Below are 57,240 nucleotides of genomic sequence, written 5' to 3'. Positions count from 1 at the left end.
GCCTTGTGCCTGCAGAAACTGGCCCGCTTCTGACTCGGGCGTGATGATACCCGAAGGCGAAATATGGTCGGTTGTCACGCTATCACCCAGAATGGCCAACGGGCGCAGATCCCGCAGAGGTTCAAGCCCTATATTCTTGGGGCCGATGTCTTTTACGAAGGGCGGGAAAGAGACATAGGTCGAAGGCTCCCATGCATAGGGCCCTTTCCCAACATCCATGGCATTCCACTGATCGTTGACATCCCCGATGGTCGCGTAATTGTCGCGGAATTCTTCAGGCGTCACGTAGGTCTCAACAATCCGCGTCACCTCATCCGCAGAGGGCCACAAATCATCCAGCATCACGGGGTTGCCATCTTGATCGGTTCCCAGCGGTTCGGTTGTGATGTCTTTCAGGATCGTTCCCATCAAGGCATAGGCCACAACCAGAGGCGGCGAGGCGATCATGTTTCGCGATGCAAGCGGATGAATCCGCCCGGCAAAATTCCGGTTTCCTGACAAGACCGCAATACCTTTGACATCATGCTTCTTGATCGCCTCTTCATGCGCGGGCTCAAGGGGGCCGGACATCCCATTGCAGGTCGAGCAGGAAAAGGCGGCAACCTCAAAGCCAAGCGCATCCAACGGATCTTGCAGGCCACTTTCAGACAGGTATTTGGCCACTACGCGCGAGCCCGGCGCCAACGAGGTTTTGACATGCGGTTTGACAGTCAACCCACGCGCTACTGCGTTGCGGGCGACAAGGCCAGCCAAAACCATGTTTCGGGGGTTGGCTGTGTTGGTGCAGCTGGTAATAGCCGCGATGATCACATCACCATCGCCAATGTCATGTGCCGCATTGGGCACGGGCACTCTGCGCTCAACCTCACCTTCGAAACTCAGGCGATCCGTTGCAGCCGCAAGATCGATCCGCTGTTCCGGGCGCGACGGGCCAGAAACCGAGCGGCCAATCTGATGGAGATTGAGTTCGACAACCTGCTCATAGTCAACCGAAGCATCCATACCCTCGACCCACAGGTTCTGCTCTTGGCAATACAGCTCGACCAGTTTGGCACTGTCGTTGCGGCCGGTCTGACGCAGATATCCGATTGTACGCTCATCCACCGGGCAGAATACCATGGTCGAGCCATATTCCGGGGCCATATTGGCAATGGTGGCACGGTCGGCCACACTCAGTTCAGCATAACCGCTGCCGAACAGCTCAACGAAGGTGTCGACAACCCCAATCGCGCGCAGCTTCTCGGCGATGACCAGCGCAATATCCGTGGCGGTTACATGGTCTGACAGCTTACCCGTGACCTCAAGTCCGATCACGCGCGGAACATTGACCGGCGTGGTTTCACCGAACAGCAACGCCTCGGCCTCGAGCCCGCCAATACCCCAGCCCATGATCCCAAGCGCATTGATCATCGGGGTATGGCTGTCAGTGCCCAGGCTAGAATCCGGGATCAGTACATCCGGGTCCTCATTGGACGGCAAAACCGTCTGCCCAAGATATTCAAGGTTGACCTGATGGCAAATGCCCCCTCCGGGTGGGATAACCCGCAGCTTTGGGAACTTCGCCTCACAGGCTTTCAGAAACGCAAAGCGTTCGCGGTTCACCTCAAACTCGCGATCCATGTTCTTGGTCAGCGCAAGCTTTTCAGCCCAATGATTGATGGACATGGAATGATCGATTACCAGATCGACCGGTAAACTCATATCAACCACGTTCGGGTCGCCACCCACCTCTTCCAAACGGTTGCGCATCGCCATGATATCGATCAGCGCGGGAATACCCAGCATGTCATGTAGCAACATGCGTGCAGGGCGAAACGGAACCGCATCCCCGACCCGCGCGAGTACGTCCAGCGCCGCTGAACCACCCTCGGAATGACGCGCCGCATTCTCCGCCAAGACCCGCAACGAATAGGGAAGCGTCCGATAATCGCGCCCCAGCAAGGCACAATAATCCACGGCCCGGAACGACGTATTGGCGATTGGTTTATGCATAGCGTCTGTCACGGTGGCCTCCAGAATTGCCACCAAGCTAGACAATGCCAAAGAGATACAGCAAGGTTGATCCAGTCTCGTTTCATCTGATAGAACGCCATGCCATCGAACAGAACGGAATCCGTCGAGCGTGCCATGTCAATCCTCAGCGCATTTTCGACTCAGAACCCCATCATGTCTCTTGCCGAGTTGGCCGAGGAAACCGGGCTGCACAAAAGCACCATCCTGCGCCTAACGAATTCCATGAGCATCTATGGTTTCATCCAGCGTGACGAGGACGGCCGGTTCAGTGTGGGGCCCAGTGTCTGGCGGCTTGGATTGATTTTCCGGCGTGATTTTACCAAGCGCGAACATGTCGCCCCGTCCCTGAAAATCCTGGCTGAGGCCACCGGGGAAACGGCCTCGTTCTATGTGCGTTCTGGCAATGAACGCATTTGTTTATACAGAGAAAACTCACCCAACCTGCTGCGCTTTCACGTCGAAGAAGGCATGCGCCTGCAATTGTCGACCGGGGCCTCAGGGCTGGTGCTGCGACACTTCTCGGGCGAGGATGTTGGTGACCTGGCGAAGTTCAACAAAAACGGCACAGCCAGTTCCGAAGGTCAAACCAATCCGAACATCTCGTCGGTGGCCACTCCAGTCTTCGATGCCGAAGGGCACCTCATAGGCGCGCTGACGGTCTCGGGTCTGGCCAATAGGTTCGACGCCGAAACAAGGGCAAACACGATCCCTTTGCTTGAAAGTCTGGCGCGTAGTCTGACCACAAGTTGACGGATGCATTTCACCAAACAGAACGCAAGGTCGCTCAACTTGCCACATTAACCGGGCTTCGATAGGCATTCGGGTAACCCCACAAGCCGGAGGGCGCGCCGATGATGAACCATGAGATCAACAAAGCATTCCGCGAACGCCTGAACACAGGCACAGCGGTTCTGATGCCCGGTACTGCCAATGCCCTTGCCGCGCGCGTGATCGATCAGCTGGGTTTTGAAGCGGTCTATATCTCAGGTGCGGGATTGACCAACGCCAACTTAGGCATGCCTGATCTGGGCTTTATCTCACTCCCCGAACTTGCGCAGCATACATCGGCCATTCGCAACATCACGGAACTGCCCATCGTGGTAGATGCAGATACTGGTTTCGGCAATGCCCTGAACGTTCATCACACTGTGCGCACAATGGAGCGTGCGGGTGCCAGCGCAATTCAGCTGGAGGATCAGGTCAATCCAAAACGGTGCGGCCATTTCTCGGGCAAGGATGTTGTCGATCTGGTCGAGGCGCGCAGCCGCATCAAGGCCGCCGTGGACGCGCGTCAGGACCCGAATTTCCTGGTGATTGCCCGCACGGATGCCTGCGCCACGCAAGGGTTCGATGCGGCGATCGAACGCGCCGAGGTATTCATCGAAGATGGCGCCGACATCACATTTATCGAAGCGCCCCAAAACATGGAAGATATTCGCAGCATCCCAATGCGCTTGAATGGCACTCCGCAATTGATCAACCTGGTTGTGGGCGGCAAAACCCCCATCGTCGATTTTTCCACGCTGGACGAGATGGGTTTTGGTCTGGTGCTTTACGCCAACGTCGCGTTGCAGGGTGCATTGAAAGGCATGCATGATGCGCTGTCTCTGCTGAAATCAGATGGTCGGATGGACGAAAACGGACCAGTCGCCAGCTTTGAGGTGCGGCAGAATGCGGTACAGAAAGCCCATTTTGATGAAATGGAAGCGCGATACACGGATTGACACCCGTGCTCAGGAATTTCTTTCGCAACGCGGGCCGCAGGCCGAATGCCCGGCCTGGAACGTAGAAAGAACCTGAATCTTCTGAGCTTATCCTAAAGCCTCATCAGCGCGCTTTGACGCTATCATCTCAAGCAGCTGTTCTTTCGTCCGCTGGATATGCGATGTCAGAAGCTCACAGGCGTCGTCTATCTTACCGTCCCGGGCCAATTGCAGGAGGGCGCGGTGTTCCATCTTTGCCGGTTCACGCTGTTTCATGACACTCAGGTGCATCCTAACATAGCGGTCTGATTGCATATTTATGCGCTCCAGCAGCTCATGGGTTAGCTTGCGATCCGAGGCCATATAAAGCGCCGAGTGATATTCGTGGTTCAAAATTCCCCATCTACTGACGTCGTTGTCGTCGTAAGATGTTTCCATCTGCTTAAGAATTTCTTCACAGCGGGCGAAGTCGCTGGCATCCATTTTGGGGATGGATCGGCGAAAAAGGTCGACTTCAATCAGGCTGCGCAGATCGAATATTTCTCCTATTTCACTGAGGGAATGTTTTGTGACCGACCCGCCACGATTGTTGGTCCACTGAACAAGACCTTCAGCATTCAGGCGCTTCAACGCCTCTCGGATCGGCATCCGGGACACGTCATAGTCTTCGGCCAGCGCCTCTTGTCGAATTGTTTCGCCTTCTGCCAGCTCGCCGCTGAGGATACGTTCACGCAGGTCATTTGCGATGACGTCTGGAAGGCTTTGCCTTGTGATCGCGCGTTTTCCCGCCATTTCCGCCCTTGCCCAGTTACGCTCTGAAGATACGCGTAGCGACTAGTGGTGGTTTTTCCAAGCAAAGCCGCATATCCGGTATCCTCGCATAGCTTTGAATATTTTAGCTTTTATTTTGTATCCAACATCTTAGCAGATCAAGTGATCAATGCACCTGCGCAATCGGACCGGCGTTCCTCAGACGCCCCAGGTGTCGGACAGACGGTAGCCCCCGGGCCATGGGTCATCGGGGTCTAACATATGTTGGTGGATACCTGTGATCCAACCTCGGCCACCGATTTCAGGGATAATCGCGTCACGACCACCGACCGTAGCCTTGCCCAGAATGCGACCGGTAAAGCTGGACCCGATGATCGAAGTTGCCTCGAAGGTTTGACCGGGCGCCATTATCCCTTTGGCCGCCATCAACGCCATGCGTGCGGAAACTGCCGTACCTGTCGGCGAGCGATCCACCTTGCCCGGCTGGATGGCGACGGCAGATTTGCTGGTCAACCCGGTCTCTGTAGACGACAGAGGGCCACAAAATGCGCAGAACGAGATATGGTTCCAATCCGGGTTTTCGGGATGCGAGAACCCAAGTTGTTCGTTGGCCGCATTGGTTATGCGCACGCCCGTCCGGGCAATGTCGCGCGCTTCGTGTGCGGCGATCTCAAACCCCAGCGCCTGGGCATCGACCACGACGAAACTGTCGCCCCCATAGGCCGTGTCGACTGTGAGCGTACCCAGGCCCGGAACCTCCAACGGGACCGAGAGTTTATCCGCAAAGCTGGGCAAGTTCTGCACAAAGATACGTTGCGCCTTGCCTTCACAACATTCCGCCCGTACCCGCACCAACCCTCCAGGCGCTTCAAGCACCATTCGGGTCTCGGGTTCGCGCATGGGAATGATCCCCCCATCCAACAACACCGTTGCAACACAGATCGAGTTTGATCCAGACATCGGCGGCGTGTCTTCCGGCTCCATGATAATCCAGGCGGCATCAGCCTCGGGATGCTTGGGCGGCACCAGTAAATTGACGTGCCGGAACACACCGCCACGGGGCTCGTTCAGCACGATATTGCGCAGGGTTTGATCCTGAGCAATAAAGCTGCGCTGATCCCAGAGTGTCTCTCCCGGCGGCGGGGCCACGCCGCCTACGATGACATCCCCCACCTCTCCTTCTGCATGGGCAGAAATAACGTGAATCGTTTTGCTGCTGCGCATCTGTCCCTCAATCCTACCAAGCGGCGAGTTGACCTAAAGTGTCGCAAATCGAGGCGTCCTTCGGATCAGAAACGCGTCGACGCGTAAGGCCGCATATCAATCATCGGTTCACTGCCCATGGCCCGATCAGCGATCAGCTCAGCTGTGCCCGCCGATTGGGTCAGCCCTAGATGGCCATGCCCAAAGCCGTAAAGAACCTGCGGAGAACGGGCCGAACGATCAATGACCGGAAGGCTATCCGGCAGCGACGGGCGAAAACCCATCCATTGCGTGCCACCGTCTGTGTTCAAGCCCGGCATGAAGCGTTTTGCCTTGTTCAGCAACGTCTTTGCCCGCTTGAAGTTGGGCGCCAGTTGCAGCCCCCCCAGCTCGACCGCGCCACCAACGCGCACACCGCCATTGATACGTGACACGACAAAGCCATGCCCGCCAAAAGTCAGATGCGTCCGCAGATCAAAGGCCCCTTCGGGTAGAGTCGTGTTGTATCCGCGCTCGGTCTCCAACGGGATGCGATCTCCCAGGTTTGCGGCCAATCGGTGCGACCATGCGCCTGCACAGACAACGACTTGCCCCGCTGTCAGCTCCCCCGTGCTGGCTGTCACCCTTACTCCGGCTTCAATGGGTGTCAGCGCAGAAACACCCGCAATCTCGATCTGCCCTCCGCGCGATGTGAACTGTTTGGCCAAATGGCTGGTCCAGAGGGCCGGGTCTATGGTGTTCAACCAGGTTGGCGTGAACCCTGCATGGGTGAATCTGCGATCCAGACCCGGCTGAATCTCCGCGATCGCCTCCGGGTTCTCAAGCAGGTCAAAAGGAATACCGTGTTCTTTGCGCAGCTCCCATGTGGGCAGACTGGACCGAAACTCGGCCTCGCTTTCGAACAGCTGCAACTGACCATCGCGCTGGATGAATGCCTCTCCGCCTACATCTGCAACCTGACGCTCCAAAGCGGCACGACAGTGGTTCATCAGCTCTGCCTGCGCATTTAGCGACGCGATATAACGATCCCGCCAGCTGGCCCGCCAAAACCGCAGCATCCATGGAACTATGTTCAGCGCGTAGGAAGGCGGGATCGACAATGGCCCAAGCGGGTCAATCAGCCACTTCGGCGCTTTGCGCATAATCCCTGGCGTGGCCAGCGGTTCGATTTCAGTAAAGGCAAACGCCCCGGCATTGCCTTTCGAGGCCCCCGCCCCAACCCCTTCCCGATCCAGCACCAACAACTGTTTGCCGCGTTTTTGCAATACCAGTGCCGTGCTGATCCCGATCAGGCCTGCTCCGATCACAACGATATCCGGTGGAGTACTAGACTGCATGGTTGAGTGCTTTCACATTGCGTTTCCCATAGGGCCAGATTGCTCTGCCCCGAAAGAGCCTATCAAAAGGATATGCCTGCCCGAAACGGGTCTTCTTGCGCGAAAATCAACTTACCTTCCCCCATGACATGGGCCTGCCCGGTCAGGCTGGGAATGACGCCGCCATTTGCGCCCGGTTGATAGCTCAGCCGATAAGGGCTGCCGATAACGCTTTCCTGCACGATCTCTTCACCCGGCGCCAATACCCCATCGGCCGCAAGGCAAGCCAGGCGGGCGGAACTGCCAGTTCCACAGGGCGAACGGTCATATTCATCATCGGGACACAGCACAAAATTACGGCTGTGGATACCTGCGATATCGGATTGTCCCTGCAACACCACATGGTCCACAAGCTCACCTTTTTCGCCCGTCACACCTTGCGCGATGCACGCTTTACGAATGGCGATCGCCAGATCGCTCAGGTCACGGATGTTGCGCGGCTCCACAGCGACTGGACTTGGGTCAACGATAAAGAACCAGTTCCCGCCATAGGCCAAATCACCAGTCACCTGCCCATGGCCCGCAACTTCAACCGCAACAGAGGCCCGCACCCGGCCACTTTCAACATTGGTGACACGCACGGTATTTGCATCTAACAGGTCAACCGAAATCAGACCGGCCGGGGTTTCAAGAATGTGCCTGCCTGGGGCGATCCGGCCCTGATAGGCCAGCGTAACAGCCAGCCCAATAGTGCCATGGCCGCACATGCCCAGAACCGCATCAGAGTCGAAATAGATCACACCTGTTTCACTACCCGGGTCCTGCGGATCAACCAGCAGCGCCCCAACCATCCCAGGCTGACCGCGCGGCTCCAGGAGAACGGATTTGTAGAACGCCTCATGCTCGGTCGCCAGACGGTGGGCACGTTCAGCCAGAGACCCTGAACCCAGATCAGGGCCACCATCCAGGATTACACGTGTGGGCATCCCGCCTGTGTGGCTGTCGATCACATGCATTCAGCGATGATCCCGCCCTGTTTGGACCAATCTTTGAACCAAGCGCGGAACAGGGCATATTGCTGTTCGCAATAGTTGCGTTGCGCGTCCGTCAGTTCGTCTGTTTCATTGAAATGCAAGCGGTATTCCTCTTCACCGTTTAGCACCAGAAGGTATTTGTAGTAGAGCACCAGATCTGTGCCTTCGTCAAAGCTGGCCAGCACTCCAAAAGCCTCTTCCAGTTCCAGCGCACGCTGACGCGCCTCGGCATGACCTACGGCTGCCTTTTGGCATAGCGCCGCCAGCAACAGCGCCTCGCGCGGTAAGGCTGTGCCAATGCCTGTAATCGAACCGGTTGCACCGCAATTGACGAAGCCATGGTAAACCTCGGTGTCCACACCAACCATCAAAGTGACCTGATCATCTTTGGATGTGATGTGTTCTGCTGCATAACGCAGATCGCATTTGCCGCCGAATTCCTTGAATCCCACAAGGCTGGGGTGTTCAGAGCGCAGTTCCAGAAACAGATCGGCACGGGTTGCAAAGCCATAGACCGGGCTGTTGTAGATAATTGCAGGTATATCCGGAGCCGCTGACAAGATCGCCTTAAAATGGTTCCTCTGTGCCGCAATCGACGAGCCGCGCGACAGCACGCGCGGGATCACCATAAGCCCGGCCGCCCCGACTTTTTGCGCATGTGCCGCCAGAGCAACCGCAGATTTGGAATTGATCGCACCAGTTCCGACGACAACGGGCAGCCCGGCGTCGATCAAACGCTCAACCCCTTCCATGCGCTCGGCATCAGACAGCAACGGCCAATCGCCCATCGAACCGCAATACACAACAGCCGACATTCCAGCCGCGATCATTTCCTTGCCCTTTTTCACCAGCGCATCAAAATCCGGTGTCCGATCCGGTTTGCACGGGGTCATCAGGGCCGGCATCGTGCCGGTGAAAACATTCTGGGACATAAACGTAACCTTCCTTAACGTGTCGTTTTGGCCAACTGTTTAGCGTACATTGGCCAGAAATTTGCGTGTATTCTCGGACTGTGCATCACCAAAGATCTGACCGGGTGGGCCAATCTCTTCCATCACGCCCTGATGGAAAAAAGCAACCCTGTCCGACACATCCCGTGCAAAACCCATCTCATGTGTCACACAGATCATCGTCATGCCTTCTTCTGCCAAAAGGCGCATGGTATCGAGGACCTCACCCACCAGTTCAGGATCAAGGGCCGAGGTCGCCTCGTCAAACAGCATGTATTCAGGCTCCATCGCCAAGGCCCGTGCGATGGCAAGGCGCTGCTGCTGACCGCCTGATAAGGCCGACGGGTAAACGTTGAGCTTTTCGCCTGCCTCATTATGCCAGCGCGGCAGTTTTATCTTGAATAATGTATCCATTATACATTTCTAACTGTCAACAGGGAATGGCATTATCGGATTTTGGCGCATCAGACAGGCAAATACCTTTGTGCGGGCGCTAAACTTGGGAAAGCAAAGAAGCGGAAAAGAATGGCTCAGATACACCAATACTGCTCAAAAGCAGGAACCGAACTCAGAGCCGCACCGATGATCGCTCAGATCAACTTGACCTGAGATAGTGTCATCAACGATGCGCACTGTTCAGCTTAGGACCAGTTGTGGATTGACTTCACCCAATCTGAAAACGCGCGCACCTCGTCACGTCTTTCCGCCCCCTCACGTTCGACAATGAAATGAGCCGGTCGGATCGCAAGCTTTTCTGGAATCGGCCTTACGACGGCGCCGCGATCAAGAAACGCGCTGGCGAAGCTCTCGACAACAATGGCCGTCCCGTACCCGGCACTTACAAATTGCAACGCCATCAACGACGAATCAAAGCGCGTCACCTTTTGCGGAACCGGCGAGGTTAAGCCCAACTGTTCCATCAGCTGCGGCCAATCTGTTTCGGAGCCATGGATGGTTGTGATGTGATCGGCTGCAAGCTGATCAAAGGTGGGCGCGTTTCCAAACCGCGCAAGATGGTCCCTGTGGCAGACGGGTATGGCATATTCATGGCCTAGATGCGTAACGTGACCGTCTGCCCAATCGCCATGACCGAACCGGATGTCGACATCCCCTAAACCCTGCTGAAAACGGCCTGCCCAGACAAAGGTTGAAAGCTCAACATCAATGTCTGGATGTTCGGCTAGAAATTCGTTCAGGCGGGGCGCGATGATGAGGGTGGCATATGAGATCGAGGCCCTGACCTTGATCTGTCGCTTCCTGGCAGCACCAAACAACCCGGCTGTAGCGGTGCGCATGTCGGCAAGGCTTTGACGCACCGGTTGCGCATAGGCTTCGCCCATATCGGTGAGCGCAACACCGCGCGGCAATCGTTCGAACAGAGTGGTCTTCAGGTGATCTTCCAACAGACGCATCTGCTGGCTGACAGCGGCAGGGGTCAGGCCCAGCTCGTCAGCCGCAGCAGAAAAACTGGCAAGCCGAGCGGCAGCCTCGAAGGTTCGCAGCCAAGTTGGATGAGGCAGGTCCATGTCACATAACCGTTAAGTAAATTTTAGCCTATATCCTAAAATCCATTGTTTGATTTAACAATACTTCTGCCAGAAAGATGCCCCCAAGGATCGTGGATGCCTGTTGCACGCCACGAAAGGGAGGCAGGTTGTCGCGATGGGCGGCTATGATTTCATCATTATCGGCGCCGGGTCTGCGGGCTGCGTTTTGGCTGATAAACTAACAGCTTGCGGAGGTCACAAGGTCTTGCTGATCGAAGCGGGCGGATCGGATCGTCGTTTCTGGATCAAAATGCCCCTAGGCTATGGAAAAACCTATGACGACCCAAAGGTCAACTGGTGCTACACAGCCGCATCTGATCCCGGCTTGAACCAGCGACAGGCCTTTTGGCCACGCGGGCGTGTGATCGGCGGGTCAAGCTCAATTAATGCAATGGCCTATGTTCAGGGCTTGCCGCATGACTATGACGATTGGGAATATGCAGGTGCTAAGGGATGGAATTGGGCCGCTGTTTCAGAAACCTTTGCCGCGCTCGAAACGCAGCATACCGAGACGGGTGATACCGGAAACGGCCCAATTCACGTCTCTGATCTGAGCCAAAAGATGCATCCGTTTTCGAACCACTTTCTGGCCGCGTCGCGACAGGCGGGCTGGCCCATTCTGGATCATCTGAACGGGTCAGCGCGCGAGGGCATGGCGCGCCTACGCAGCACCGTCAGAAACGGCAGGCGCTGGTCGGCAGCAGACGCGTTTTTGCATAAGGCCCGAGGCCGAACCAATCTGCACATTGTCACTGACGCTCTGGTCGAACGGATAGCCATCAAAAACGGTACCGCAACAGGGGTCACGTATCGACAGGGCGACTGCAGCATCGTGGCGCACGCCGCGTGTGAAGTAATCGTCTGCGCCGGGGCCGTGAACTCGCCGCAGATCCTGCAGCGGTCGGGCATCGGCCCTGTAGCATTGCTGAAAAAGCACGGTATCGATGTGCAGCATCAACTTGAGCAGGTGGGTCAGGGTTTGCAGGATCATCTGGCAGTCTCTTATCAGTTTCAGGCCACTGAGCCGACACTGAACAATCGCTTGGGCAACTGGCCAGGCAAGATCATTGCCGGGGCGCAATATGCTTTGATGCGGCAAGGCCCCCTGGCCGTACCCATCAATCAGGTCAGCGGCTTTGTGCGGTCCGGGCGCAACAGGCACGCCGATTTGCAGATGTATTGCAATCCGATGTCCTATCGCGTGAATGCCGCCGGAAAGCCCGATGTGGACAAGAAGGCCGGCTTTTTGATCTGCGCGCAGCCCTGCCGCCCCACGAGCCGTGGCGCGGTTCTGATCACATCAGCGGACCCGCGTAAAGCGCCCGAAATCCGACCAAACTCGCTGTCGACGAATGAAGATTGCGCCATGGCAATCGCCGCAGGGCGCAATATCCAGAAACTGGCGAACACGCCTGCGATCCGTGCCGTGGTCCGCAGAGGGCCCGATATCGCCGCACACTCAGACGATGCGCTGCTGGAGGATTTCCGTGAGCGGGCCAATTCGGTATATCACGCCAGTTGCACCTGCCGGATGGGGAAATCGGCCGCAGATTCAGTTCTCGACTCGCGCCTGCGGGTCCATGGCATGACGGGGCTGCGCGTGATCGATGCGTCTTCGTTTCCAAACATCACCTCTGGCAACACAAACGCGCCCGTCATGATGCTGGCCGCACGCGGGGCCGAGATGATCCTGGCAGATGCAAAAATCTCGAGCATGCAGAGGCGCCCGGCATGAAAAGCGATCGGCTGACAGTTGCACCAGTGCTCGACCGAGGTCTTTCGAAAGGCATGATCAACATGAAAAACCTGAACACCCACTATGTCGACGGTGCCTGGGTCGCACCCTTGTCGAGCACAAGCTTCCCGATCAAGAACCCGGCAAATAACTCAGTGATCGGCACGGTTGCATTGGGATCGGCTGCAGATGTAGACCGCGCTGTGGCCGCCGCGTCGCGCGCCTTTGCTACCTTCTCGAGAACCTCCAAGGCCGAAAGGCTTGCCTTGCTGGAGCGTTTGCTGGAGATCTACACCGCACGTCTTGAGGACATGTCTTGGGCCATCACAAGCGAGATGGGCGCACCTATCGATATGTCGCGCCAAGAGCAGGCAGGCTGCGGGATCGAGCATATCAAGGATTTAATCCGCGTGCTCAAAAACCACGACGCGCGCGAAACCCTGCCCAGTGGCGATGTGCTGTATCGAGAGCCAATTGGTGTTTGTGGTCTGATCACGCCCTGGAACTGGCCGATCAGCCAGATCGCCCTTAAGGTCCTGCCTGCGCTTGCCGTCGGGGCCACCTGTGTGCTGAAACCTTCGGAATACACGCCCCTGTCCGCCGCGATCTTTGCCGAAATCGTTCACGAGGCCGGTTACCCTGCGGGCGTTTTTAACCTTGTGTTTGGCGATGGGGCCGAAGTCGGCGCCGCCATGTCGCGGCATCCGGACATCGCGATGATGTCCTTCACCGGTTCGACCCGCGCGGGCATACTTGTGTCAAAAGACGCCGCAGATACGGTCAAACGCGTGGCGCTGGAACTGGGCGGAAAATCCCCCAATCTGGTCTTTGCTGACAATGGCGCCGATCTGAAAGCACGCGTCGAAGCGTCTGTGTTTAACTGCTTCCACAACACTGGCCAATCCTGCAACGCCCCAACCCGGATGCTGGTTGAACGCAGCTGCTATGATGAGGTCATCAACATCGCAGCTGCGGCGGCACAGGCGCAGACGGTGGGGGACCCGGCCCAGCCCGGCGATCATATCGGTCCGCTTTTTGATCAGATCCAATATGACCGCGTGCAGCGGATGATCCAGATCGGCATTGACGAAGGCGCGCGCCTGATTTCCGGTGGCCTCGGCAAACCGGATGGATTTGAAAGCGGTTGGTATGCGCAGCCCACGATTTTCGCAGATGTGACAAACCAGATGGCCATCGCGCGAGAAGAGATTTTTGGCCCAGTTCTCGTCCTGATCCCGTTCGAGACCGAGGACGAGGCCATTCAGATTGCCAATGACACTGTCTATGGCCTGGCGGCTTACGTTCAGACGGGCGACGCCGAACGTGCCGAACGTGTCTGTGCCGCATTGCAGGCAGGTACTGTCACCATAAACGGACAAAGCACAAACTATGGCTCGCCATTCGGTGGGTACAAACAATCCGGAAACGGACGTGAAGGCGGGACCTTCGGGCTTGAAGACTATCTGGAACTGAAGGTCCGGGGTGGGCTTGGCCTGCCTGTCTAACCCATACGCAACAGGCCAGCCCCCGGCACTTTCCGCTTAGGGGGCTAGTTCAAGACGCCGAACACAGCTTGCGGGCAACTTCGGTCAAAGAAACTATTTTGCTTGGGAGGAAGCAATATGTCGGACATGGACCTCAACCTGGCTCTAGAGCCCAGCCCCGCAAGTGACGCGCCGCTAAACCCGTGGTTTGCGTTTCGTGATGATGCCCCGATTGAGGGCGGTTTCGACCCCAAATTCGGAGATGTCACCTGGAGAACACTGATCTGCAAAGATCGAATGAACTCGGACGATATCGTGTTGGGTACAGCCCATCTTCCGGCGTTCGGTCGCTTGCCGCTTCATCGTCACGACCCGGCCGAGTTCTACTATTTCATTTCGGGCCATGGCGAAGTCATCATCGAAGGCAAAGCAACCGCTGTATACCCAGGCATGGCGGTATTCGTTCCCGGTGGGGCCGAACATGGTGTGACCGCCAGCGATGAAAGCCTTGAGTTTGTCTATGGCTTCGCCCAGCATCGTTTTGGCGATGTGGTCTACAACTTCTCAGAACAACAGGACGCAGAACAATGAAAATCGGATTTATCGGCCTTGGCAATGTCGGTGGCAAGCTGAGCGGCAGCCTGATCCGCAATGGGCACGATGTGATGGTCCACGATCTGAACGCCGAATTCGTAGCTGAAAAAGTTGCGCAAGGAGCGACAGCCGGGGACAACCCGGCTCAGATGATGCGGGAGTGTGACGTGGTCATCACGTGCCTGCCATCGCCTGCGGCCTGCGAAACCGTGCTGCAACAGATGCTGCCCGAGGTACGCGAAGGAAAGATCTGGATGGAGATGTCCACCACCGATCAGGCCGAGGCTGTTCGTCTGGGAAATCTTGTCATCGCAGCCGGAGGGGCTGCGGTGGACTGCCCGGTTTCGGGTGGCTGCCATCGCGCAGATACAGGCAATATCTCGATCTTTGCGGGCTGTGATCGCGTCACGTTCGAAAGGGTTCTGCCCTTGCTGACAACCCTTGGTCGCCGCGTGCTGCACACGGGAGAGTTGGGTTCGGCCTCGATGCTTAAGGTGCTGACCAACTATCTGGCCACCGTTCATCTGGTGGCCAATGCCGAGGCGCTGGTCGTGGCCAAAGCCGCCGGGATGAACCTCAACACCGCCTATGAGGCCATCGCGATATCGTCTGGCAACTCCTTTAGTCACGTAACCGAGAGCCAGGTCATCCTGAACGGGTCGCGCGATATCTCATTCACTATGGACCTTGTGAAAAAGGATATCGGGCTGTTTCAGGAGATTGCCGAGCGCAACAATGTGCCGCTGGAAATCTCGCCGCTGATCTGCAAAATCTTCGACGATGGCATCGCCCGCTACGGCGACCGAGAGCTTTCGCCAAACATCATCCGCCGTTTGGAAGACGCAACTAGCCTGGACATCCGCGCACCTGGGTTTCCAGCCGAGATGACAGATGATGAGCCTGAGGAACCCGGCTACGAGGTCACGCCAACCGGACTGGGACGTTAAAACCGAGCAAGAGCTTGTGATCGAACATCTTGGTTCAATCAACCGATGGATTGGTCCATGTCGATGGCCGAAACGATCGCTCAAGAGCGCGTTCCACAAGGCTCAGGTGGTCTTGTCCATAAAACGGGTCGCCATCCACGATATAGGTTGGTGACCCGAAGATGTTGCAAGTTCGGGCCCAGGCCGAGTTGTCGCGCAGTTTTTGTTGGATCTGCTCTGATCCGGCCTGATCCAGCAGCGTGGTTGGATTGTGACCCAACTCTGCCGCCACGGCCGCAAGCATCCCGGCATCGGAAAGGTCTGCGTCGTCGCGCCAATGGGCCTCGAGCAGTCTATGAGCCATGGCGTCAGTCCCCTGCCCCGTCTCACCCAGCGCGATGATCATACCAGATGCCAAGCTGTAGTCCGCATCGTGATATGTCGGCCTGAACCGGATGACCGGGACATCGCGATACTCGGCCCAGCGTTCGATTTCACGCCCGAAGAAGTAATCCACATGAGCTTGCGTGCGCGCATGGAAAGGCAAACTTCCCTGCGCCTCAACTACTGGTGACAACAGGACCGGTTTGTGGATCAGAGTGACATCGTACTTGGCGCATATTCGGGCAAGTTCGGCAGAGCCCAGATAGGCAAAGGCGGAATGTGCGGAATAGACATATTCGATTACTGACATATCGCTTTTATGTGGAAAGCCCACGGAAATGTATAGCGCGATTGCGCGTGGCGTTTCTACGCGGACGCGCAGATCTAAAGATGAGGCTGCTATAGTTAGACGAAACCCGAATATTGGCCCCCATTAGACTTGCGCCTAAAGCTTTCGAATACCGTGGACTGTCAGGGTGCAGACGAGGTCAGCATATTCGGTACGCGCCTTGGTTCCGGCCCCGGTGTTCCACATGTAATACCAGTTGAGCATCCCGAAGACCGACATGGTGGCACCGCGCAGTTTGTCTTTGTCATCACGCAAGGTCTCTGGGGAAAGCTCCTTCAGGAGCTCGCGGATAAAGCTCACCATGTCCAGCTGGTAGGTGCGCAGTGTTTTCTGCTGGTCTTGGGTCAAGGACCCCATGCCGCTGATCTGCACGCGATGTTCGTCATCGGCCCCTTGATAGGCATACAGGATTTCGCGCACCGCCTTACGGAGTTTTTCCTCGGGGCTCAGGCCGCCTAGCTCTACATTGCAAATGCGATCACGCAGCTCGCGAAGATAGGTTTCAAGGATGTCATAGAGGATAGCATCCTTGCTGTCGTAGTAGTGATAGATATTCGCCTTTGATATCCCACATTCTTTTGCCAACAAAGTCATGGAGGCACGGTCAAATCCCTGATCCGCAAAAATCTTTGCAGCGCGTTTCAGGATCTGTTCCCGCTTCTGGTCATGGTCTTTGGCGATTGTTCGGGCCATGGCCTATTCCTTGTCGCGGTTGTCGATGATGCGCTTTGCCTTGCCCTGAGAGCGTTCGACCTCGCCGGGATCACCTACAACAATTTCTGTTGAGACACCAACCATGTCCTTGATGCGCTTTGTCAGCATACGGGCCGCTGCCGTTTTGGACATTTCATCTGTCGACCCCTCAGTTGCCTCGACAAACACCCGCATCGCATCCATGCGACCGGATTTGTACAGCTCGATCTGATAGTGAGGGGCCAGACCGCCCGTCGCCATGACTTGCTCTTCGATCTGGCTGGGGAATACGTTGACACCCCGCAGGATCATCATGTCATCACTGCGCCCGGTGATCTTGGCCATCCGCCGCATTGAACGGGCTGTTCCGGGCAAAAGACAGGTCAGATCGCGCGTGCGATAGCGGATCATCGGCAGCCCTTCTTTGGTCAATGTGGTAAAGACCAGTTCGCCCGTTTCGCCATCTGGCAGAACCTCTCCAGTCGCAGGGTCGATGATCTCGGGCAGGAAGTGATCTTCCCAGATCACAGGGCCGTCCTTTGTTTCAACGCATTCGCTGGCGACGCCCGGTCCCATGATCTCGGACAGGCCATAGATGTCGACCGCATGCATATCAAACGCGGCCTCAACCTCGATGCGCATTGCATCGGTCCATGGCTCTGCGCCGAAGATACCAACCTTGAGAGAGCTTTGCTTGGGGTCGAGCCCCGCCTTGTGAAACTGTTCAAGGATATTGAGCATGTATGACGGGGTCACCATGATCGCGTCGGGTTGGAAATCGGTGATCAAGCCGACCTGTTTTTCGGTTTGCCCGCCGCTCATCGGCACAACGGTCGCGCCCAGCCGTTCGATCCCGTAATGGGCACCCAGACCACCGGTGAACAGGCCATAGCCATAGGCGTTATGGATCATATCGCCTTTTCGCAAACCTGCCGCGCGCAGCGAACGCGCAACCAGATCCGCCCAATTGTCGATATCCCCTTGGGTATAGCCCACGACAGTTGGTTTTCCGGTCGTGCCGGATGACGCATGCAGCCGGATCACGTCTGAACGAGGCACCGCAAAAAGGCCAAACGGGTAGTTGTCGCGCAGATCGTTCTTGTAGGTGAACGGGAATTTCGACAGGTCCGAGAGGTGCCGCAGATCATCGGGATGCACGCCCGCCTCGTCAAAACGCCGCTTGTACATCGCGACGTTGTCATAGGCATGTCGAACGGACCATTTCAGGCGTTCAAGTTGTGTTGCACGGATTTCATCAATCGAGGCAATTTCTATCGGATCCAAATCCGCTTTGCTCGGTGAGAGGTCATCCATAGTGTTGCTCCTCCGACGTCGTTCTATTCTTCAAAATTCTGTCCGCCAATTGCACGGGACATACCCCGGAACTCGGCGATTATGGTGTCATCCTGGTTGGTGACGCGCACGTCATACACGCCGCTACGGCCCACAACCGTGGTTTCGGTGGCCGTTGCGGTCAACCGATCACCCAATTGCCCGGGCGCCAGATAGCTCATCATGGTGTGCTGTCCGACCGTCGCCACATTGCGGCTGTTGCACGCAAAGGCAAACGCACTGTCTGCCAGAGCATGGGTCACGCCACCATGACAAATCCCATGCCCGTTGCAATGATGCGGCGCGACGGTCAACGCCAGAACGGCGCGGCCTTCGTCAACTTCGACAAGCTCCATGCCAAACCACTTGCTGGCCGCATCATGGGCCCACATGGCGGCAGCGGATTTGGCTGCGCGTTCTTGAGGGGTCATTGTCATTTGCCCAAAAACCGCGGAGCACGCTTTTCGAGGAAGCTGGACACGCCTTCGGCATAATCCGTGCTTTCCCCACAGATTTTCATGGCATCCGCTTCGATTTCAAGATGATCCGAAAGCGTGGTTGTTGCAGCAGCCTGAATGCATTGTTTGGTTTTGCCCAACCCAACGGTTGGGCCATTGGCCAATTGGCTGGTCAAGGAACGCGCTTCGCTCAGCAATTCCTCATCGGGAAGTGCCTTCCAGATCAGACCCCATTCCTCTGCTTGGCGTGCGGACAAGGGTTGAGCGGTTAGCGCCAGGCCTTTGGCTCTGGCCTCTCCAACCAGATGAGGCAAATGCCAACTGCCGCCCGTGTCAGGGATCAGACCGACCTTTGCAAAGCTTTGAATGAACTTGGCACTTTCACTGGCGAGGACCATATCGCAGGCCAGTGCCAGATTGGCCCCGGCCCCGGCGGCGACCCCGTTCACTGCACAGACAACGGGAATATTCAGCGAGCGGATCAAACGCACCAAAGGGGCGTAGTAGGTCCTGACGGTCACGCTCAGATCAGGGGGACCATCCATTTTCGACGGATCGCGGTCGCCAAGGTCCTGGCCGGCGCAAAACCCACGACCCGCGCCTGTCAGCAGGATTGCGCGCGCGCCGCTGTCTCGGGCGGACTTCAGGGCATTCTGTAACGCCTCATGCATCTCGTCATTGAACGCATTCAGCTTGTCGGGCCGGTTCAGGATGATTTCCACCCAGTGTCCGTGATCTTCCACAAGAATCGTACTACTCATGACCGTCCCGCTTGATGCTGCTTTAACTAAAGCATTGCATTAACCGAACGGTTGGTCAATATATAAACCAGCTTCGATTCTCAACCGAATAAAGGGCAAAACCATGTCGCACAGGTCACTTGTGACTGTTGAATTCAAGGGCGATGTCGCATGGATCACCATTGACAATCCGCCTGTGAATGCGACCTCTGTCGGCGTTCGTCAGGGGCTGGTCGATGCCGTTGCCGCAGTCAAAGGTGCACGAGTGGCAGTGCTGCGATGCGCTGGCAGAACCTTCGTTGCGGGTGGCGACATGTCCGAGTTCGACAGACCGCCGGTCGAGCCACATCTACCCGATGTCATTCAGATGATTGAAGACAGCGAGGTTCCGTTCGTCGCCTGTATGCATGGCAATGTTCTGGGCGGTGGGTTTGAGATTGCGATGGCCTGCGCATGGCGCATTGCGGCACCCGGCACGGGCTTCGGACTGCCCGAGGTCAATGTCGGGCTGATCCCCGGCGCGGGCGGCACGCAGCGGCTGCCGCGCCTTGTGGGGATGGACCTGGCGATTGACCTGGCCTGTTCGGGCAAAATTCTGAAAGCCGAGGCTATGCAACAGCACGGTGCCATCGATCTGGTGGCAGATCCTTTGGAAGATGCGGTTGATCGCTTTGTCTCTGATTTGCCAGAACGCCCCGTGCCCGTCAGCCAGCGCCCTGTTGCTGATTTTGCGCCTGACCTAATCGAGGCCTCGCGCCGTAAACTGGAGAAGCGCGCCAAGGGGCAGCAATCACCAATGGAAAACCTGACCGCACTAGGCTGGGCGACGGAACCATTTTCGGCGGGGCAACCGAAAGAACGCACGCTTCATATGGCGCTGCGACAAAGCGCGGAAAGTCGCGCCTTACGCCACGCATTTTTTGCCGAACGCGCCGTCTCGAAACCCGCCATGATCAAGGGTGTCGAAGCACGCGAAATTCATCGCATTGCGGTTGTCGGCGGCGGATTGATGGGGGCTGGGATCGCAACTGCCGCGCTCAGCAGTGGACTATCCGTTACGTTGATTGAGCGGGATACCGAGGCTGCAAAAGCCGCTCATGACCGGGTTAACGGTCTGTTGAACGGTGCGTTCAAACGCGGAAAGATGACCGAGGCTCAATTCCAGAACGCCCTGTCCCGGTTTCGCGCCGTTGACAGCTATGCTGAGGCGGCCGACGCGCAACTGGCAATTGAGGCTGTGTTCGAAGATATCTCGGTCAAACAACAGGTCTTTGCCGAATTGGTGCAGCACATGAGCGCCGAAGCCATTCTGGCCACCAACACCTCGTATCTTGACCCGGTTGAAATCTTCACAGGCATCGAAAACCCGGCGCGTTGCATTGGCTTGCATTTTTTCAGCCCGGCTCATGTGATGAAACTGCTCGAAATTGTGCATACACCTCAAACGGCACCAGAGGTTGTCGCCACAGGGTTTGCGCTGGGTAAGAAGCTGCGCAAGATTTCCGTGCTGTCAGGCATTTGCGACGGGTTCATCGGCAACCGTATGCTGGCAGCCTATCGCCGCGCAGCCGACTATCTGCTGGCAGATGGCGCCCTGCCCTATCAGGTGGATGAGGCGATGCGTGGGTTCGGAATGCCCATGGGCCCATATGAGCTGCAGGATCTGACCGGTCTACAGATCGCGTGGGCCAATCGAAAACGCAATGCCGCAACGCGCGATCCGAACGAACGCTATGTGACCATCGCCGATCAACTCTGCGAGATGGAGCGGCTTGGCCAGCGCTCGGGGAAAGGCTGGTATCGATACGATGCCGGGGATCGCAAACCGATCCGCGACCCCGAGGTTGAGGCTCTGATCAAAACCTATTCAGCCGCCGAAGGCATTTTTCGGCGTAGCTTTAGCGCTCAGGATATTTCTTCGCGTCTTCTGGCCGTGTTGGCGAATGAGGGCGACCTGATCATTGAGGAAGGCATCGCCGAAAACGCCGAGGCCGTCGATATGGTTCAAATCCACGGCTATGGCTTTCCACGCTGGCGCGGAGGCCCCATGAACTATCGCAATGAAATCGGAAGCCGCACGTCAGCGGCGACCATGCGGGTTGTGGCGGAAGAAAGCCCCGCGTCTTGGGTCATCGCGGCCCAAGCAAAACGCCAATAACATGTTGATAGTTACAAAAGTAACCATTAGCGCATTCTGAATGCATGTTTCAAAGGGAGGCACTGAACATGAAACTCACCAAGTTAAGCACCTTGCTGGCATCGGCCGCTTTGGCCGTTTCAGGCACCGTGGCACTGGCCGCAGATTATACGCTGACGATTTCCAGCTGGGCGCCGCCGACCCACGGCATCAACGCCAAGATGTGGCCAAAATTCGTTGAGATGGTTGAAGAAGCGACAGACGGCCAGGTCACAGCGGAACTGAAGCTGGGCATTGCGCCCCCACCCGCCCAGATGGACCTGATCATGGACGGGGCAGCGGATGCGTCGATCATCTTCCACGGCTATCAGCCCGGTCGCTTTGTCACCACCAAAATGATCGAACTGCCCGGCTATGAGGGCTCGGCCGAGGCCGCATCGGTTGCCTATTGGCGCGCCTATGACACGCACCTGAAAGCCGCTGACGAACATCGCGGCGTAAAAGTGATTGCCTTGCACACCCACGGACCGGCGCAGCTGCATTCCAGCAACCCTGTTACGTCACTGGACGAGGTTTCGGGCCTTAAGGTTCGTATCCCGGGCGGTGTTGGCGGCGATGTCGGTGCAGCACTTGGCGCAACCGGCATCCAGGTGCCAGCCCCGAAAGTGTACGAGACACTCGCGTCAAAAGCGGCCGATGGCGTTGTGATGCCGTTTGAATCTCGCAAAGGCTTTAAGCTGACTGAAGTCGCGCAGAACGTCTATGAAGTTCCTGGCGGTCTGTACCGTGGATCCTTCGCGTTCATCATGAATGAAGACACGTTTGCTGATCTGCCTGCTGAGCTGCAGCAAGCGCTGGAAGAGCAGGTATTTGGCGAACCGCTGAGCCGTGAAATCGGTAAAATCTGGGACGAAATTGATGCCATCGGGCGCGAAGCCACCGAAGGCACAGACGGCAATGCGATCAACACCGCATCTGCCGAAGACCTGGAGAAGTTCAACGCGATTGCCGTGGATGTCCGCGCCAAGGTCATTGATGAGGTCAATGGTGCAGGTGTCGACGCACAAGCCGCCTATGACCTGATCGTCAACGAAATGGCGTCGCAGTAACCAAGCCTGGCTGGCGGAATCAAGCCGCCGGCCACCCCCAAGCTTGCGGGAACTAAACATGCAATCCCTTGTGACCTTTGCGCGTCGCGTCAGCGTCGCCCCGACGATACTTGCCTGTCTGGCGCTATTCGTGCTGATGGTGATGACGTTCTTTGATGTCGTGTTGCGATCAGTCTTCAATGCCCCGATTGAGGCGGCAACCGAACTGACGCGCATTCTGATGGCAATCCTCGTTTTTTCGGTTCTGCCGATGGTATCCGCAGGAAAGGGCCAGATTGCCGTTGATCTGACCGACGGGCTGTTTTCACGATTCCGGCTTAGCCGCGCCAGGGATGCGATTGTCTATCTGATCTCGGGCATCATGCTGTTCTGGCCGATTCAGCGAGTCTGGATCCTTGCCGAACGGGCACGGGACTATGGAGATGTGACCGAGTACCTGTCGATCCCCGTTTTCTACATCGGCTGGTTTATCGCTGCATCCACTGCGGTCACTGCCGTTGCAATGATCACAACCGGGTTGCTGTACATCTTCGCGCCCCAAGTTCTGACGGAGAACCAGCAATGACTGCTGCGCTGATCGGTTTTGCCCTTGTCCTTGTTCTCGTGCTTCTGCGTCTGCCCATCGTGTTCGCGATGGGCTTGGTCGGAACGTTGGGCTTTGCATATGAGCGTGGTGGCAGCATCCTGTCCGAACGCGGTTTGAAAGCGGCCATGTCGATGGTCGGTCGTCAGATCACCGACACAGCACAGGACTACGGCCTGTCGGTTATTCCGCTGTTCATCCTGATGGGACTGTTCGTGAACAAGGGCGGTCTGGCGCGCGAACTCTACGCCGTATCAAATGCGTTTCTTGGCCACTTCAAAGGCGGCATCGCGATGGCTACGGTCGCGGCCTGTGGTGGGTTTTCCGCGATCTGCGGGTCGTCTTTGGCAACGGCCGCGACGATGTCCAAGGTCGCCATGCCGGAAATGCGCCGCTATCGCTATTCAGATGAGCTGTCGACTGCCTCAATCGCGGCAGGCGGCACGCTGGGTATCCTGATCCCACCCTCTGTGATCCTAGTAATCTACGGTTTGTTGACCGAAACATCTATCGGCAAACTGTTCGTCGCCGGGATCATCCCAGGTGTATTGGGCATCCTTTTATACCTGTTTGCAGTCCGCTGGACCGTCTGGCGCAAGCCAGAGTCGGGACCGGCCGGTGAGAAGCATGGGTGGGGTGAGAGATTGAATGCCCTGCGCTCTGTCTGGGCAGTGTTATTGCTGTTCTTTCTGGTCATTGGCGGCCTCTATGGTGCCTTTGATTTTCACCCACTAAACCTGACATTCAGCCCGACGGAAGCCGCTGGTATGGGGGCCATGGGTGCCTTTCTGATTGCCCTGTCGCGTGGCGGGCTGAGCCTGAGTTCCACCTTCGAGGTTTTGAAAGAAACTACGTTTACCGCCGCAGCACTGTTCTCGGTCCTGATCGGGGCGCAGATATTTTCGAACTTCATCAACCTCGCCGGTTTGCCCGAAGCATTGATCGCATTGGTCACCGCATATGATTTAGAACCCTTTGTTGTGATCCTAATGATCCTATGCATCTACATCATCTTGGGCTGCGTGTTTGAATCGCTGTCGATGCTCCTGCTGACTGTGCCGATCTTTTTCCCGCTTGTTACATCGCTGGGCTATGATCCAATCTGGTTCGGCATCGTGGTTGTTGTCGTGACCGAGATCAGCCTGATCACCCCGCCAGTTGGCCTGAACGTGTTCATCCTGAAAGGCGTGGTCGGGGATGTCTCGACCGGAACGATCTTCAAGGGTGTAACGCCATTCTGGATCGCCGATATCTTCCGTCTGGCCCTAATCGTTCTGGTGCCGTGGCTTGTGCTGGTCCTGCCCGAGCATATGGGGGCGATGGGTCACTGATGTTTTTCCTGACCGCGCTTCCTGACGGGTTTCACGAGAACCCCTATCCAGCCTATGCCGCATTGCGCGAGGACATGCCGGTTTGCCCTCAACCCGACGGCTCAGTGATCCTGTCGCGATACGAGGATCTGGATCTGGTCTACCGGGATACAACGCGGTTCATCTCGGACAAGAAGGCGGTGTTTGGCCCGAAATATGGGGTCGACAGTCCCCTATACGAACACCACACCACCAGCCTGGTGTTCAATGACCCGCCCTTGCATACCCGTGTCCGCAAGGTGATGGTCGGGGCGATGAATCCGCGTGCTTTGGCGCAGATGGAGCCAGGATTGATCGAACTGGTCGATGCTCTGCTGGATCAGATGCAGGCCAAAGGCAGCGTCGAGTTAATCCAGGATTTCGCCGGAGCAATCCCGATTGAGATTATTGGCAACCTGCTGGGCATTCCCCGATCCGAACGCGGACCCTTGCGCGATTGGTCTCTGGCCATCCTTGGTGCGTTAGAGCCCCAATTGACACCCGAACAGGAAAACTGGGGCAATCGTGCGGTCACCGAGTTCAAAGAGTTCCTGCACCATATCGTTGACGACCGAAGACGTAATCCCGGCAACCCGGACACGGATGTTCTGACCCGGTTGATGCAGGACGACGCGGCAGGTGGCCTGACCGAGATTGAGCTGTATCAGAACTGCATTTTCATCCTGAACGCAGGGCATGAGACCACGACAAACCTGATCGGCAGCGCACTAGACCTGCTGGACCGCCGCCGGGACAAACGAGCCGAATTGCTGACCTCCCCCTACCTCATCACCTCGGCTGTGGATGAGTTTCTGCGCCTGGAAAGCCCGAACCAGTTTGGCAACCGCCTCACGACCGAAGAGGTCACGTTTCATGGTCACACCATTCCGGCGGGGACTGATATTCATCTATGCATTGGGGCCGCAAACCGGGACCCTAGGCAGTTTGACGGGCCTGATAACGTGCAGCTGGATCGCAGGCCCAATAAACATCACGCGTTTGCCGGTGGTCCACATACCTGCGTCGGCCTGACCCTTGCCCGGATGGAAGGCAAGATCGCGGTCAGCCGGTTTTTGAACCGTTTTCCAAACTATCAGATCACAGACGGCGCAATACGCGGCGGGCGTATCCGTTTTCGCGGTTTCGCCCAATTACCGGCAGAGGTTTGAATTGACGAGAACAACAAATAGGCAGTCGTTAAATATTGACCGACCATACGGTTAATAATATGCTTGTCTTCATCGCGCGCAAGCCGGCGCAGATCATCTCAGGACTGAGGAGTGGCTCATGACAATCCAGCAGATTTCAAGTTTCGCAGCGGGCGAATGGATTGCCCCGGGCGACGGGGCCCGCACTATTGCCAGCGCCGTAACGGGCGAGGTGATCGCGACCGCTGGCAACAACAGCTTGGATGTGCAGGGCATGCTGGACTATGCCCGCAACGTTGGCGGGCCTGCGCTGCGTAAGCTGACCTTTCACGAACGCGCCAAGATGCTCAAGGCGCTGTCTCTGCATCTGGGGCAGCATAAGCAGGCCATGTATGACCTGTCGTTTAATACAGGGGCGACGCAATCAGATCACCTGATCGATATCGATGGCGGGATCGGCACCATGTTCGTTTTCGCATCAAAAGGCCGCCGCGAGATGCCGGACGGACACGTGTATCTGGACGGTGACGTCGAGCAGCTGTCGCGCAACGGCACGTTTCTGGGCCAGCACATCTGCACCCCAATGCAAGGCGTGGCGGTCCATATCAATGCATTCAACTTTCCGGTTTGGGGCATGCTGGAAAAGCTCGCCCCGACTCTGCTGGCCGGTGTTCCAGCGATCGTCAAACCGGCAACAAATTCCTGCTATGTCACCGAACTGTGCGTGCGACTGATGCTGGATTCGGGCATTCTGCCAGCCGGGGCACTGCAGCTTGTTTCAGGCGGCTTGGGGGATATGCTGGATCGTCTGACTTTGCAGGATATGGTCAGTTTTACTGGTTCGGCCGACACGGCACTAAAACTGCGCTCCAACCCTGTCATTCTTGAGAATTCGGTACGGTTTGTTGCCGAACAAGACAGCCTGAATTGTTCGGTTCTGGGCCCCGATGCTGAACCGGGAACGCTGGAATTTGACCTGTTCATCAAAGAAGTTCAGCGGGAGATGACCACAAAGGCGGGTCAGAAATGTACCGCGATCCGCCGGATCATCGCGCCTGAACCACAGCTACAGGCGGTGATCGAAGCCCTTTCCGCGCGCCTGTCCAAAACGGTTATCGGCGACCCGAAACTTGAAACCACGCGCATGGGAGCCCTGGTCTCGAATGGTCAAAAACGGGATGTGCTGGAAAAAGCCGCGGTCATTGAGCAAGAGGCCGAGCGTGTGTTTGGCGATCCGAATGACTTTGCTGTTGACGGCGCAGATGCCGAAAAAGGGGCATTCCTGCCGCCGATGCTGTTCCATTGCGCCAATCCGGATGCGGCAACGCGCGTCCATGACACCGAGGCCTTCGGCCCGGTCAGCACCATAATGGGATACCGCGATACCGATCATGCGATTGAGCTGGCGAATAAGGGACAGGGCTCTTTGGTTGCGTCGGTCATTACGCATGACACGGATGTCGCTTGCAAATTCGCCATGGGCGCCGGGGCCTATCACGGGCGGCTTTACTTCAACAACCGCGACTCGATGAAAGAATCCACCGGCCATGGTTCCCCTCTGCCCCATATGGTGCATGGCGGTCCCGGCCGCGCGGGTGGCGGCGAGGAAATGGGCGGCGTGCGGGGTGTGAAACACTATATGCAGCGCACGGCCATTCAAGGGTCTCCGGACATCCTGGCCGCGATCGGGTCCAAATGGGTTCCGGGCGCAACCGAAATCAAAGGCCCCGCCCACCCCTTCACCCGACGCTACAACGATCTTGCTATTGGCGAGACACTCCACACTGCGCCGCGCATTGTAACGATGGATGATATCGAACATTTCGCCGAATTCACCGGCGATACGTTCTATGCGCATATGGATCAGGCCGCGGCGGAGAGGAACCCGTTCTTCCCAGGTCGCGTCGCGCACGGATACCTGCTGTTGTCCTTCGCCGCCGGGTTGTTTGTCGAACCGAACGAGGGCCCCGTCCTGGCCAATACTGGCCTTGATGGGTTGCGCTTTATGAAACCGGTTGTGCCGGGGGACACCATCAAGGTGCGCCTGACTGTAAAGTCGAAGACGAAACGCAATGATCAGTATGGCGAGGTTCGCTGGCACGTCACGCTGACCCAGCAGGATGATGAACTTGTCGCTGAATACGAACTGCTGACCATGGTGGCCTACTGAAGGCTTCGGGCCGGATGGCAATTCAATCCGGCCCGCCTATACTGCGGTCATGAAAGACGCACCCAACGACTGGTTTGACTCCTGTGTCGGTCGACTGACATCCACCGACTCCCTGCGGGTGTGGTCGGTTTTGGTAACGATTTTTGGCGATCTTGCGCAAAACAAATCGGACCAGATCAGCGGCTCACTTATTACGGCGTTGACGGGTCGCGTTGGCATCAAGGCTGAGGCAACAAGGGTTGCCTTGCATCGCTTGCGCAAAGACGGGTGGATCGAAAGCACCCGCATCGGGCGCGTAAGCACCCATCACCTCACGGACTATGGGCGCAATCAAAGCGCTGCAGCCGCACCGCGCATTTATGGACGTGAAGTCAGCATGCCGGATATCTGGCACGTGCTGATTGCAAACAACTCCGACACATCCCGCAAAGAACTGGCTGACCTATTGCTGACCGGCGACTACGTGTCACTCAATCCGGCAACAGCTATGGCTTCGGGACCTATGCCGGATGGTCTGGAGGAATTGCTGGGCTATGAGACCAGCGCCATTTCTGTTCCTGACTGGTTGCAAGACCTGTTCGGGCCGCAGCCGTTGAAAACAGCATATGCTGATTTCTTAGAATCTGTTCATATCGTCGATGGCCTTCTACCTAGAACCGGTGTGGACGATCCGATGGAAACCGCGATGTTACGCGTCCTCGTCGTACACAATTGGCGCCGCATCGTACTGCGCCACCCGGTGTTTCCATCAGATTTCCTTCCCTCCGATTGGAAAGGGTCAGAATGCCGAGCAGCCGTTTCTGACCTTCTGGACCGGTTGCCCCGGCCAAATCTCTCTGCGTTGGAAGCTGAATTGAACAACTAAGCTTGATCACGGCCAACTCGTGCCAAGCATCGGTGGTGACGATTCAATATGTTACCGATATTTCGATAAGCACTATTTTTTGGTAACATGATACTTGCCTCGAATCGGTAGAAACCCTATAAACCGACCATACGGTCTATGAATAACGTGAGCACGTAGGAGACTTCACGGATGGATGCATTCATTTGCGATGCGACGCGCACTCCGATCGGGCGGTATGGAGGTGCGTTGTCCTCGATCCGAACGGATGATCTGGCGGCCATTCCGCTGGCCGCTCTGAAAGAGCGGAACCTGCAAGTGGACTGGTCCAGCGTGGATGACGTCATCTATGGAGATGCCAATCAGGCCGGTGAAAGCAACCGGAACGTAGCGCGGATGGCTGCCTTGTTGGCCGGATTGCCGGTCGAGGTGCCAGGAACCACAGTGAACCGTCTGTGCGCCAGCGGGATGGATGCGGTTGGGATGGTGGCTCGCGGGATCAAGGCAGGCGACTATGACCTGGCAATCGCGGGTGGGGTCGAAAGCATGTCCCGCGCACCTTTTGTGATGCCCAAAGCGACATCCGCGTTCACGCGCAGCAATGCGGTTTATGACACAACGATTGGCTGGCGCTTTGTAAATCCAAAGATGAAGCAAGCCTATGGCATTGATTCAATGCCACAAACCGCTGACAACGTGGCTGAAGACTACGGTATCAGCCGCGCAGATCAGGACAGTTTCGCCGCGCGCAGTCAAGCCCGTTGGGCCGCCGCGCACAAGGCAGGTCTGTTTGCGGATGAGATCACCCCGGTCTCGGTTCCACAGCGCAAAGGCGATCCGGTTGTGATCGATACTGATGAGCACCCACGCCCGGGCACAACGGCAGAGAAATTATCTGGCCTCAAAGGGGTGAACGCACCAGACAATACAGTAACGGCGGGCAATGCATCGGGCGTCAACGACGGCGCGGCAGCCATATTGATGGCGAATGAGGGGGCGGCCGCAAAGAATGGCCTCACTCCAATCGCGCGGGTTGTGGGCATGTCCGTTGCCGGGGTTGAACCTCGCATCATGGGGATTGGCCCGGTACCGGCCAGTCGCAAGGTGCTGGCCCGGACCGGGCTAACCATCGAACAGATGGATGTGATAGAGTTGAACGAGGCCTTTGCCTCCCAGGGATTGGCAACGCTCAGAGAGTTGGGCCTGCCCGACGACGCAGCACATGTGAACCCAAATGGAGGCGCAATTGCCTTGGGTCACCCGCTTGGCATGTCCGGCGCGCGATTGGTGCTAACGGCTGCGTATCAACTGCGCCGGACAGGCGGTCGTTACGCGCTATGCACTATGTGCGTGGGCGTCGGACAGGGTGCCGCTTTGATTTTGGAACGGGTTTGACGGGCAGATCACTGAACGGACCGTGCTGAGCGGTTCAATTCTAGATCACCCCGAACGGAGGACGCAAGATGTACGCACAAATGGTTAAATCCGAGGCCACTAATGATGACCCCGAAAAGCTTGCCGAATTTCAGGCAAAGATCGACGCGGACATCAAGATCGAACCGAAGGATTGGATGCCGCAAGGCTATCGCAAAACGCTGATCCGCCAGATCGGTCAGCACGCCCATTCCGAAATCGTCGGACAACTGCCCGAAGGCAACTGGATCACGCGCGCGCCCACATTGGAGCGCAAGGCGATCCTGCTGGCCAAAGTGCAGGATGAGGCCGGGCATGGGCTGTACCTGTATTGCGCGGCAGAAACACTGGGCGTCAGCCGGGACGAGTTGACCGAGATGCTGCTGGACGGTCGGATGAAATATTCCTCGATCTTCAACTACCCCACGTTGAACTGGGCCGATATCGGCGCGGTGGGCTGGCTGGTCGATGGGGCCGCGATCATGAATCAGGTGCCGTTGCAGCGGACCTCCTACGGGCCGTATTCGCGTGCCATGATCCGCATCTGCAAGGAAGAAAGCTTTCACCAGCGTCAGGGATACGACGCCATTCGCAAGATGGCTGAAGGCACGCCCGAGCAGAAGAAGATGGCACAGGATGCCCTGAACCGGTTCTGGTACCCATCGCTGATGATGTTCGGGCCATCGGATAAGGACTCGGTTCATTCGACCCAATCGATGGCCTGGAAGATCAAGATGAACACAAATGACGAGCTGCGTCAGAAATTCGTCGACCAGACCGTGCCGCAGGCCGAATTCCTGGGGCTGACCGTCCCCGACCCGGACCTGAAATGGAACGAAGAACGCGGCCACTACGATTTCTCGGAACCCGACTGGTCCGAGTTCTTTGACGTCATCAAAGGCAACGGCCCTTGCAACACCGACCGTCTGGCCGCCCGCAATAAGGCCTGGGACGACGGGCAATGGGTGCGGGACGGCCTGCTGGCGCACGCAAAGAAGAAACGCGCCGGTCAAGTGGCCGCTGAATAAGCCTGACCTGAGGAGGAAACCCGATGAAAAACGAATGGCCCCTTTGGGAAGTCTTTATCCGCGGTCAACACGGTATGAGCCATCGCCATGTCGGCTCGCTGCACGCGGCTGACGCGGAAATGGCAATCAAGAACGCACGCGATGTCTATACGCGCCGCAACGAGGGCGTGTCGATCTGGGTAGTCGAGGCGAACAACATTGCGGCCTCATCCCCTAGTGACAAAGGCCCGCTATATGAGCCCAGCGAAAGCAAGGTCTACCGTCACCCGACATTCTTCGACATCCCCGATGAAGTGGGGGCGATGTAATGACCCGCGACGAAGCCTTCCTGCAATTTCTGCTAAGAATGGGCGACAACACACTCATCCTGGGTCATCGCGTCAGCGAATGGTGCGGTCATGCGCCTGTGCTGGAAGAAGATATCGCGCTGGCCAATACCGCGTTGGACCTGATCGGCCAAACCCAGATGTGGCTGGGCCTTGCAGGCAAAATCGACGGCAATAAGAGCGCTGATGACTTGGCTTTCCTGCGTGATGCTTGGGATTTCCGCAATGTTCTGATGGTCGAGGTTCCGAATGAAGATTTCGGCCGGACCCTGATGCGCCAATTCCTGTTCGATGCGTGGCATTCGATCATGCTGGGGCGTCTGATCAAATCGTCAGACGACCGTGTTGCGGCCATCGCTGCGAAGGCCAGCAAAGAGGTCGCTTATCACCTGGAACGCTCAAGCGACACGGTTGTTGGATTGGGCGACGGAACAATCGAAAGTCATGACCGGATGCAGGCGGCGCTGGACTATCTGTGGCCCTATGTGGGTGAGATGTTCGCCAGCGATGAGGTGGATGCCGAGATGGTGGCAGCAGGTATCGCGCCCAATCCCGCTGATCTGCGCGCCGAGTATGACACATTGGTCCAGCGGGTTTTGGCAGATGCGACGCTGACCATCCCCGACAGCGCATTTGCGCATAAGGGCGGACGCAACGGGCAGATGCATACGGAACATCTGGGGCATCTGCTGACTCAGATGCAATGGCTGCAACGCGCCTATCCTGGCGCTAGCTGGTAGGCCCACATGGAACGGGTGCCAACGGACCAGATTTGGGAATGGCTGGATGCTGTTCCTGACCCCGAAATCCCTGTGATTTCAGTGGTCGATCTTGGGATCGTGCGCGATGTGCACTGGGATGCGGGCACACTGACTGTGACGGTTACCCCAACCTATTCCGGTTGCCCTGCGACCTCAGTCATCAGCATGGACATCGAAACGGCGCTGCGGGATCAGGGGATCAAGGATCTGAAGATCGAAACCACCATCGCGCCCGCCTGGACCACGGATTGGCTCAGCGACAAAGGCCGCGCCCGGCTGGAAGAATACGGGATCGCCCCGCCGCAACCGGCAGGCGGCCCCGAGCGTTGCCCACACTGCGGCAGCAAGGCAGTTGAAAAAGTCAGCCAGTTTGGCTCGACCCCGTGCAAGGCGCATTGGCGTTGTACCGACTGTCTGGAACCCTTCGACTATTTCAAGTGCATCTGAGGAGAAGCACCGGATGGCACGTTTCCACGATCTGAAAGTTACCGATATCCACAAAACGATCCGCGATGCGGTGGTTGTGACGCTCGAACCTATGAATGGTGCAACGGAAGAATTCGACTTTATCGCCGGTCAGTACCTGACATTCCGGCGCGATTTTGAGGGCGAAGAACTGCGCCGGTCTTATTCGATCTGTGCAGGCAAAGACGATGGCGTTCTGCAGGTTGGCATCAAACGTGTTGATGGCGGCGCGTTCTCAGGCTGGGCCAACGCTGAGCTGAGTGTCGGTGACATTGTGCAGGCCATGCCGCCCATGGGCAGCTTCCACGCTCCGATCAATGAAAATGCTGAAAAGCATTATCTCGGCTTTGCGGGTGGTTCTGGCGTGACACCGGTTCTGTCGATCCTCAAAACCACCCTCGCCCGTGAACCTCAATCGCGGTTCACGCTGATCTATGCCAACAAAGGCATCAACACGATCATGTTCCGCGAGGAGTTGGAGGACCTCAAGAACCTCTATATGGGCCGTTTGAATGTGATTCATATTCTGGAAACGGATTCTCAGGAAATCGACCTGTTCACCGGGTTAGTCACACAGGAAAAATGCGCTGAGTTATTCAAGCACTGGGTTGATATCGAAAACGTCGATACGGCGTTCATCTGCGGGCCGGAACCGATGATGCTGGGCATTGCCGCCGCCCTGCGCGACCACGGACTGGATGAAGGCCAGATCAAGTTCGAGTTGTTCGCCAGCGCTCAGCCCGGTCGCGCAAAGCGCAAGGCAAGCGCGGCGGATGCCAGCCGGACGGACAATCAGACTAGTGCGTCCATTACATTAGACGGCTCGACCCAGGCTCTGACCATTCCCAAGGACATGTCTTTGCTTGATGCCGCCCTGGAAAACGCGATGGATGCCCCTTACGCCTGCAAGGCCGGTGTGTGTTCGACCTGTCGCTGCAAGGTGCTGGAAGGTGAGGTTGAGATGCTCGCCAACCATGCGCTTGAGGATTACGAGGTTGCGAAGGGCTACGTGCTCAGCTGTCAGGCCTATCCGCTGACAGACCGCGTGGTCGTGGATTACGATCAGTAGCGAGGTACCCGATATGAACGACGCCATGGCCCTCGACACCTATCTTGCCTCGGGCGGTGTGCTGACCAACCCGTCAAACGTTCCGCCCCGCTATCGCGCGGAACTGTTGAAACTGATGGCAACATTTGTCGACAGTGAGCTGGCAGGCGCAGCAGGTTTTGCAGATGTGATCAACCTTGGACCGGGTATCAAGGAACGCATCGCCGCCTCAAAAATCGTGCTTGAAAAAACGGATCATGCAGACCGCGTTTTGAACATCATGGGCGAGTTCGGCGTCGATACGGACCGTTATGCCAATCATCACCCCTGGACGGCGCGGCTGAACCGGGATGCGGATATCGGGGCCACCCGGTCCGAACATGACATGCGTCTGGCCGTGTTCAACTATCCGTTTTCGGGCTGGTCGGACGCGGTGATCATGAACCTGCTCATGAGCGGTGCTGTGGCCGAACAACTGGCCGAATATTCAACAATTTCATATCAGCCGCTGGCCGAAGCTTTCCGCGCAATTGCTCCAATCGAGGCGCATCATGGTGAATTGGCGAAGGAGGGGGCGATCAAACTGATCGAACTGGGCGAAGCTGAGCCTATGCAAACTTCAGTCACCTACTGGTGGCCCCGCGTTGCTGGCTCATTCGGTGGTGACGATGATAAGCGGTTCGAGCTTCTGAAATCACTTGGGCTGCGGCGGACCACAAACGCTTCATTGCGCGACCGTTGGCACAAGACGACGGCTGAGACCCTGAAAACGCTGGGATTGTCGGCGCCTTCCTAGAAGCGTGGGGTTGGCTTCAGGTCTCAACACCGTCCAGATCCATGGCCGAGCGCGGCTTGGCCTGCGGGTCCTTGTCCAGAACATGATGCATGCGCTCCATGACATCAAAGAATGTTGCCAATTCGTCGGGGCTGGCGACCGCCAGCAAACGGTCTTCGATCTCTCGGGCGGCGGGCAATATCTCGGCGAGAGCTTGGTGCCCTGCATCGGTCAGCGAAATCGAAACAAGCCGCGCATCCGTATCACCCGGCACCTTTGTGACAAGCCCGTCCGCCTCGAGTTTGGAAACCGCGCGACTGACCCGTGGCTTTTCAAGGTTCACATAGGTTCGGATATCGCGGACCGATGCAGTTACACAGCGCTGAAGATGCACCAACACCCGCCATTCTGCAGCAACCAGCCCATGTGTCCGGTCATATTCGACCGACAAGCGGCGGCTGACCCGCTCGGACAATATCGCTAGCCGGTATGGCAAGAAGGAAGACAGGTTAAATTCGTCAGACATATAGGCAATATCCAAGGTCGTTGCATCTAGAACGATATTGACTTTTGCCTCATTTGCAAAGACAAACAGCTCGTTGCAGATGAAACAAACTGTCGCTTCGCATGCAAACGGGCGGCCGTATCAGGGAGAAGCCGATCATGGCCAAAGCATTCGCAAGCCAAGGGGATATGTCTGAAAAGAACATCTCTTTCACAGAAATCGGCGACGGGCTTTATGCTTTCACCGCCGAGGGCGATCCGAACTCGGGCGTGATCATCGGTGACGACAGTGTCATGATCATTGAGGCTCAGGCCACCCCGCGCCTTGCACAAAAGGTGATCGACTGCGTGCGCGGCGTGACCGACAAGCCAATCTCTCATGTGGTTCTGACCCACTACCACGCTGTGCGTGTGTTGGGGGCCTCGGCCTTTGGCGCAGAACAGGTCATCATGTCGGATACGGCGCGCGCTATGGTGGTGGAGCGCGGACAGGAGGACTGGGACAGCGAGTTTCAGCGTTTTCCGCGCCTGTTTGAAGGGCATGAAAGCATCCCCGGTTTGACCTGGCCCACAACAACCTTCAACGATCAGATGACCGTCTATCTGGGCAATCGTAAGGTTGTGGTCAAGCAGATCGGGCGCGCGCATACGGCGGGTGACAGCATCATCTGGGTGCCCGATAGCCAGACGATGTTCACCGGTGATATCGTCGAATATCACTCGGCCTGCTATTGCGGTGACGGCCATTTCGAAGATTGGGGCGCAACACTGGATGCAGTCAAGTCTTACGATCCGCAAAGCATTGCCCCCGGACGCGGGGATGCTCTGGTCGGACGTCAGATGGTCGATGCAGCCTTGGCCAACACGCGTGATTTTGTTGATAGCACCTATAACGCGGTAAAACCTGTTGCCGCCAAAGGCGGCTCGCTCAAAGACGCCTGGGACGCGGTCCGCGCCGAATGCGATCCCAAGTTCAAAGACTACGCCATCTATGAACACTGCCTGCCCTTCAACGTCGCGCGCGCCTATGACGAGGCCCGCGGCATCGACACACCCCGGATCTGGACCGCCCAGCGCGATCTGGACATGTGGGAGGCCTTGCAGGGTTAAACCGCCATGGTTACAGCACGATATCAAACGGCCTTTCAGCTTTATCCCTACGAAAGGGTCCCCGATCAGGATGCACCCAGACCCAGCCGCTATCCGGTAGTGATCGTGGGTGGTGGCCCCGTTGGTATGGGGCTTGCACTGGATCTTGGTAAGAAAGGCGTTGGGTGCCTTGTGCTGGATGACCATGACGGCGTGGGCATGGGTAGCCGCGCGATTTGCTTTTCCAAACGAACACTGGAAATTTGCGACCGTCTAGGCTGCGGGGAACCCATGGTCGAGAAAGGCGTGGTCTGGAATCTGGGCCGGGTCTACCGTGACACGGAAGAGATATACTCGTTCAACCTGCTGCCAGAGGAAGGCCACAAGCGCCCGGCCTTCATCAACCTGCAACAACCCTATTTCGAACAATTCATCGTCGAGGAAATTCGCCGCCAGCAAGCTTTGGGCGCGCCGATTGAGATTCGTGGACAGAACCAACTTACAGCGCTGACACAAAACCAAGATCACGTCCTTTTGGACGTCGATACGCCGGGTGGACCCTATCAAGTCGAAGCCGACTACCTTGTAGCCTGTGACGGCGCGAGCTCGCCCACGCGCGAGATGCTTGGGCTTGGTTTCGAAGGCCGCGTGTTCGAAGACAACTTCCTGATCGCGGATATCAAGATGAAGGCGGATTTCCCAGTTGAGCGTCGGTTCTGGTTCGATCCGCCGTTCAATCGCGGTGAAACCGCCCTAATGCACAAGCAGCCTGATAATGTCTGGAGACTTGATTTCCAGCTTGGATGGGACATTGATCGCAAGGCCGAACTGGACCCTGATAAGGTCGCCACCCGAGTATCAGCGATGATCGGGGAAGACGTAGAGTTCGAGCCGGTCTGGTCATCAATCTACACGTTCCGCTGTTGCACGATGAAAGAGTATCGCCATGGTCGGATATTCTTCGCAGGCGACAGCGCCCATCAGGTCAGCCCCTTTGGTGCCCGCGGCTGCAACGGCGGTATTCAGGATATCGACAATCTTGGGTGGAAACTGACCGCAGTGATCCAAGGCGATGCACCAGATGCGCTGCTCGACAGCTACCATACCGAACGCAAGCATGGCGCGATGGAGAACATCAAAAATTCCAGCCGCAGCGCTGATTTTCTGACGCCTCGGAACCCTGCACACGCGCTGTTCCGCGATGCGGTGCTTGATCTGGTCACCGATTTTGATTTCGCGCGCCCTTTGGTGAATTCGGGTCGCCTGTCGGTGCCGTGCACCTATGATCTTTCGCCGCTAAATAGTAACGACGGGATGCCCGAGGGACCAGCCTGCACACGGCCCGGCAGTCCACTACCTGATGCGCCTTTGGAAAACGGGTTTCTGCTGGATCGTCTCAACACTGGTGCATTCTCAATCCTCGCCCTGAATTGCGATCTGCCCATGCGGATAGATGTAGCTGAGCAGTCGCTGGATTGTCTTACCCTTCAGAACGTCACGGGCCATTTGGCTGAACGCTATTTGGGCGAGGCTCAATCAGCCGTTTTGTTGATCCGCCCCGATCAGCATGTCGCCGGTCGTTGGCCACAGTTTGATCCTATTGCCCTTGAAGCAGCAATGCACAAAGCCTTGGGGAGGAGCTGAGCCATGTCACACCTGATCCTGACCCCAAACTTCGACAATGGCGACGATTTCTATGAGGCGCTGCTGAATGCCCATGACGGGCTAGACGAGGCTGGCGTCCACGCACTGAACGCCCGATTGATCCTGATTCTGGCCAATCACATTGGCGATCAGTCGACACTGGAGGCTGCATTGCTTGCGGCCCAAAAAGCTACTAGTAGATAGGTGCTCAGACGCAAACTGCGCAATGTCCGGACGCACAGAAAGGCGCTTTGCTTGAAAGATCATCCTGCACCGGGAAGCAAACCACCCATTGGATGGTTTGCTTGATACGTTTCAATAGATCCACGGCTATTGCATTGCGCACAGCCTGTCGACTTTCCGAGCCAAATCAGTCGTAACCGCCGACCAGACCCCAGGCGTCAAAGTCTCGGTGCAGCGTGTTCGACGCCAGCGTCAACGCTTCTCCGTGACGTTCGATCAATTCCGCCCGGCGGGCCGGATCGCGGGTTGTTTCAATGGCGCCCCAGATCGCAGCCAGTGTTTCAGCCGCGTCGCGCAGACGGGTCAACGTGTCCGCATCTGCTGCTGCCGATACGATCGCAGAGGCGGATACTTTTCCGACCCCGGCGACAGTATGTGCGCCGCCGCTGGTATAGCCCTCGGGGATATCACCCTTGCAGTTGATCACTTTGCGATAGCGAATAGCCGACAGGATCTGATCGACCGCTTGCTTGGCCCCTTCAACGCGTGAGGTGTGCTCGGTATCCGCTGCCGCATGGGGGAGCAGCTCCAATCGCCCCGGATAGGCGTCGATCAGCGGACGGTAAGGCACCATCGGGCCAAATAGGCTGCCATCCTCTGCGATGAACAGATCGGCATCGATCGCTGCATAGGCCACCTTGCCTGATGCCATCGCATCGTTCAGCGCGTCAGCATCGACAACCTCGCCACGGTCATAGTTGACCAGAACCGCGCCGTCATTCAGGGCATTCAGAACCGACGCGCCAACAAGCCCCGCATTGGCAAAAACACCATCCGCACCCTTGGCGCCAAGGCCGGTATGGGGCGACAACACATCCGCGCCAGCGGCGGCCCCTTCCGGAGTTGTAGCGTAGATGAAACCTTCGCTTTCAATCCACTGACGGTGCCGCGCGCGCGCATGTATGGCGACGGTCATTCCAAAGGCTTTGCCCAGCTTCGCTACTTCGCGGCCGATATTGCCGTAGCCGATCACGCCCAGTCTTTTGCCTTCCAGCTTTTCGGTCGGGTAATCGCGCAGGTGCTTGCCGGTGTCAAAGTCGCCGTCAACAACACGTTTGTGCATCTCATCGACCTTCAAATCAGGCAAAACACGCAACAAAGCCTTCATCGCGGTCTGTGCCGTCGCGCGGCTGTTGAAGCTGGGGGTGTTCATCAGCGGGGCAGAACCGCCCGCGCCGTCACCACCACCCCAGCAGGCACAGGCCATATTGCCGGTTCCGGCACCAATACGTACGCCGCCTTCGGGGAACGTTGCATTCTCGGGGAAGAAGGTCGCCGCCGCGATGACCGCGTCATACTGGTTGCCGCAGCATGCCGCCGTCAGTTCCTCATGCGTGGACAGGTCTGGCAGATAGAAGAAATGCTGACCAGCAGGCAGATCGGACCCATCCCAGCCACCATAAGTGAAGGTTGCGCCCTGTTCCTCGACATAGGCCTTAACCGCCGAAGCATCCGGCTGCCCGTCCGTGCCAAACTTCAGGCCGACCAGATCCGCGACCAGAATGCGATAGGCGCGGTTCGGGTCATCTTTACGCTGGTCCGCGCCGCCTGTTGCTGAGGCTTCAAAAGTGGTGCCTTGCGCGGCCAGTTCCTCTTCCAGCACCACAACCTTGGCACGGTGATAGGCGTAAGAGATGTTGTCCAGCAGACGCACGATATCCTCGGGCTCGCGAATGCCACCGATCCAGGCGCGATAGTCACCAGGGGTGCCGGGGAAGGCATTTACGTAGCGGGCCGCGTCCAGACCCGGTTCATGGTCGTCATTGGGATGGGTCAGCCCCTCGTAGCCCAGCAGCTGCTTCGACCGGGCAATGATGCGAGCGTGAATGGCTGGATCGGTGATGCCGGGATCGTTGACCGCCAGCAGGGTCACCGCCGCACCCCGTTTCTGTGCGTCGCTAACACCGGCAACCAGCAGGTCTTGCCCAGCCAGCCACGTATCAATCTGCGCGCGGTTGGCGGCAGAGCGCTGGTTCATCACCCCAACCGAGCCAAACATCTTTTCGACACGCAACAGGCCATAGGTCGTTTCAGCGAAAGCCAGCGACGAGAATGTATTGATCACTCCACCCGTCATCTTATCCGCCGCAGCATCATAGAACGGGCCAAGACCCACAGTTTTATCGCCGGTCAGCGGCTTCTTGGCATCGGTTGGAACAACCAGCTTCAACTGGCGCGCAATCGCCCAGGCCGGGTTCTTCTGGTTGTCTTCGATCAGTTGCATCGCTGCCGGGGTGAACGACGCCAGGAAGTAACCCGAGATCCCACCGATTGCTTTCTGAAACGGGGTGAAGATGTTGCATTTCGCCATGAAGGACTCGACCACGTCTCGCGGCCAGGGCATCCCGCCCAGCATCGACGTTGCATCAATTATCGCGTGGCGGTTTGCCGGGTCGCGGTCCAACCAGTCCAGAAGCGAGGTGACTTCTTCGGTGGTATAAGTGGTCGCCCCGGTGGTTTCGTGCCCAACGCCGACAAACAGGGTGATACCCATAGCCTCCAGCTCGTCCGCTGACGGGATCGTGCCTTCGGCGTCCGCGAACACAACCTTATCTTCGTGCCCATTGGCGGCAAACTGCTGTAATTCCAGGATCTGTGTTCCCCAGCTTTGACGGAAGAACCCGCCCTCGGTGGCCTCGTCCGATTCCGGGCGCGGGGTGTCTACAAACAGTTTCTGACCATCCAGATTCGGGTTCATCAAATGCATGATGGCGACGGTAAAACCACTATGGCCGCCGCCAAGACCCACAGCCATCGGATTTGATTTGGGGAAGCCAAAATACCGATGTATATGGAACATCATGTCCCGCAGGATTGCATCCGCCGGATAGCCACGGTGCATCGAACGGCCGATCTCTGCGGTGGTGAACGGTCCCAGATCGTTACCGTTGTCGTCAAGCTTGCGATAGGTGGCTTCCAACCAACGGTCAAAGTCGAAACGGTTTTTGCGCCCTTCAGCCTCATCCTGAATCACGTCGGTAATGGGCCCCACGCCAAAGAACGGGTTGATGGTCCGAGGCGGAGGCCCGCTCTGTGTCGCTTCGATGGAGATTTTGCGCTGCGCTTCAAGTTCGCTCATGGTCTATCTGTCTCATTTCAACTTCATCCGATTTGCGCACATCGTACGCCCTTGTTCACTATGGGAAACATCAAATTGCGAAGTTTTAGCGCTGCCAAACGTCAAGTTCGCGCCAAGCATGAATTTTTCGTATTTGTTGAGGAATGAGGCGGAGTTTATGCATCGATAAAGCATAACATCTGCGGGCTCGAAGACTATTTTGCGAGGCGGGTTTAAGTTCTGCGGATCATTTCACGATAAGGACAGACATCATCCTCAAACGGAACATGGCGCCGGCGGAATTGAGTATCAGGAACGACCGTAGGATCAGCAATCCGGTCCATTCTGAAGTGACGAAAGTCTTTGCGCGACGGGTCCCAGCCCACCAGATACCACAATGGCGGTAGTATGAGCATGGCTTGAGGTTCGACTTCGCGCTGCGTTTTCTGACCTTTGGCGTCATAATAAACAAATCGGACGAACTGTCGCTGAAGAAACGCGGCTTCGAATGCAGGAAGAAGTTCAGGCTCGGTTTTTCTTACATCTGACAAGTCCTGTAACGGTGAAAGCTGGCCAATATGGAGACAATCCAAAAACCTGCGCAGGTCTTTCACTTTTTCTGCTGGTAGCGCCTTTTCGATTTTCGCAAGGCCCGCATCGGCAAGAGCCGAAAAGGGTAAGTTTCCAGCGGCACGTGTTGTCGCGACGCTGACTAACAACGCAAAAACCTCGGACACCGATAGCTTTGCTGTTGTCTGTATAGAGTGTGGATCAAGCTGCAGCCCCCCACCCCGCCCTACATCAGAGTAGATTACATAGCCTTCATCCCGCAGTGCCGAGATATCGCGCAATATTGTTCGGCGCGAGGCTCCGACCTGTTTGGCAAGCGCGTCGACGGTAGATGTACTATTCCGACGAAGGTTTCGCACGATGGCGTCATGTCTGCTTCGAATGTTCATAGGAGCATTCTAACATCAATAGTGACAAATTTTGTCACCGTTTCATCCTACCAAGGTTTTGGAAACAAAACTGAGGAGATAGTGATATGAAACGGACTGCAGTGAACCCTTGGGATTGGTCGATCAAGCTTGGCTATAACCAGGCTGAGATCATTGACGGGGTGTCACGTCAGGTAATATGTGCGGGACAAACGGCAGTGGACGGGGATGGCAATCCCCAGCACCTTGGCGACATGCGCGCGCAGATAAATCTTGCACTCGATAATTTGGAAGCCGTTCTCAGCGCGGCAGACATGAACCTGAGCAATGTCATCAAGCTTGGGATCTATGCGACCGACGTTGACGAGGCGCTCAAAAATTTTGACTTGCTGGGGATGCGGTTCGGTTCGCATCAAGTGGCTCCGCCAATGTCGCTCTTGGGTGTGACGCGCCTCGCTATCCCCGGATTGTTGTTCGAAATCGAAGCAACAGCGGCAGCGTGAATTCTGAAACGGCTATGGTGCAACGCCCTGTGGTCGTTTCATCCAGGAATCCCAGAAATTTTCTAAGCCTGTGAATTTATAAGCACCAGACAAATCATCCCCATCGTATCACAGATAGGCTGGTCATCGTTTTCTTTCAGGTGGCAGAGTGATCGCCCCGACACTATCCAATTGGACATTGGTCGCTGTCTCGGCCCCGACAGCACCACCCCACCACCAAAGTCCAAGTGACACGAGCTGGTGTCGCGTGATAGTCTTTGGGTCGGAGGATAGCTTCGTGAAACACTTTACGTATCCAATCCTAATCCTTGCCCTGTCGTTCGGTGCGCATGCAGAAGAACCGCCTGTGTTCAAAGAGGATGAACTTGGTGTTCTAAACCCACAGGACACAGGCCGTGAGATGCTGACCCGCAAAATCGAAATGGGTGTCATCGACTCGGTAACCTGCTCCTTGGGCATTAATGTTACAAAAAACGACAACCATGAGCTTGCAAGAAAGCTAACCCGCAAATGCGCAGAGGCTGGTTACACCAAAGCCATGACGTGGATGAGCCAATTGGAGAACAACGGTCTTGGAGGCGACTATAACCCGGATGCATCTGCCGAATGGGACCGTCGTGCCGCTGAACTCGGGGATCCGGTCGGCAGGTTCAACCACGGCCTAAACCTCATGCGAGGTCACGGCATCAAACAGGATGAGGCATTGGGGCGCAGCTACATAGATCAGGCAGCAAAGGACGGCTTGGCAATTGCGAAAAGGTTACAGAGCGCCGACTATGATCTGGACGAAGTAACGCCCGATGCTGACGAGTGGAAGTACAAGCCCCTGTTCTAAAGTCGGGAAACAGGGCTCATCTCTCTCAAGATCGCGATGAGCCCATGATGGTCTCTAGCGTCGTCCTGAACAGCTGCGCATCGATTGGTTTGTGAAGCAGTGGCAGGCTTGCCGATTTACATTGCTCTGTCAGCTCCGCTGAACGATTGGCTGAGACAATGCAGGCGGGCAAGTTGCCGAACCTTTCGGTCAACGCAACGACTGCATCGGTTCCTGTTTTTCCGTCACTCAATTGAAAATCCGCAACGATCACATCAGGCAAAATATCAATCTCTTGCAACAAGTGGAAAGCTTGGCTTTTGCTATCGCATTCCAGAACGTGTAGACCCCATGCTTCCATGGTCATGCTGAGGGCTCCACGCAGACTTTCGTCGTTTTCGATCAGCAATGCGATTTTCGAGGCCAGTATATTGGATTCTGGTTCGCCGACATCCGCCGGATCTGGTTTCTGTTGAGTTGTAAACTTGGCCGACGGTACGCCAATTGAAAAACCAGTTCCCCGGCCAAGCTCTGAGCGAAGCTGAATAGGATGTTTAAGCAATCCGCAGGCGCGTTCTACAATGGCAAGCCCCAAGCCCATTCCTTCGGCCGCACTCGCGTCGGAGTTCAAGCGCCGAAACTCCTGAAAAACAATATTTTGCTGATCGGTCGCGATCCCGATACCAGTATCCCAAACTTCGATCGAAAAACTATTCCTCTGCCGCCGTACACCTACAAGTACTTTGCCGGTTTCAGTGTAACGGATCGCATTTGACAACAAATTCTGCAGAATTCGACGCAAATAGGTGGCGTCGCTTCTGACCAACGCATCGGTCGCGACGAAACGTAGATCCAGCCCTTTGGCTTGGGCCACCGGCCCGAATGCGTCTTCCATCTGCGAGAAAAGCTCTTTGATTGAAACAGTCGACATGTGTACCGATGCGCGACCAGAATCCAGCTTGGAAATATCGAGCAAGGCTTCGAGAATATGCTCGACGCTGTTTAGCGCGCTTTCGGCCTTAGACGCGACGATACCAGCCTCGGACGGTTCCAATCCACCGCCCAATGCAGCGACATATAGCTTTGCAGCCGACAAAGGTTGCAGCAGATCGTGGCTTGCCGCAGCAACAAACCGGGATTTCGATGCATTTGCACGCTCTGCATCGTTCAACGCATCCGCAAGTTCCATCGTTCGTGAGGCAACGCGCTGCTCCAACAGCTCCTTAGCCTCGTACAAAGCCTGCGCGGACTGTCGTTCGGCGGTTACATCCGTAAACGAAATCACAAAGCCCCGGTCCGGCATTTCCTGGGCAAACACGGAAAGGATTTTTGACCCGCCGCTTTGCATCTGAAACTTTAGCGGAGGCCGGTTGGTCGGACGATTGACCCAGGCCAGCAAGTCGGTGTCTGCCACACCACCTTCCAGGCTGATTGTCGTGCTCAGACGGTCGAAAAGGGATTTGAACCGTGCACCCATCTGAAACTGAAAAATGGGAATGGCCAACAACTCGCTGGCGCGATTGTTCCAGCCAACCAGTCGCAGCTTGTTATCGAATATACAGACACCCTGATCGATATGTTCCAAAGTGGCACGGATCAGGCGCGCTTTGTCATCCAAAATGCGGTCCCGCTCTTTGCGCTCAATCCGCATGATATCTGTGACATCGGTTTGCAGAACAACAGTCCCACCATCGGGCGTGCGGTGTTCCGAAACCTGTGACCAGCGATTTCCGCTAAGCCGGACGTTGAACACTACGTGATCATCCGCATGGCGCGCCAACCTGCGCTGTGCCCATTCTTCAGTCGTGACCGTTTCCGGAAGGGACAAGTATTTCGATCTGCTGACCAAATCGACATATTCAGTGAAACGCAATCCAGGCAGCAACTGATCCTGGATGTCCGGCATATGAAGTCCGAAACGGCTGTTGCACAAAACCAGCTCTTCTTCGAGGTTGAACAGAGCAAATCCTTCTTGCACGGTTTCAATCGCATTAGCTAAGTTTGCCCGTGCAGCCTCGGTTTCTTGATTTGCGGTGGCCAGGCGGGCATTCGAATCGTTCAGCAGCTCTAGCGCCCGTTCCAAGTCGTCTGTGCGGGCGCGCACCTCCTGCTCCAGCATCGCGGCCCTTTGAAACTGTGCATATGCTGCTCCGGATTCGTCCGTGGACTCTTCCACCCGCTTCATCAACGCGGCCACGATCTTCAAGAGTTTTTCGTTTTGACGCGTGAGCGTGTCAGCTGGATTGATGAGGGCCTCAATCATCGCTTATCCTTTGTCCGGGGGATAAATCGCAACTCCGGTCAGTGTCTGATTTACATGGATCGAGTTGTATTGTTCGCCATATGTTGAGAACCCAACAACGTGGTTCTCGCGTAAAACTCGAGAGATCGCCCCTGTCTTTTGCTTCTCCTGAGCCTCCAGACGGCGCAAAATACAATCACAACCCAAAATGGTATCTGGCACCTGATCCCGCGTTAACAGCCCAATCTCTTCCTTGAGATGTTCCACCATATCTCTGGGTTCCGCCAAGGTCAGAACCAAACCTTCGTCAATCGCGGAAAAAAACACCAAATCACCGTTTTCATCGACCCTTTGAATGGATCTTACGTGATGCTGCCCGCCTATCTGTACCACTACAGGATGGGCCGCAAAGGTGAAGGTTGTCAGTTGTTCAGGGTCTTTACCAAGGATGCGGGCATATTCGCGCGCAGCGGGCTCGGCGTTGATTTCCTGAACGATGCGTTTGACGGGGTCGGCCTTTGTCACAACCATGCGTTGGGCGCTGGGGATAAAGTGATCGGTTTTGAACACCTTGATCGGACACCGCGTGCGCAGTTGGCAAAGGACGGCCGCATTTTGCAAGGCCTGCCCATCCGACAGCACAAAGGTGCTATCAAAACGCGTTCCGTCTCCGGCGGACCCACCAAACAGCGGCACAGGGCCTAAGCCAACGGCAAGCTCTGAAGTCAGCGCATCTTCTTTGGTGGACAAACCATCTATCATCAAAAACGTGAACTCATGTCGCCAATCCGGTGCAGCAGTCATCATCTGATTTCGGTTGTCGATCATCTCATTGATGATGTCTTTGGACGAAAAATCATCAAGATCGGGCACCAATACGGTACGGGCTTCGAAATGACTTTGCGGAAATCCAATCGCGACAATCAGATCTTCACTATATCCACAGTCGGCAAGCTCACCTGCTGTGGTGCAGCCAACGACAGGTGCCGGCGCAAACACGGCGCGCGCATCCGAGATCACTGCACCAGCATCGGCGTTGGCGCTTACAAAAAGGATAACCAGCGCAAAAGGGTCACTATCAAACGCGCCCGCCAACACAGACGCTGCATCATCTGTGTCGCAGTGGACGAACTCTGTTCTCACAATACCTGGCGAACGGGTCTGGGCCGTTGCCCACCCGACAGCTTGGTTCATCGAGCCATCCTCCCTAAAAGGCGCGACTTTCTATGAAAGTATGCTGTTAGACCCTATTCTTGCAAGACGCTGGCAAACGAGGCCTTGTTGGCGATCAGCACGGCCTGGGTCCGGCTTTGGACGCCAAGTTTGCGCATTATTGCAGTAACATGTGCCTTTACGGTCGTTTCAGCAATCGAAAGATCGTATGCGATCTGCTTGTTCAGTTTGCCTTCGCAGATCAACTGCAGAATCCGAGACTGCTGGTTCGTTAAGGTCATCAACTTGCTTACTGCAGCGCTGTGTTCGCTATCTTCATCCGCGTTAATCAGCACACATCCATCGGGAACGAAGACGCCTCCGGTTTGGACGGTTTCAATTGCGGCGCGAAAGATTTCTCGCTGACTGTGCTTGGGAACGTAGCCCGACGCTCCGGCATTTATGACCTGACTGATAACCCGATTCTCTGAGAGCGAAGACACCACGATAACCGGGGCATTCGCGACAGATTTGAGGCGTATCAGCCCTTCAAGCCCATCTACATCCGGCAAGTTCAAATCAAGCATCACCGCGTCAGGCCTAAACCCTTTCGCGATCAGCTCGATTGCGTCTTCAAGCCGATCTGCTGTGTGGATTTCGCCAATCCGCGCAACACTTTGCAACGTCATGGACAACGCGTCGCAAAACAGCGGATGGTCGTCTACGATTAGAACCTTCTCAAAATCGTTTTCTCTAGTCGCTTCAGCAAGCATGTATTCTGGCCTCTGCAATCAAATTGCCCCAACCTGACCAATCCTAGCAAGTCGACCGGACCCCGCCTACTGTCGGAAAGTCGTACATGCGTTAAAAAACGCGCGCCAAACCTGACGCGCGTTTTTCTTCCACTTGGCCAGCAGTTCAGTTTGCTGAGGCAAGTTCCTTCGGCAGACGGAACGTCCACAAGGTACCGCCCTGGTTCAGGTAGTTGACCTTCTTGGCTACTTCACCGCCCCAAAGCGGAACCGCACCGCCCCAGCCGGAGATGATCGAGACATACTGCTCGCCATCCTGTTCCCAGGTCACAGGCTGACCGACGATGCCGGAACCGGTCTGGAACGACCACAGTTTCTCGCCGGTCTCGTCATCCAGCGCGATGAATTCGCCCTCGGGGGTGCCGAAGAAGACAAGCCCACCAGCCGTGGTCATCACGCCCGACCACAGCGGAGCGTCGTTCTTGTATTCCCACTTCCACTCACCGGTATCGGGGTCGATGGCCTTGAGCGAGCCGATGTGATCTTCGTAGTTCGGCTTGATGGTAAAGCCCGCACCCAGATAGGCGGCACCCTTCTTGTAGGTGATCGGCTCATTCCAGATATCCATGCCCCATTCGTTCGAAGGCACATAGAAATTGCCGGTGTTCTGCGAGAAGGCCATCGGCATCCAGTTCTTGCCGCCCAGGAAGGACGGCGAGGCAAAGATCACCTCACCCTTTTTGCCATCAGCGGCCGCGGCCGGATCACCAGGGCGGTTGTTTTCGACAAAGATTGGTCGACCCGTTTCATCAATACCGTCGGCCCATGAGATGTCCTTGACGAAAGGTGTAGCCGAGACAAAGGCGCCATCTTCACGGTTCAAAACATAGAAGTACCCGTTCCGGTCGGCGGTTGCGAACCGCTTGTTTCCCTCGCGATCGGTATAGGCAACTACTTCGTTCACACCGTCATAGTCCCAGCCTTCACGCGGGGTAGTCTGGAAATGCCACTTGATCTCGCCGGTTTTCGGGTCGATCCCGATGCGGCTGGCGGCATAGAGGTTGTCGCCCTTGTTGCCTTCAGTCGGGGTACCCGCATCGCGCAACCAGCTGTTCCAGGGGGCCGGGTTACCGGCACCAAAGACCAGCGTATCGGTGTCGGCGTCATAAGACCCGCCAAGCCATGTCGCGCCGCCCCCGGTTTTCCACATGTCACCAGGCCAGGTTGCGTTCAGCTCACCCGTCATGGTGCTTTCTTCGCCATTCAGCTTGCCCATGTGGCCTTCGATCACCGGGCGTTCCCAGACCAGATCGCCAGTATTGACGTCCCGCGCCTGAACCGCGCCAACGATGCCGAACTCACCGCCCGAGTTGCCAGTGATGACCAGACCATCAACGATCAGCGGAGCAGCGGTATAGGAATAGCCCGCCTTGTAGTCGGCTATCTTGTCGCGCCAGACCACGTCGCCCGTGTCCTTGTTCAGCGCCACGATCCGTGCGTCCAGCGTGCCGAAAATGACCTTGTCGCCATAGATGGCAGCACCCCGGTTGACCACGTCACAGCAGGGCAGAATGCCTTCGGGCAAGCGCGCATCGTATTGCCAGACCTCTTTGCCGGTCTCCAGATCAATCGCATAGAGGCGTGAATAGGACCCGGTGATGTACATCATCCCGTCATAGATCAGCGGCTGGGTTTCCTGCCCGCGCTGCTTTTCGCCGCCAAGACTGAAGGCCCAGGCCGGAAGCAGGTTCTTGACGTTGTCCTTGTTCAGCATGTCCAGCGGGCTGTAGCGCTGTAGGTGACGTCCCATGCCATTCGTAACGATTTGATTGGTAATCGTTTGGTCATTGGCCAGATCGTCTTCGGTAACTTCTGCATAGGCTGCGCTCGTCGCGATGACGCTTGCAACCGCCGCCATGATAAACCGGCTCATCGGTATCCTCCCTAGACTTGTGTCTTTCCTCCACGCCGAATCTCCGACGCGTCGGAATTGTTGGCGAGTGTATTATTCGCGGACCGGACCATGAGCGAAATTGCACAATGGTCGTAGGGGGCAACCGCCGGATTTCAACTAGATTGACGCAACTTTTTTGTCAGGAGGCTACAGTGTCGAGGTTCTTTCCGTTCCTACTGATCAGCGTTTTGGGATTTGAAACAAGTGCGTCCGCCGCGCCGCTGGACGGACAAAAACAAATCTACGCGCTGGACAGCTCAAATCGCAAGATACTGATCGGTCACGTGAATTTCGTGGAATCTGAAGGGACTTTTTCATACACGATCGATTTGAGTTCCGGTCCTTTCACCGAGCACTTCTTATCGATGCGCCCGTTTCGATGTCTGGAGGGGCCAGAAAAGCACTGGTGTCACGTCCCCTACCCCTACACCTTGCGACGTCAGGTGTCGCAAAACGATCTGACAGATCTGGAATACGATCTTCTGTTCATACACAAGGGGGCCACCGAGTATGGGATCGATATGTGGAACGGTGTCTACTACCAGCTACGCATTGACGGCGACCACCTTGTCGGCACCCTACATGAAATGGATATGGGCCTGCTGTCAGCGCCACCCGAAGACGGAAATCTAAGACCTGTTTCAGAACAGGATATTCACGCATCCGATCCGGACAGTCATTGGCTGCCCCAGCTCATAATCGAATGACGTTTAGAACAGCGGTGCATACTTCCATTCATCCGCATCAGGCGTGACCTCGTTCGGATCATAGCCCGATTCCTGAAGGCGCTTTGCAATTTTTAGCCCGTCCTGTGCTGCGCTATCTACATAGTCGCGGCCCAACCGTTCATCCTGTGGCACACCGTGTCCGCGCAGTAGATTGAGCCCGTAGTTGAACTTGCCAACCGGATCTCCAAGATCTGCGGCGCGCTTATCCCACGCGGCGGCCGCGTCCGGGTCGTATTCCGCACCAAGCCCGTTGTTGTCCAGTTGGCTCATCCAGGTCATCGCGCCGGTATATCCCGCTTCGGCACAGCTTTCGAAAAGTGTGCGGGCCATTTCATGCCGACCAGACTTGGTGATGTAATAGCCGGTGGCGCAGGTGGTCATGTCTGTCACACCGTTTTCAATATTGCTCATTACACGGCCAAAGCCGGTGTCTTGGGGATTAAGTGTCCCGAATTCATCCTCGACCGTCTGCGCCGTGACAGACGTGCCGAGAAACAGCAGGCAGTATGCAATGCGGATCATGATCAAACCCTCCGATTGAAGATAAGACTATCGCATTGGGTGGTGTATTTCATCCCTGCTATGGTCGTATATGGGTTATCGCCCCGGTCGTTTCATTCCACGTGCCGGGTCGTAACCCCAAAGTGCGAAGCCTAAAAAGACAATGCCAGCGAGGATCGTCCAACCCAAAGCGGCAAGATTGAACTGCCCGTAAAGCGCGAAACGAATTAACTCTACGGCGTGGGTAAACGGATTGAGGGAACAGATATCTCTCAGCAGACGTGAACTTTCCGCCATTTTCCACAGTGGATATAAAGCCGAAGATAGGAAGAACATCGGGAATATGACAAAATTCATTACTCCCGCAAAATTCTCAAGCTGCCGGATGGTCGAAGATAATGCCATCCCCAACGCACCCAGCATAAGCCCTGCGATGATAAGCGCAGGCAACACATAGAAATACCCGATAATCGGCATGTCGATTCCATATATCGCTGCAACAGCGAGAAAGGTGTAAACCTGCAGAATGGAAATTGATGTGCTGGCCAGCAAACGGCAGAATAATAGCCACCACCGAGGCAAGGGGCTGGTCAAGAGCAACCGCATCGAACCCATCTCGCGATCGTAGACAAGGCTGAGTGAGCTTTGCATCCCGTTGAACAGCATGATCATCCCGCACAAGCCTGGTACGATGTAGATCTCATAAGTAATATATGTCTGATAAGGCGGCGTGATCGACAGACCCAAAGCAGCGCGGAACCCGGCTGCGAATACGATCAGCCAGACCAATGGGCGCACCAGAGCTGCAACGAACCGGCTGCGTTGCCTCACGAAACGCAACGCCTCGCGGACCAATATCGCGTGCAAAGCAACAAAGGCGCCTTTCATTCAGTCGATCCAGTCATGGACAGAAACACCTGTTGCAATGGCTTTGCCCCTGTCACATCCCGACAGATCCCTTGATGCAACAACTGCCCCCGGTGAAGCACCGCGATCTGATCATCGGGTTCGATCTCATCGGTTAAATGGGTGGCCCAGAGCACGGTCAGACCACTATGCGCCGACAGCTCATGAACCTGCGATGTGATCGAACTGCGTGCCGCCGCATCCAGACCCACGGTTGGTTCATCCAGCAGCAGGACCGAGGGCTCATGTATCAGGCACCGGGCGATTTCCAAGCGTCGGCGATGCCCACCGTTCAGATCGCGCGCCCGTTCGTCCATACGTTCGCGCATATCCAGCCGTTCCAGAGCATCAATAATCCGCGCCTGAGCCTTGTGGCCTGAAAGCCCGTGAAGCGCAGCAAAGTAACTGAGGTTTCGATGAACGGTCAGATCCAGATCCAAGGTAGGCTGTTGAAACACCACACCGATCTGCGCAAGGGCTTCGCGAGGCTGTCGGGACATGTCGAACCCCGCAATCTCAATGATGCCCTGTGCAGTGGTAAACAAACGGGTCAGCAGGGAAAAAAGTGTGGATTTACCTGCGCCATTGGGCCCCAGAAGCGCGCAAAACGTGCCCTGTGGAACGTGAAAACTCACGTCATCAAGGGCACACTTTTCGCCATAGTCGTAGCTAACATTCCGGACTGAAAGCCCTGTCACTTAATGGTAATCTCCAGCCTTTGTGTTTCGCCAGTGCTACCCGGCACCTTCAGATAGTAACTGCCTGGTTTGATGGCGACAAAGCCTATTTCCATCTCGCCCGCCTCATCGAACTCGATTGAATCGACACCCAGTGGTCGGATTTCCAGCCCTTCGACCACAATCTCATCCACCCAGATTGCGCGAAAAAACTCTGGCCCGACAATGGCAAGTTCCTGACTGCCATCGCCTTGAATTTCGAACTCATAATAGGTGCCGGACTTCAACTCCCAAGGCGCTTCAGACAGGGGGACACCAGCAGACAGGGTGATTGGTGGCAGATCTTCCTTATTCTTGGCCGACAACAAGCCCGCCAGACCAAACCCATCATCATCGTCATCATCATCTGCCAAAGCCACTGTCGGTAGAGCCAAAGCCAGCATCGCGGCCAGAGTTGTTAGTCGAACCATCTTATATCTCCTTGTTTTCATTCAATTGGTTGGGCGGAAAGCCGCGCCCCATGGGAACCGACCAACTTTGATCGTCTTGATGGGTTCGCGTTTCGCAACATCGATCACCGTCACGTCACCCGACACACCGTTAGTGGTAAACAGCAGCGACTTGTCCGCGTTGAAATCCATGTGCCAGACCCTGCGCCCGACCAAAATGTAATCTTCAACTTCGTAGGTTTCAGCATTCACCGCCGCCACGTGGTTCGACGGTCCAAGGGCTACGAACGCAGTTTCATCACCGTTCGATAGTTCAAACCCAACCGGCTGCACCCTATCTGGGTGGACACCTTCAACCTCAAACTCGATCTTGGCTTTTTCCGTTTGGCTCTCGACATCGAACACTGTGATCGTGCCGCCAATTTCAGAGCTTACCCAAAGCTCGGTTCCGTCTTTCAGAAACTCTGCATGGCGCGGCCGAGAATCGACCAATGTGTTGGCGAACAGCTCACGCGTTTCGGTATCGATCCAATGCGCCATGTTGGTCGTCTCGGACGTGGTAATCGCAATCTTCCCATCCGGAGAGACCGCCATACCCTCTGGCTCAATTCCGACATCAATCTGGGCGATCACCTCACGTGTTTCTGTGTCGACAACAGTCGTGATCGCATCGTCTTCATTCGCGATATACAAATGCCGATCATTGGGATGCAGTACGAACTGTTCCGGGTCTTCACCCGATGGTAAATCATGCAAGATTTCGCCGGTTTCAGGGTCCATAACCTGTACTGAATCACTGTCTGATGCGCAGATATAAAGGACCGAGTAATCCTTTGAGAACGTGATGCCCCGCGGGCGCTCTCCCGTCTCGATGGTTCTGATCACCTCAAGTGTTTCAATATCGATTACACTTAGTGTGTCGTCTTTCTCATTGCTTATCCAAATCTCATCCGCAGCCGCCGGAGCGCAAAGCGCGGTTGCTGCCAAAAGTGCTGCTAGTCTCATCCTTATCACTCCTTGAATGCCTGGCATTGGCTTTCGGCTTCATCGATACCCAACGTGTCCAACTCGGTACGTTGGTGCAAAAATCCTTCAAGCGGGGCCATCGCCACTACCGCCCGATCCGTCACCAGAGGGATCGGTTGGCGCAACTGACCATTCCAATGGCGAAAATTCATTGCGCGCCCTTTGAAACCTGCCAGTTCGAAATCGTCCGACAGGATATACGCCCGCAGTGTTGCCGGATCCGCAGAATTGGTGCGCGTGACGGCTTCGCCCAAGGACCGGTACGCAGCCCATGCGGCGTAGTCTTTCGGCATCATTGCCCGACCGGACTGTTCAAAGAAGCGGTTCTGCATCTGCACCGCACCCCATTGCTCAACCACCCGAGACCAGGTGACGGGCTGCAAGCCTTCAGATCCGGCCACGGGCCGTGCTTCCCATGTGTTGAACGGGATATAGCGTCCAAAATCGTCCAACTCATCCGCGACCAGCAAAACATCATAGTCGCCGAAGTCCTGCGTGAATAGCGGCACTTCCTGCGCGGCGTTGCGGCGAAGGTCAGCATCAAAAGCCCAGGTCTTCTCTGCTTTCAGTTCTAGTCGGAATTTCTCAAGCGAACGTTTGATCGAGTTTGCAAATGCCTGATCACCCGGATGATCCCCCGACACCAAAACCAACCTCTGCCACCGGCGCTTGACCAGAAATTGTGCAAGCGCATCCGTTCTCATGACGTTTGACGGCAACGTATGCAGCAAATTCGCCCGACAAGCTTCATCCCGGATTGAAATTTCAGAAGCAGAGGCATTAAACAGAACGGCCCCTGCCGCCTCGGGTAGATCCGCCACATCAAGCTGCGCCTGTGCAGGCGCATCTAGTATAAGGTAAGGCGTTTCGGCCAGCGCCTGCCGCGCGGCGGCCAACCAATAGCCATCCTCAGGCACCGATTGGATAGTCAGGGAGTACTTATGCCCCAAAAACTTCGCCGTTGTCAGATTGTCTGCAAGCCCCAGCTCGGCCCCGGCAATACCCAGATCCTCTGGCACCGGGTCCAGATTGGACAGAACCGGCGGTCTGGCTGTCTGAAGCTGCAGATACGTAACTGAGATCTCCAGTTCGGCCATGGCCATACCGGGTAGCAGGGTTAACACCGCAAAAACACGGAAAATCCTGAACATGTATTGGCCTCCTCCCTCTGGTTCAGAGTAAAGCTGGTGGCGCTTGTGAACGCCTATTAGACCTTAGTCGACAATCGAGGTGGATGTGCAACCAAGGTCGAATTTCGCGGTGATTCTGCTTGGGCTATGACCGAGGAAAGCATCATAAGGAGGAGAAGATGCGTCTTGGTTTTTATAGTGCAGTGCTGGGCGCCGTTACCGCCGGGGGCATGGCGCTGGCCCATGGCGACGTCGCACCGCAACCGGTGAACACGGATGTTCTGCCCGACGTGAGCGAAGAGTGGCTGATCGAAAACCCCTATCGCAGTCAGGGGGAAGAGGTTTGGCAAGCGGCCATCGAAATCGGAGACTCGGGCTACAACCAGAACTGCGCCCGGTGCCACGGTCTGGGCGTTGTCTCGGGCGGGCTGGCACCAGACCTTCGCTACCTTGAAGCCGAAGAGTACGGCGATGAATGGTATATCGAGCGCTTCCGCGAAGGCTATACTCAGAATGGGATCACCAAAATGCCCGCTTTCGGAGACCTGCTGGGTCAAAAAGCGGCCTGGGCGATCAGGACCTATATCGAAACCCGCCCCGATGACGGTGCCCTGGATGATCATTCCGAGAGACTGAAAGAGATCAGAGATACACTCGCGGGAATGGCAGATGGTGGCGATGGGGATGCAAGCGCTTTGCAGGCAGAGCTAGACGAGATTGCCAGCTCGATCGAGACAGGATCGGGCGCGCCGGTCGCAGACAGTGTCGCCCTGCGCGCGGCTGTCTTGATCTCGGGTGATAGCCCGGATTTCGCAGAAGCCGCCGAACAACTGACTATCGGATTGTCTGCAGCGCAATAGCGCGGCAGACTGAGGCGCATGATCAGATCGCTCTTTTTACTCTCCCTGTTGGTTGCCGCCCTTACGTCCGGGTCGGCTCTGGCTAGATGCGAAGATCATGTGCCTCAACCTAAACCTCAAAATGCCAGTCGGGATATTGTCGGCGCCGATCTCGATACCATTGTCGAGCGCGGCTATATCGACTTTGCCGCCTACGAGGACTTCCCACCCTGGTCGTTCGAGAAAGATGGCAAGATACAGGGCGTAGATATCGAAATCGGCAAGCTGATCGCCGAGGATCTGGGGGTCGAACCTAGGTTCAAACTGGTCGCCGCAGGAGAGAACCTAGAAGCAGATTTGCGCAACTGGATCTGGAAAGGCCCGCTGATCAATGGTCGCGTGGCAAATGTGATGCTGCATATTCCCTATGACAGTGAATTCGCCTGTCGCGTCGAGCAGGTTGTCTTTACCGGACAATATCACGATGAAGAGATCGCCATCGCTTATCGCCGTGACGCCTACCCCGAAGACCCCCCGGTCCCAGCTTATTTCCGGTTCGACACGGTGGCCGTGGAAAACGACTCGATCGCAGATTTCTACCTGTCTTCCTTTCCGGGCGGCCAGCTTTCGCAAAATTTACGCAGGTTCCCGTCCGCCGAACAGGCGATGACCGCGCTGGCCGAAGGGGAAACGATGGCAGCCATGGGCCCCCGCGCGCAGCTGGAGGCCGGTCTCACTCAGGATCTGGACATTCATACTCCGCCGCTGCCGGGTTTTGCCGTCAGCACCTGGACCAGCGGCGTCGCCGTTCATTTTGCCTATCGGGGTCTCAGCTACGCGGTCGATGACGCTATATATGCTGCTTTGCAAGATGGGCGGATTCAAAAGATCTTTGAAACCTACGGCCTGACCCACACCCCTCCGAAACTTCGCTGACTACTCCCAAGGTCGAATAGGCAGCACGGTATTCACCGCGTAGCGTAGCAAGAAATTTGGAGGGAATGGCATGGAGCTACAGGATAGCCGCGTCATAGCGGCACCAAGGTCCAAGGTCTGGGATGCGTTGTTATCTGCAGAAGTGTTGAAAGACTGTGTACCGGGCTGCAAAGAAATGTCGGGCACGGCCGCAGACGGATTTGAAGCAACGGTGGTGCAGAAGGTCGGACCTGTCAAAGCCACGTTCAAAGGCTCGGTCACATTGTCTGACATGGTCGATCAGCAAAGCGTCAAACTAACAGGTGAAGGCAAGGGCGGTGCGGCCGGGTTCGCCAAGGGTTCTGCCGATGTCACCCTGTCCGACGCACCGGAAGGGACGTTGTTGGCCTATAGTGTTGATGCCCGGGTGGGTGGCAAGCTGGCGCAACTGGGTGGCCGGATCATCGATGGTGTGGCCAAGAAGATGGCCGACCAGTTCTTCGAGAATTTCCAGGGCGCGGTCGAAGTCGAACCGGTTGCTGCGAAAGATGAGGCCACGGCAGAGCCGATTGAGCCAGTTCAAGAGACAGAAGAAAAGAAAGGCTGGCTCAAACGCGTTCTGGGCGTTTGAGCAGAGAGTTTTAGGGAGGATGTTATGGCCGAGATTTCAATGACTGTGAACGGTAAGGCTGTGAGTGGCGATGTAGAGGGTCGGACGTTATTGTCTGGTTTTTTGCGGGATCATTTGAGTTTGACTGGGACGCATGTTGGGTGTGACACGGCGCAGT

The 57,240-nt window shown here is 56.3% G+C and carries 54 protein-coding genes and 2 pseudogenes (1 of these 56 only partly in view); 30 read left to right on the top strand and 26 right to left on the bottom strand.

The genetic code is table 11. From position 1 onward, the window contains the following. Positions 1-2,004 carry the 5' portion of an aconitate hydratase AcnA gene (gene acnA / locus ACR0JE_RS17545; RefSeq protein WP_480865085.1) on the bottom strand. Its footprint begins 585 nt before the window's first position, so 2,004 of the gene's 2,589 nt are visible here — the first part of the coding sequence; the start codon lies at positions 2,002-2,004; its stop codon lies off the left edge, out of view. An 87-nt stretch (positions 2,005-2,091) separates the two neighbouring features. Between acnA and ACR0JE_RS17540 the strand changes: the two genes are divergently transcribed. Together ACR0JE_RS17540 and ACR0JE_RS17535 are read left to right on the top strand one after the other, a co-directional pair. Continuing rightward, positions 2,092-2,763, top strand: coding sequence for an IclR family transcriptional regulator (locus ACR0JE_RS17540; protein WP_480827286.1), 672 nt, complete (start codon positions 2,092-2,094; stop codon positions 2,761-2,763). Between the two features lie 101 nt (positions 2,764-2,864). Next, the gene (locus ACR0JE_RS17535) at positions 2,865-3,737 is read left to right on the top strand and encodes an isocitrate lyase/PEP mutase family protein (RefSeq protein ID WP_480865084.1); all 873 of its coding nucleotides are present in this window, start codon (positions 2,865-2,867) and stop codon (positions 3,735-3,737) included. 87 nt (positions 3,738-3,824) lie between these two features. Here the strand turns inward: ACR0JE_RS17535 and ACR0JE_RS17530 are convergent, their stop codons facing one another. From ACR0JE_RS17530 to ACR0JE_RS17500, 7 genes and pseudogenes are all read right to left on the bottom strand, one after another. Continuing rightward, positions 3,825-4,508, bottom strand: a complete 684-nt coding sequence (locus ACR0JE_RS17530; protein WP_480865083.1) for a GntR family transcriptional regulator — start codon at positions 4,506-4,508, stop codon at positions 3,825-3,827. Positions 4,509-4,685: 177 nt separating this feature from the next. Beyond that, positions 4,686-5,711, bottom strand: coding sequence for a trans-3-hydroxy-L-proline dehydratase (locus tag ACR0JE_RS17525; protein WP_480865082.1), 1,026 nt, complete (start codon positions 5,709-5,711; stop codon positions 4,686-4,688). Positions 5,712-5,776: 65 nt separating this feature from the next. Further along, positions 5,777-7,027, bottom strand: a complete 1,251-nt coding sequence (locus tag ACR0JE_RS17520) for an NAD(P)/FAD-dependent oxidoreductase (protein WP_480865081.1) — start codon at positions 7,025-7,027, stop codon at positions 5,777-5,779. Between the two features lie 62 nt (positions 7,028-7,089). Next, positions 7,090-8,022, bottom strand: coding sequence for a 4-hydroxyproline epimerase (locus ACR0JE_RS17515; RefSeq protein WP_480549813.1), 933 nt, complete (start codon positions 8,020-8,022; stop codon positions 7,090-7,092). After that, a complete protein-coding gene (locus ACR0JE_RS17510; RefSeq protein WP_480865080.1) occupies positions 8,013-8,972 on the bottom strand; it encodes a dihydrodipicolinate synthase family protein in 960 nt (319 codons plus the stop codon). Before ACR0JE_RS17510 ends, ACR0JE_RS17515 begins: the two co-directional genes overlap by 10 nt. A gap of 39 nt (positions 8,973-9,011) precedes the next feature. Next, positions 9,012-9,368 (bottom strand): annotated as a pseudogene (locus tag ACR0JE_RS17505) (ATP-binding cassette domain-containing protein); the annotation flags it as partial. 263 nt (positions 9,369-9,631) lie between these two features. Beyond that, positions 9,632-10,516, bottom strand: a complete 885-nt coding sequence (locus tag ACR0JE_RS17500) for a LysR substrate-binding domain-containing protein (protein WP_480865079.1) — start codon at positions 10,514-10,516, stop codon at positions 9,632-9,634. Positions 10,517-10,652: 136 nt separating this feature from the next. Here ACR0JE_RS17500 and ACR0JE_RS17495 point away from each other — a divergent pair, with 136 nt between their 5' ends. The 4 genes from ACR0JE_RS17495 (at position 10,653) to ACR0JE_RS17480 (ending at position 15,297) form a co-directional block, all read left to right on the top strand. Beyond that, the gene (locus tag ACR0JE_RS17495; protein ID WP_480865078.1) at positions 10,653-12,272 is read left to right on the top strand and encodes a GMC family oxidoreductase; all 1,620 of its coding nucleotides are present in this window, start codon (positions 10,653-10,655) and stop codon (positions 12,270-12,272) included. Between the two features lie 62 nt (positions 12,273-12,334). Beyond that, complete coding sequence (locus ACR0JE_RS17490; protein ID WP_480865095.1) at positions 12,335-13,777, top strand: aldehyde dehydrogenase family protein; 1,443 nt, start codon at positions 12,335-12,337, stop codon at positions 13,775-13,777. 117 nt (positions 13,778-13,894) lie between these two features. Continuing rightward, the gene (locus tag ACR0JE_RS17485; RefSeq protein ID WP_480865077.1) at positions 13,895-14,347 is read left to right on the top strand and encodes a cupin domain-containing protein; all 453 of its coding nucleotides are present in this window, start codon (positions 13,895-13,897) and stop codon (positions 14,345-14,347) included. After that, positions 14,344-15,297 (top strand): NAD(P)-dependent oxidoreductase, encoded by a 954-nt coding sequence (locus ACR0JE_RS17480; protein WP_480865076.1) that lies wholly within the window; start codon positions 14,344-14,346, stop codon positions 15,295-15,297. The genes ACR0JE_RS17485 and ACR0JE_RS17480 overlap by 4 nt, the downstream gene beginning before the upstream one ends. 34 nt (positions 15,298-15,331) lie before the next feature. Here the strand turns inward: ACR0JE_RS17480 and ACR0JE_RS17475 are convergent, their stop codons facing one another. The 5 genes from ACR0JE_RS17475 to paaG form a co-directional block, all read right to left on the bottom strand. Next, on the bottom strand, positions 15,332-15,970 hold the full coding sequence (locus tag ACR0JE_RS17475) for a DsbA family protein (RefSeq protein WP_480865075.1): 639 nt from the start codon (positions 15,968-15,970) through the stop codon (positions 15,332-15,334). Positions 15,971-16,105: 135 nt separating this feature from the next. After that, positions 16,106-16,702, bottom strand: a complete 597-nt coding sequence (locus tag ACR0JE_RS17470; RefSeq protein ID WP_480544543.1) for a TetR/AcrR family transcriptional regulator — start codon at positions 16,700-16,702, stop codon at positions 16,106-16,108. A gap of 3 nt (positions 16,703-16,705) precedes the next feature. After that, positions 16,706-18,016, bottom strand: a complete 1,311-nt coding sequence (paaK, locus tag ACR0JE_RS17465) for a phenylacetate--CoA ligase PaaK (RefSeq protein ID WP_480865074.1) — start codon at positions 18,014-18,016, stop codon at positions 16,706-16,708. 23 nt (positions 18,017-18,039) lie between these two features. Next, positions 18,040-18,465: a hydroxyphenylacetyl-CoA thioesterase PaaI gene (gene paaI, locus ACR0JE_RS17460; protein ID WP_480865073.1), complete on the bottom strand. Its 426-nt coding sequence runs from the start codon at positions 18,463-18,465 to the stop codon at positions 18,040-18,042. A gap of 2 nt (positions 18,466-18,467) precedes the next feature. Continuing rightward, on the bottom strand, positions 18,468-19,253 hold the full coding sequence (paaG, locus tag ACR0JE_RS17455; protein WP_480865072.1) for a 2-(1,2-epoxy-1,2-dihydrophenyl)acetyl-CoA isomerase PaaG: 786 nt from the start codon (positions 19,251-19,253) through the stop codon (positions 18,468-18,470). Positions 19,254-19,356: 103 nt separating this feature from the next. On the opposite strand from paaG, the gene ACR0JE_RS17450 reads away from it, so the two are divergent. From ACR0JE_RS17450 to ACR0JE_RS17385, 14 genes are all read left to right on the top strand, one after another. Beyond that, on the top strand, positions 19,357-21,390 hold the full coding sequence (locus ACR0JE_RS17450) for an FAD-dependent oxidoreductase (protein ID WP_480865071.1): 2,034 nt from the start codon (positions 19,357-19,359) through the stop codon (positions 21,388-21,390). Positions 21,391-21,458: 68 nt separating this feature from the next. Next, positions 21,459-22,478, top strand: coding sequence for a TRAP transporter substrate-binding protein (locus tag ACR0JE_RS17445; RefSeq protein WP_353009676.1), 1,020 nt, complete (start codon positions 21,459-21,461; stop codon positions 22,476-22,478). Positions 22,479-22,536: 58 nt separating this feature from the next. After that, the gene (locus ACR0JE_RS17440) at positions 22,537-23,043 is read left to right on the top strand and encodes a TRAP transporter small permease (protein ID WP_480544537.1); all 507 of its coding nucleotides are present in this window, start codon (positions 22,537-22,539) and stop codon (positions 23,041-23,043) included. Then, positions 23,040-24,392: a TRAP transporter large permease gene (locus ACR0JE_RS17435; RefSeq protein ID WP_480544536.1), complete on the top strand. Its 1,353-nt coding sequence runs from the start codon at positions 23,040-23,042 to the stop codon at positions 24,390-24,392. Before ACR0JE_RS17440 ends, ACR0JE_RS17435 begins: the two co-directional genes overlap by 4 nt. Further along, the gene (locus ACR0JE_RS17430; RefSeq protein WP_480865070.1) at positions 24,392-25,579 is read left to right on the top strand and encodes a cytochrome P450; all 1,188 of its coding nucleotides are present in this window, start codon (positions 24,392-24,394) and stop codon (positions 25,577-25,579) included. The genes ACR0JE_RS17435 and ACR0JE_RS17430 overlap by 1 nt, the downstream gene beginning before the upstream one ends. Before the next feature lie 118 nt (positions 25,580-25,697). Further along, positions 25,698-27,728 carry a phenylacetic acid degradation bifunctional protein PaaZ gene (gene paaZ, locus ACR0JE_RS17425; RefSeq protein WP_480865069.1) on the top strand — a complete coding sequence of 677 codons (2,031 nt, stop codon included), beginning with the start codon at positions 25,698-25,700 and terminating at the stop codon, positions 27,726-27,728. 49 nt (positions 27,729-27,777) lie between these two features. Continuing rightward, positions 27,778-28,593 (top strand): PaaX family transcriptional regulator C-terminal domain-containing protein, encoded by an 816-nt coding sequence (locus ACR0JE_RS17420; RefSeq protein WP_480865068.1) that lies wholly within the window; start codon positions 27,778-27,780, stop codon positions 28,591-28,593. Between the two features lie 171 nt (positions 28,594-28,764). Further along, entirely contained in the window at positions 28,765-29,967 is a 1,203-nt protein-coding gene (gene pcaF, locus ACR0JE_RS17415) for a 3-oxoadipyl-CoA thiolase (protein WP_480865067.1), read from the top strand. 68 nt (positions 29,968-30,035) lie between these two features. Next, positions 30,036-31,013: a 1,2-phenylacetyl-CoA epoxidase subunit PaaA gene (paaA, locus tag ACR0JE_RS17410; protein ID WP_480544530.1), complete on the top strand. Its 978-nt coding sequence runs from the start codon at positions 30,036-30,038 to the stop codon at positions 31,011-31,013. Between the two features lie 23 nt (positions 31,014-31,036). After that, entirely contained in the window at positions 31,037-31,321 is a 285-nt protein-coding gene (gene paaB, locus ACR0JE_RS17405) for a 1,2-phenylacetyl-CoA epoxidase subunit PaaB (RefSeq protein WP_480544528.1), read from the top strand. Then, positions 31,321-32,079 (top strand): 1,2-phenylacetyl-CoA epoxidase subunit PaaC, encoded by a 759-nt coding sequence (gene paaC / locus ACR0JE_RS17400; protein WP_480865066.1) that lies wholly within the window; start codon positions 31,321-31,323, stop codon positions 32,077-32,079. Before paaB ends, paaC begins: the two co-directional genes overlap by 1 nt. A gap of 6 nt (positions 32,080-32,085) precedes the next feature. Then, positions 32,086-32,547 (top strand): 1,2-phenylacetyl-CoA epoxidase subunit PaaD, encoded by a 462-nt coding sequence (gene paaD / locus ACR0JE_RS17395; RefSeq protein ID WP_480544525.1) that lies wholly within the window; start codon positions 32,086-32,088, stop codon positions 32,545-32,547. A gap of 13 nt (positions 32,548-32,560) precedes the next feature. Beyond that, entirely contained in the window at positions 32,561-33,634 is a 1,074-nt protein-coding gene (locus ACR0JE_RS17390; protein ID WP_480865065.1) for a 2Fe-2S iron-sulfur cluster-binding protein, read from the top strand. 13 nt (positions 33,635-33,647) lie between these two features. Next, complete coding sequence (locus tag ACR0JE_RS17385) at positions 33,648-34,409, top strand: Phenylacetic acid catabolic protein (protein ID WP_480865064.1); 762 nt, start codon at positions 33,648-33,650, stop codon at positions 34,407-34,409. Between the two features lie 16 nt (positions 34,410-34,425). On the opposite strand, the gene ACR0JE_RS17380 is transcribed toward ACR0JE_RS17385, so the two are convergent. After that, the gene (locus tag ACR0JE_RS17380; RefSeq protein ID WP_480865063.1) at positions 34,426-34,914 is read right to left on the bottom strand and encodes a MarR family winged helix-turn-helix transcriptional regulator; all 489 of its coding nucleotides are present in this window, start codon (positions 34,912-34,914) and stop codon (positions 34,426-34,428) included. Between the two features lie 137 nt (positions 34,915-35,051). Between ACR0JE_RS17380 and ACR0JE_RS17375 the strand changes: the two genes are divergently transcribed. Genes ACR0JE_RS17375 through ACR0JE_RS17365 form a run of 3 tightly spaced genes read left to right on the top strand, consistent with a single transcriptional unit; the run spans position 35,052 to position 37,829 of the window. Continuing rightward, a complete protein-coding gene (locus tag ACR0JE_RS17375) occupies positions 35,052-36,002 on the top strand; it encodes an MBL fold metallo-hydrolase (RefSeq protein WP_480865062.1) in 951 nt (316 codons plus the stop codon). 6 nt (positions 36,003-36,008) lie between these two features. Further along, the gene (locus tag ACR0JE_RS17370) at positions 36,009-37,625 is read left to right on the top strand and encodes an FAD-dependent oxidoreductase (RefSeq protein WP_480865061.1); all 1,617 of its coding nucleotides are present in this window, start codon (positions 36,009-36,011) and stop codon (positions 37,623-37,625) included. 3 nt (positions 37,626-37,628) lie between these two features. Further along, a complete protein-coding gene (locus tag ACR0JE_RS17365; protein WP_480544516.1) occupies positions 37,629-37,829 on the top strand; it encodes a DUF2783 domain-containing protein in 201 nt (66 codons plus the stop codon). Between the two features lie 166 nt (positions 37,830-37,995). Here the strand turns inward: ACR0JE_RS17365 and ACR0JE_RS17360 are convergent, their stop codons facing one another. Both ACR0JE_RS17360 and ACR0JE_RS17355 read right to left on the bottom strand, forming a co-directional pair. Further along, positions 37,996-40,947: an NAD(P)-dependent oxidoreductase gene (locus ACR0JE_RS17360; RefSeq protein ID WP_480865060.1), complete on the bottom strand. Its 2,952-nt coding sequence runs from the start codon at positions 40,945-40,947 to the stop codon at positions 37,996-37,998. Positions 40,948-41,159: 212 nt separating this feature from the next. Further along, a complete protein-coding gene (locus ACR0JE_RS17355) occupies positions 41,160-41,885 on the bottom strand; it encodes a helix-turn-helix transcriptional regulator (protein ID WP_480865059.1) in 726 nt (241 codons plus the stop codon). 86 nt (positions 41,886-41,971) lie between these two features. Here ACR0JE_RS17355 and ACR0JE_RS17350 point away from each other — a divergent pair, with 86 nt between their 5' ends. Together ACR0JE_RS17350 and ACR0JE_RS17345 are read left to right on the top strand one after the other, a co-directional pair. Then, entirely contained in the window at positions 41,972-42,367 is a 396-nt protein-coding gene (locus ACR0JE_RS17350; RefSeq protein WP_480865058.1) for a RidA family protein, read from the top strand. Positions 42,368-42,644: 277 nt separating this feature from the next. Further along, complete coding sequence (locus ACR0JE_RS17345) at positions 42,645-43,202, top strand: tetratricopeptide repeat protein (protein WP_480544512.1); 558 nt, start codon at positions 42,645-42,647, stop codon at positions 43,200-43,202. Positions 43,203-43,227: 25 nt separating this feature from the next. On the opposite strand, the gene ACR0JE_RS17340 is transcribed toward ACR0JE_RS17345, so the two are convergent. The 4 genes from ACR0JE_RS17340 to ACR0JE_RS17325 form a co-directional block, all read right to left on the bottom strand. Further along, positions 43,228-45,444, bottom strand: coding sequence for a hybrid sensor histidine kinase/response regulator (locus ACR0JE_RS17340; RefSeq protein ID WP_480865057.1), 2,217 nt, complete (start codon positions 45,442-45,444; stop codon positions 43,228-43,230). 3 nt (positions 45,445-45,447) lie between these two features. Beyond that, entirely contained in the window at positions 45,448-46,617 is a 1,170-nt protein-coding gene (locus ACR0JE_RS17335) for an FIST N-terminal domain-containing protein (RefSeq protein ID WP_480544510.1), read from the bottom strand. A 53-nt stretch (positions 46,618-46,670) separates the two neighbouring features. Beyond that, positions 46,671-47,348: a response regulator gene (locus tag ACR0JE_RS17330; protein WP_480544509.1), complete on the bottom strand. Its 678-nt coding sequence runs from the start codon at positions 47,346-47,348 to the stop codon at positions 46,671-46,673. Between the two features lie 145 nt (positions 47,349-47,493). After that, positions 47,494-49,260 (bottom strand): PQQ-dependent methanol/ethanol family dehydrogenase, encoded by a 1,767-nt coding sequence (locus ACR0JE_RS17325; RefSeq protein ID WP_480865056.1) that lies wholly within the window; start codon positions 49,258-49,260, stop codon positions 47,494-47,496. Between the two features lie 173 nt (positions 49,261-49,433). Between ACR0JE_RS17325 and ACR0JE_RS17320 the strand changes: the two genes are divergently transcribed. Further along, complete coding sequence (locus tag ACR0JE_RS17320) at positions 49,434-49,988, top strand: hypothetical protein (protein ID WP_480544507.1); 555 nt, start codon at positions 49,434-49,436, stop codon at positions 49,986-49,988. 3 nt (positions 49,989-49,991) lie between these two features. Here ACR0JE_RS17320 and ACR0JE_RS17315 read toward each other — a convergent pair whose 3' ends face one another. The 6 genes from ACR0JE_RS17315 to ACR0JE_RS17290 form a co-directional block, all read right to left on the bottom strand. Further along, positions 49,992-50,531 carry an SEL1-like repeat protein gene (locus ACR0JE_RS17315; RefSeq protein ID WP_480544506.1) on the bottom strand — a complete coding sequence of 180 codons (540 nt, stop codon included), beginning with the start codon at positions 50,529-50,531 and terminating at the stop codon, positions 49,992-49,994. Between the two features lie 75 nt (positions 50,532-50,606). After that, complete coding sequence (locus ACR0JE_RS17310; protein ID WP_480865055.1) at positions 50,607-51,398, bottom strand: ABC transporter permease; 792 nt, start codon at positions 51,396-51,398, stop codon at positions 50,607-50,609. Further along, positions 51,395-52,114 carry an ABC transporter ATP-binding protein gene (locus ACR0JE_RS17305; RefSeq protein WP_480544504.1) on the bottom strand — a complete coding sequence of 240 codons (720 nt, stop codon included), beginning with the start codon at positions 52,112-52,114 and terminating at the stop codon, positions 51,395-51,397. Before ACR0JE_RS17305 ends, ACR0JE_RS17310 begins: the two co-directional genes overlap by 4 nt. Further along, positions 52,111-52,563: a cupredoxin domain-containing protein gene (locus ACR0JE_RS17300; RefSeq protein ID WP_480544503.1), complete on the bottom strand. Its 453-nt coding sequence runs from the start codon at positions 52,561-52,563 to the stop codon at positions 52,111-52,113. Before ACR0JE_RS17300 ends, ACR0JE_RS17305 begins: the two co-directional genes overlap by 4 nt. A 21-nt stretch (positions 52,564-52,584) precedes the next feature. After that, the gene (locus tag ACR0JE_RS17295) at positions 52,585-53,547 is read right to left on the bottom strand and encodes a YVTN family beta-propeller repeat protein (protein ID WP_480544502.1); all 963 of its coding nucleotides are present in this window, start codon (positions 53,545-53,547) and stop codon (positions 52,585-52,587) included. A 5-nt stretch (positions 53,548-53,552) separates the two neighbouring features. Then, positions 53,553-54,719 carry an ABC transporter substrate-binding protein gene (locus tag ACR0JE_RS17290; protein WP_480865054.1) on the bottom strand — a complete coding sequence of 389 codons (1,167 nt, stop codon included), beginning with the start codon at positions 54,717-54,719 and terminating at the stop codon, positions 53,553-53,555. Positions 54,720-54,877: 158 nt separating this feature from the next. On the opposite strand from ACR0JE_RS17290, the gene pedF reads away from it, so the two are divergent. From pedF to ACR0JE_RS17270, 4 genes and pseudogenes are all read left to right on the top strand, one after another. After that, the gene (pedF, locus tag ACR0JE_RS17285) at positions 54,878-55,558 is read left to right on the top strand and encodes a cytochrome c-550 PedF (RefSeq protein WP_480544500.1); all 681 of its coding nucleotides are present in this window, start codon (positions 54,878-54,880) and stop codon (positions 55,556-55,558) included. Between the two features lie 18 nt (positions 55,559-55,576). Then, complete coding sequence (locus ACR0JE_RS17280) at positions 55,577-56,473, top strand: substrate-binding periplasmic protein (protein ID WP_480865053.1); 897 nt, start codon at positions 55,577-55,579, stop codon at positions 56,471-56,473. A gap of 70 nt (positions 56,474-56,543) precedes the next feature. Continuing rightward, positions 56,544-57,083, top strand: a complete 540-nt coding sequence (locus ACR0JE_RS17275) for an SRPBCC family protein (protein WP_480544498.1) — start codon at positions 56,544-56,546, stop codon at positions 57,081-57,083. A gap of 24 nt (positions 57,084-57,107) precedes the next feature. Next, positions 57,108-57,240: pseudogene (locus ACR0JE_RS17270) on the top strand ((2Fe-2S)-binding protein); the annotation flags it as partial.

The organism is Ruegeria sp. H3 (assembly GCF_056533095.1).
The sequence above is the reverse complement of the archived record's forward strand: the minus strand, read 5'-3'. Positions and strand labels throughout refer to the sequence as shown.

Coding starts and splice junctions, on each gene's coding strand:
- ACR0JE_RS17355 (WP_480865059.1), bottom strand. CDS start 41,885: ATGAACATTCGAAGCAGACATGACGCCATCGTGCGAAACCTTCGTCGG.
- paaK (WP_480865074.1), bottom strand. CDS start 18,016: ATGGATGACCTCTCACCGAGCAAAGCGGATTTGGATCCGATAGAAATT.
- ACR0JE_RS17360 (WP_480865060.1), bottom strand. CDS start 40,947: ATGAGCGAACTTGAAGCGCAGCGCAAAATCTCCATCGAAGCGACACAG.
- paaG (WP_480865072.1), bottom strand. CDS start 19,253: ATGAGTAGTACGATTCTTGTGGAAGATCACGGACACTGGGTGGAAATC.
- ACR0JE_RS17480 (WP_480865076.1), top strand. CDS start 14,344: ATGAAAATCGGATTTATCGGCCTTGGCAATGTCGGTGGCAAGCTGAGC.
- ACR0JE_RS17435 (WP_480544536.1), top strand. CDS start 23,040: ATGACTGCTGCGCTGATCGGTTTTGCCCTTGTCCTTGTTCTCGTGCTT.
- ACR0JE_RS17335 (WP_480544510.1), bottom strand. CDS start 46,617: ATGAACCAAGCTGTCGGGTGGGCAACGGCCCAGACCCGTTCGCCAGGT.
- ACR0JE_RS17485 (WP_480865077.1), top strand. CDS start 13,895: ATGTCGGACATGGACCTCAACCTGGCTCTAGAGCCCAGCCCCGCAAGT.
- ACR0JE_RS17370 (WP_480865061.1), top strand. CDS start 36,009: ATGGTTACAGCACGATATCAAACGGCCTTTCAGCTTTATCCCTACGAA.
- ACR0JE_RS17280 (WP_480865053.1), top strand. CDS start 55,577: ATGATCAGATCGCTCTTTTTACTCTCCCTGTTGGTTGCCGCCCTTACG.
- paaZ (WP_480865069.1), top strand. CDS start 25,698: ATGACAATCCAGCAGATTTCAAGTTTCGCAGCGGGCGAATGGATTGCC.
- ACR0JE_RS17315 (WP_480544506.1), bottom strand. CDS start 50,531: ATGATCCGCATTGCATACTGCCTGCTGTTTCTCGGCACGTCTGTCACG.
- ACR0JE_RS17390 (WP_480865065.1), top strand. CDS start 32,561: ATGGCACGTTTCCACGATCTGAAAGTTACCGATATCCACAAAACGATC.
- ACR0JE_RS17340 (WP_480865057.1), bottom strand. CDS start 45,444: ATGATTGAGGCCCTCATCAATCCAGCTGACACGCTCACGCGTCAAAAC.
- paaI (WP_480865073.1), bottom strand. CDS start 18,465: ATGACCCCTCAAGAACGCGCAGCCAAATCCGCTGCCGCCATGTGGGCC.
- paaB (WP_480544528.1), top strand. CDS start 31,037: ATGAAAAACGAATGGCCCCTTTGGGAAGTCTTTATCCGCGGTCAACAC.
- ACR0JE_RS17300 (WP_480544503.1), bottom strand. CDS start 52,563: ATGGTTCGACTAACAACTCTGGCCGCGATGCTGGCTTTGGCTCTACCG.
- pcaF (WP_480865067.1), top strand. CDS start 28,765: ATGGATGCATTCATTTGCGATGCGACGCGCACTCCGATCGGGCGGTAT.
- ACR0JE_RS17515 (WP_480549813.1), bottom strand. CDS start 8,022: ATGCATGTGATCGACAGCCACACAGGCGGGATGCCCACACGTGTAATC.
- ACR0JE_RS17365 (WP_480544516.1), top strand. CDS start 37,629: ATGTCACACCTGATCCTGACCCCAAACTTCGACAATGGCGACGATTTC.
- ACR0JE_RS17450 (WP_480865071.1), top strand. CDS start 19,357: ATGTCGCACAGGTCACTTGTGACTGTTGAATTCAAGGGCGATGTCGCA.
- paaA (WP_480544530.1), top strand. CDS start 30,036: ATGTACGCACAAATGGTTAAATCCGAGGCCACTAATGATGACCCCGAA.
- ACR0JE_RS17495 (WP_480865078.1), top strand. CDS start 10,653: ATGGGCGGCTATGATTTCATCATTATCGGCGCCGGGTCTGCGGGCTGC.
- ACR0JE_RS17375 (WP_480865062.1), top strand. CDS start 35,052: ATGGCCAAAGCATTCGCAAGCCAAGGGGATATGTCTGAAAAGAACATC.
- paaD (WP_480544525.1), top strand. CDS start 32,086: ATGGAACGGGTGCCAACGGACCAGATTTGGGAATGGCTGGATGCTGTT.
- ACR0JE_RS17310 (WP_480865055.1), bottom strand. CDS start 51,398: ATGAAAGGCGCCTTTGTTGCTTTGCACGCGATATTGGTCCGCGAGGCG.
- ACR0JE_RS17500 (WP_480865079.1), bottom strand. CDS start 10,516: ATGGACCTGCCTCATCCAACTTGGCTGCGAACCTTCGAGGCTGCCGCT.
- ACR0JE_RS17275 (WP_480544498.1), top strand. CDS start 56,544: ATGGAGCTACAGGATAGCCGCGTCATAGCGGCACCAAGGTCCAAGGTC.
- ACR0JE_RS17330 (WP_480544509.1), bottom strand. CDS start 47,348: ATGCTTGCTGAAGCGACTAGAGAAAACGATTTTGAGAAGGTTCTAATC.
- ACR0JE_RS17380 (WP_480865063.1), bottom strand. CDS start 34,914: ATGTCTGACGAATTTAACCTGTCTTCCTTCTTGCCATACCGGCTAGCG.
- pedF (WP_480544500.1), top strand. CDS start 54,878: ATGCGTCTTGGTTTTTATAGTGCAGTGCTGGGCGCCGTTACCGCCGGG.
- ACR0JE_RS17420 (WP_480865068.1), top strand. CDS start 27,778: ATGAAAGACGCACCCAACGACTGGTTTGACTCCTGTGTCGGTCGACTG.
- ACR0JE_RS17385 (WP_480865064.1), top strand. CDS start 33,648: ATGAACGACGCCATGGCCCTCGACACCTATCTTGCCTCGGGCGGTGTG.
- ACR0JE_RS17475 (WP_480865075.1), bottom strand. CDS start 15,970: ATGTCAGTAATCGAATATGTCTATTCCGCACATTCCGCCTTTGCCTAT.
- ACR0JE_RS17430 (WP_480865070.1), top strand. CDS start 24,392: ATGTTTTTCCTGACCGCGCTTCCTGACGGGTTTCACGAGAACCCCTAT.
- ACR0JE_RS17510 (WP_480865080.1), bottom strand. CDS start 8,972: ATGTCCCAGAATGTTTTCACCGGCACGATGCCGGCCCTGATGACCCCG.
- ACR0JE_RS17470 (WP_480544543.1), bottom strand. CDS start 16,702: ATGGCCCGAACAATCGCCAAAGACCATGACCAGAAGCGGGAACAGATC.
- ACR0JE_RS17325 (WP_480865056.1), bottom strand. CDS start 49,260: ATGAGCCGGTTTATCATGGCGGCGGTTGCAAGCGTCATCGCGACGAGC.
- ACR0JE_RS17520 (WP_480865081.1), bottom strand. CDS start 7,027: ATGCAGTCTAGTACTCCACCGGATATCGTTGTGATCGGAGCAGGCCTG.
- ACR0JE_RS17530 (WP_480865083.1), bottom strand. CDS start 4,508: ATGGCGGGAAAACGCGCGATCACAAGGCAAAGCCTTCCAGACGTCATC.
- ACR0JE_RS17295 (WP_480544502.1), bottom strand. CDS start 53,547: ATGAGACTAGCAGCACTTTTGGCAGCAACCGCGCTTTGCGCTCCGGCG.
- ACR0JE_RS17290 (WP_480865054.1), bottom strand. CDS start 54,719: ATGTTCAGGATTTTCCGTGTTTTTGCGGTGTTAACCCTGCTACCCGGT.
- ACR0JE_RS17440 (WP_480544537.1), top strand. CDS start 22,537: ATGCAATCCCTTGTGACCTTTGCGCGTCGCGTCAGCGTCGCCCCGACG.
- ACR0JE_RS17540 (WP_480827286.1), top strand. CDS start 2,092: ATGCCATCGAACAGAACGGAATCCGTCGAGCGTGCCATGTCAATCCTC.
- ACR0JE_RS17525 (WP_480865082.1), bottom strand. CDS start 5,711: ATGCGCAGCAGCAAAACGATTCACGTTATTTCTGCCCATGCAGAAGGA.
- ACR0JE_RS17350 (WP_480865058.1), top strand. CDS start 41,972: ATGAAACGGACTGCAGTGAACCCTTGGGATTGGTCGATCAAGCTTGGC.
- ACR0JE_RS17445 (WP_353009676.1), top strand. CDS start 21,459: ATGAAACTCACCAAGTTAAGCACCTTGCTGGCATCGGCCGCTTTGGCC.
- ACR0JE_RS17535 (WP_480865084.1), top strand. CDS start 2,865: ATGATGAACCATGAGATCAACAAAGCATTCCGCGAACGCCTGAACACA.
- ACR0JE_RS17490 (WP_480865095.1), top strand. CDS start 12,335: ATGAAAAACCTGAACACCCACTATGTCGACGGTGCCTGGGTCGCACCC.
- paaC (WP_480865066.1), top strand. CDS start 31,321: ATGACCCGCGACGAAGCCTTCCTGCAATTTCTGCTAAGAATGGGCGAC.